This is a genomic window from Nocardiopsis sp. CNS-639 (assembly GCF_000381685.1).
GTDB classification, from domain to species: Bacteria; Actinomycetota; Actinomycetes; order Streptosporangiales; family Streptosporangiaceae; genus Nocardiopsis; species Nocardiopsis dassonvillei.
This window is the reverse complement of sequence record NZ_KB906856.1, coordinates 147,355-202,110: the sequence shown is the minus strand read 5'-3', so window position 1 is coordinate 202,110 and position 54,756 is coordinate 147,355. Positions and strand designations below refer to the sequence as shown.

Annotated in this window: 56 protein-coding genes (1 of these 56 only partly in view); 23 read left to right on the top strand and 33 right to left on the bottom strand. The window is 72.7% G+C overall.

Annotated features, from left to right (window positions below; all coding sequences use genetic code 11):
* Both G011_RS0106335 and G011_RS0106330 read left to right on the top strand, forming a co-directional pair.
* On the top strand, window positions 1-205 hold the 3' end of the coding sequence (locus tag G011_RS0106335) for a TetR/AcrR family transcriptional regulator (RefSeq protein WP_019607738.1). Its footprint begins 386 nt before the window's first position; the window shows 205 of its 591 coding nt (coding positions 387-591); its start codon lies off the left edge, out of view; the stop codon is at window positions 203-205.
* Window positions 206-433: 228 nt separating this feature from the next.
* Window positions 434-2,932, top strand: a complete 2,499-nt coding sequence (locus G011_RS0106330; protein ID WP_019607737.1) for a hypothetical protein — start codon at window positions 434-436, stop codon at window positions 2,930-2,932.
* 13 nt (window positions 2,933-2,945) lie between these two features.
* On the opposite strand, the gene G011_RS0106325 is transcribed toward G011_RS0106330, so the two are convergent.
* The 4 genes from G011_RS0106325 to G011_RS0106310 form a co-directional block, all read right to left on the bottom strand.
* On the bottom strand, window positions 2,946-3,245 hold the full coding sequence (locus G011_RS0106325) for a DUF2516 family protein (RefSeq protein WP_019607736.1): 300 nt from the start codon (window positions 3,243-3,245) through the stop codon (window positions 2,946-2,948).
* Between the two features lie 160 nt (window positions 3,246-3,405).
* Complete coding sequence (locus tag G011_RS0106320) at window positions 3,406-4,350, bottom strand: M56 family metallopeptidase (protein ID WP_013155327.1); 945 nt, start codon at window positions 4,348-4,350, stop codon at window positions 3,406-3,408.
* Between the two features lie 5 nt (window positions 4,351-4,355).
* Window positions 4,356-4,718, bottom strand: coding sequence for a BlaI/MecI/CopY family transcriptional regulator (locus tag G011_RS0106315; protein WP_013155328.1), 363 nt, complete (start codon window positions 4,716-4,718; stop codon window positions 4,356-4,358).
* Between the two features lie 329 nt (window positions 4,719-5,047).
* Window positions 5,048-6,355 carry a deoxyribodipyrimidine photo-lyase gene (locus tag G011_RS0106310; RefSeq protein ID WP_019607735.1) on the bottom strand — a complete coding sequence of 436 codons (1,308 nt, stop codon included), beginning with the start codon at window positions 6,353-6,355 and terminating at the stop codon, window positions 5,048-5,050.
* Window positions 6,356-6,448: 93 nt separating this feature from the next.
* Here G011_RS0106310 and G011_RS0106305 point away from each other — a divergent pair, with 93 nt between their 5' ends.
* From G011_RS0106305 to G011_RS0106285, 5 genes are all read left to right on the top strand, one after another.
* Window positions 6,449-7,432, top strand: coding sequence for a DUF523 and DUF1722 domain-containing protein (locus tag G011_RS0106305; RefSeq protein WP_013155330.1), 984 nt, complete (start codon window positions 6,449-6,451; stop codon window positions 7,430-7,432).
* A gap of 120 nt (window positions 7,433-7,552) precedes the next feature.
* Window positions 7,553-8,539, top strand: coding sequence for an esterase family protein (locus G011_RS0106300; protein ID WP_019607734.1), 987 nt, complete (start codon window positions 7,553-7,555; stop codon window positions 8,537-8,539).
* Between the two features lie 118 nt (window positions 8,540-8,657).
* On the top strand, window positions 8,658-9,938 hold the full coding sequence (gene mshA, locus G011_RS0106295) for a D-inositol-3-phosphate glycosyltransferase (protein ID WP_369757189.1): 1,281 nt from the start codon (window positions 8,658-8,660) through the stop codon (window positions 9,936-9,938).
* Window positions 9,929-10,474, top strand: a complete 546-nt coding sequence (locus G011_RS0106290) for a YbjN domain-containing protein (RefSeq protein WP_019607732.1) — start codon at window positions 9,929-9,931, stop codon at window positions 10,472-10,474. Before mshA ends, G011_RS0106290 begins: the two co-directional genes overlap by 10 nt.
* Window positions 10,475-10,554: 80 nt before the next feature.
* Window positions 10,555-11,301: a phosphoglyceromutase gene (locus G011_RS0106285; protein WP_013155334.1), complete on the top strand. Its 747-nt coding sequence runs from the start codon at window positions 10,555-10,557 to the stop codon at window positions 11,299-11,301.
* Between the two features lie 301 nt (window positions 11,302-11,602).
* On the opposite strand, the gene G011_RS0106280 is transcribed toward G011_RS0106285, so the two are convergent.
* Both G011_RS0106280 and G011_RS0106275 read right to left on the bottom strand, forming a co-directional pair.
* Window positions 11,603-11,965, bottom strand: coding sequence for a DsrE family protein (locus G011_RS0106280; protein ID WP_026338071.1), 363 nt, complete (start codon window positions 11,963-11,965; stop codon window positions 11,603-11,605).
* 14 nt (window positions 11,966-11,979) lie between these two features.
* A complete protein-coding gene (locus tag G011_RS0106275) occupies window positions 11,980-12,753 on the bottom strand; it encodes a GIDE domain-containing protein (protein WP_026338070.1) in 774 nt (257 codons plus the stop codon).
* A 209-nt stretch (window positions 12,754-12,962) separates the two neighbouring features.
* Between G011_RS0106275 and G011_RS0106270 the strand changes: the two genes are divergently transcribed.
* Both G011_RS0106270 and G011_RS0106265 read left to right on the top strand, forming a co-directional pair.
* Window positions 12,963-13,499 carry an FABP family protein gene (locus G011_RS0106270; RefSeq protein WP_019607729.1) on the top strand — a complete coding sequence of 179 codons (537 nt, stop codon included), beginning with the start codon at window positions 12,963-12,965 and terminating at the stop codon, window positions 13,497-13,499.
* A 334-nt stretch (window positions 13,500-13,833) separates the two neighbouring features.
* A complete protein-coding gene (locus G011_RS0106265) occupies window positions 13,834-14,856 on the top strand; it encodes a folate-binding protein YgfZ (protein WP_026338069.1) in 1,023 nt (340 codons plus the stop codon).
* On the opposite strand, the gene G011_RS0106260 is transcribed toward G011_RS0106265, so the two are convergent.
* A complete protein-coding gene (locus G011_RS0106260; RefSeq protein WP_081642931.1) occupies window positions 14,853-15,557 on the bottom strand; it encodes a DUF4352 domain-containing protein in 705 nt (234 codons plus the stop codon). The genes G011_RS0106265 and G011_RS0106260 overlap by 4 nt on opposite strands.
* Before the next feature lie 139 nt (window positions 15,558-15,696).
* On the opposite strand from G011_RS0106260, the gene G011_RS0106255 reads away from it, so the two are divergent.
* Together G011_RS0106255 and G011_RS0106250 are read left to right on the top strand one after the other, a co-directional pair.
* Complete coding sequence (locus tag G011_RS0106255) at window positions 15,697-16,065, top strand: type II toxin-antitoxin system RelE/ParE family toxin (RefSeq protein ID WP_036552317.1); 369 nt, start codon at window positions 15,697-15,699, stop codon at window positions 16,063-16,065.
* Window positions 16,062-16,469: a helix-turn-helix domain-containing protein gene (locus G011_RS0106250; RefSeq protein ID WP_019607726.1), complete on the top strand. Its 408-nt coding sequence runs from the start codon at window positions 16,062-16,064 to the stop codon at window positions 16,467-16,469. The genes G011_RS0106255 and G011_RS0106250 overlap by 4 nt, the downstream gene beginning before the upstream one ends.
* A 44-nt stretch (window positions 16,470-16,513) precedes the next feature.
* Here the strand turns inward: G011_RS0106250 and G011_RS0106245 are convergent, their stop codons facing one another.
* From G011_RS0106245 to G011_RS0106230, 4 genes are all read right to left on the bottom strand, one after another.
* Window positions 16,514-17,434: an NADP-dependent oxidoreductase gene (locus tag G011_RS0106245; RefSeq protein WP_013155342.1), complete on the bottom strand. Its 921-nt coding sequence runs from the start codon at window positions 17,432-17,434 to the stop codon at window positions 16,514-16,516.
* Between the two features lie 95 nt (window positions 17,435-17,529).
* The gene (locus G011_RS0106240; protein WP_013155343.1) at window positions 17,530-18,240 is read right to left on the bottom strand and encodes a type 1 glutamine amidotransferase; all 711 of its coding nucleotides are present in this window, start codon (window positions 18,238-18,240) and stop codon (window positions 17,530-17,532) included.
* Between the two features lie 10 nt (window positions 18,241-18,250).
* Complete coding sequence (locus G011_RS0106235) at window positions 18,251-19,507, bottom strand: MurT ligase domain-containing protein (RefSeq protein WP_013155344.1); 1,257 nt, start codon at window positions 19,505-19,507, stop codon at window positions 18,251-18,253.
* A gap of 91 nt (window positions 19,508-19,598) precedes the next feature.
* Window positions 19,599-21,743, bottom strand: coding sequence for a hypothetical protein (locus tag G011_RS0106230; protein ID WP_155979729.1), 2,145 nt, complete (start codon window positions 21,741-21,743; stop codon window positions 19,599-19,601).
* 480 nt (window positions 21,744-22,223) lie between these two features.
* On the opposite strand from G011_RS0106230, the gene G011_RS0106225 reads away from it, so the two are divergent.
* Window positions 22,224-22,712 carry a hypothetical protein gene (locus G011_RS0106225; protein WP_019607724.1) on the top strand — a complete coding sequence of 163 codons (489 nt, stop codon included), beginning with the start codon at window positions 22,224-22,226 and terminating at the stop codon, window positions 22,710-22,712.
* Window positions 22,713-22,916: 204 nt separating this feature from the next.
* On the opposite strand, the gene G011_RS0106220 is transcribed toward G011_RS0106225, so the two are convergent.
* The 6 genes from G011_RS0106220 to G011_RS0106200 form a co-directional block, all read right to left on the bottom strand.
* Entirely contained in the window at window positions 22,917-23,222 is a 306-nt protein-coding gene (locus tag G011_RS0106220; RefSeq protein ID WP_013155346.1) for a DUF1416 domain-containing protein, read from the bottom strand.
* On the bottom strand, window positions 23,219-24,064 hold the full coding sequence (locus G011_RS0106215; protein ID WP_013155347.1) for a sulfurtransferase: 846 nt from the start codon (window positions 24,062-24,064) through the stop codon (window positions 23,219-23,221). The genes G011_RS0106220 and G011_RS0106215 overlap by 4 nt, the downstream gene beginning before the upstream one ends.
* Window positions 24,065-24,499: 435 nt before the next feature.
* Window positions 24,500-24,586 carry a putative leader peptide gene (locus G011_RS32945; protein ID WP_352231633.1) on the bottom strand — a complete coding sequence of 29 codons (87 nt, stop codon included), beginning with the start codon at window positions 24,584-24,586 and terminating at the stop codon, window positions 24,500-24,502.
* Window positions 24,587-24,682: 96 nt separating this feature from the next.
* Window positions 24,683-25,021, bottom strand: a complete 339-nt coding sequence (locus G011_RS0106210) for a thioredoxin family protein (RefSeq protein WP_013155348.1) — start codon at window positions 25,019-25,021, stop codon at window positions 24,683-24,685.
* 180 nt (window positions 25,022-25,201) lie between these two features.
* Window positions 25,202-25,900, bottom strand: coding sequence for a DUF2993 domain-containing protein (locus tag G011_RS0106205; RefSeq protein ID WP_013155349.1), 699 nt, complete (start codon window positions 25,898-25,900; stop codon window positions 25,202-25,204).
* Window positions 25,901-26,151: 251 nt separating this feature from the next.
* Complete coding sequence (locus G011_RS0106200) at window positions 26,152-27,297, bottom strand: putative quinol monooxygenase (RefSeq protein WP_051104327.1); 1,146 nt, start codon at window positions 27,295-27,297, stop codon at window positions 26,152-26,154.
* A 247-nt stretch (window positions 27,298-27,544) separates the two neighbouring features.
* On the opposite strand from G011_RS0106200, the gene G011_RS0106195 reads away from it, so the two are divergent.
* Entirely contained in the window at window positions 27,545-28,333 is a 789-nt protein-coding gene (locus G011_RS0106195; protein ID WP_013155351.1) for an HAD family phosphatase, read from the top strand.
* 408 nt (window positions 28,334-28,741) lie between these two features.
* On the opposite strand, the gene G011_RS0106190 is transcribed toward G011_RS0106195, so the two are convergent.
* From G011_RS0106190 to G011_RS0106160, 7 genes are all read right to left on the bottom strand, one after another.
* Window positions 28,742-29,680, bottom strand: coding sequence for an NAD-dependent epimerase/dehydratase family protein (locus G011_RS0106190; protein ID WP_019607722.1), 939 nt, complete (start codon window positions 29,678-29,680; stop codon window positions 28,742-28,744).
* A 226-nt stretch (window positions 29,681-29,906) separates the two neighbouring features.
* A complete protein-coding gene (locus G011_RS31635) occupies window positions 29,907-30,005 on the bottom strand; it encodes a 30S ribosomal protein bS22 (protein ID WP_013155353.1) in 99 nt (32 codons plus the stop codon).
* Window positions 30,006-30,228: 223 nt separating this feature from the next.
* Window positions 30,229-30,864 carry a histidine phosphatase family protein gene (locus G011_RS0106180; RefSeq protein ID WP_013155354.1) on the bottom strand — a complete coding sequence of 212 codons (636 nt, stop codon included), beginning with the start codon at window positions 30,862-30,864 and terminating at the stop codon, window positions 30,229-30,231.
* Between the two features lie 55 nt (window positions 30,865-30,919).
* Entirely contained in the window at window positions 30,920-32,215 is a 1,296-nt protein-coding gene (gene hemL, locus G011_RS0106175) for a glutamate-1-semialdehyde 2,1-aminomutase (RefSeq protein ID WP_081642930.1), read from the bottom strand.
* Window positions 32,216-32,308: 93 nt separating this feature from the next.
* Window positions 32,309-32,881, bottom strand: coding sequence for an RloB family protein (locus G011_RS0106170; protein WP_019607720.1), 573 nt, complete (start codon window positions 32,879-32,881; stop codon window positions 32,309-32,311).
* Window positions 32,878-34,284 (bottom strand): ATP/GTP-binding protein, encoded by a 1,407-nt coding sequence (locus tag G011_RS0106165; RefSeq protein WP_019607719.1) that lies wholly within the window; start codon window positions 34,282-34,284, stop codon window positions 32,878-32,880. The genes G011_RS0106170 and G011_RS0106165 overlap by 4 nt, the downstream gene beginning before the upstream one ends.
* Window positions 34,285-34,425: 141 nt before the next feature.
* Complete coding sequence (locus tag G011_RS0106160; RefSeq protein WP_019607718.1) at window positions 34,426-35,115, bottom strand: phosphatase PAP2 family protein; 690 nt, start codon at window positions 35,113-35,115, stop codon at window positions 34,426-34,428.
* A gap of 288 nt (window positions 35,116-35,403) precedes the next feature.
* On the opposite strand from G011_RS0106160, the gene rraA reads away from it, so the two are divergent.
* A complete protein-coding gene (gene rraA / locus G011_RS0106155) occupies window positions 35,404-35,892 on the top strand; it encodes a ribonuclease E activity regulator RraA (protein WP_019607717.1) in 489 nt (162 codons plus the stop codon).
* 172 nt (window positions 35,893-36,064) lie between these two features.
* Here rraA and G011_RS0106150 read toward each other — a convergent pair whose 3' ends face one another.
* Entirely contained in the window at window positions 36,065-36,769 is a 705-nt protein-coding gene (locus tag G011_RS0106150; protein ID WP_019607716.1) for a hypothetical protein, read from the bottom strand.
* A 198-nt stretch (window positions 36,770-36,967) separates the two neighbouring features.
* Here G011_RS0106150 and G011_RS0106145 point away from each other — a divergent pair, with 198 nt between their 5' ends.
* From G011_RS0106145 to map, 3 genes are all read left to right on the top strand, one after another.
* Entirely contained in the window at window positions 36,968-38,401 is a 1,434-nt protein-coding gene (locus tag G011_RS0106145) for a sensor histidine kinase (RefSeq protein WP_019607715.1), read from the top strand.
* Window positions 38,398-39,075: a response regulator transcription factor gene (locus G011_RS0106140; RefSeq protein ID WP_019607714.1), complete on the top strand. Its 678-nt coding sequence runs from the start codon at window positions 38,398-38,400 to the stop codon at window positions 39,073-39,075. The genes G011_RS0106145 and G011_RS0106140 overlap by 4 nt, the downstream gene beginning before the upstream one ends.
* A gap of 223 nt (window positions 39,076-39,298) precedes the next feature.
* A complete protein-coding gene (gene map / locus G011_RS0106135; protein WP_019607713.1) occupies window positions 39,299-40,069 on the top strand; it encodes a type I methionyl aminopeptidase in 771 nt (256 codons plus the stop codon).
* 66 nt (window positions 40,070-40,135) lie between these two features.
* On the opposite strand, the gene G011_RS0106130 is transcribed toward map, so the two are convergent.
* The 8 genes from G011_RS0106130 to G011_RS0106095 all read right to left on the bottom strand — a co-directional run bounded on the left by G011_RS0106130 (window position 40,136) and on the right by G011_RS0106095 (window position 48,037).
* Entirely contained in the window at window positions 40,136-40,789 is a 654-nt protein-coding gene (locus tag G011_RS0106130; protein ID WP_013155364.1) for a bifunctional DNA primase/polymerase, read from the bottom strand.
* 99 nt (window positions 40,790-40,888) lie between these two features.
* On the bottom strand, window positions 40,889-41,887 hold the full coding sequence (gene hemB / locus G011_RS0106125) for a porphobilinogen synthase (protein WP_019607711.1): 999 nt from the start codon (window positions 41,885-41,887) through the stop codon (window positions 40,889-40,891).
* A gap of 47 nt (window positions 41,888-41,934) precedes the next feature.
* A complete protein-coding gene (locus G011_RS0106120) occupies window positions 41,935-43,623 on the bottom strand; it encodes a bifunctional uroporphyrinogen-III C-methyltransferase/uroporphyrinogen-III synthase (protein ID WP_019607710.1) in 1,689 nt (562 codons plus the stop codon).
* Window positions 43,624-43,722: 99 nt separating this feature from the next.
* Window positions 43,723-44,730, bottom strand: coding sequence for a hydroxymethylbilane synthase (gene hemC, locus G011_RS0106115; RefSeq protein WP_019607709.1), 1,008 nt, complete (start codon window positions 44,728-44,730; stop codon window positions 43,723-43,725).
* Window positions 44,727-46,232 (bottom strand): glutamyl-tRNA reductase, encoded by a 1,506-nt coding sequence (locus tag G011_RS0106110; RefSeq protein WP_036552285.1) that lies wholly within the window; start codon window positions 46,230-46,232, stop codon window positions 44,727-44,729. Before G011_RS0106110 ends, hemC begins: the two co-directional genes overlap by 4 nt.
* 138 nt (window positions 46,233-46,370) lie before the next feature.
* Entirely contained in the window at window positions 46,371-47,066 is a 696-nt protein-coding gene (locus G011_RS0106105; protein ID WP_013155369.1) for a redox-sensing transcriptional repressor Rex, read from the bottom strand.
* A gap of 413 nt (window positions 47,067-47,479) precedes the next feature.
* Entirely contained in the window at window positions 47,480-47,746 is a 267-nt protein-coding gene (locus G011_RS0106100) for a glutaredoxin family protein (protein ID WP_019607706.1), read from the bottom strand.
* Window positions 47,747-47,779: 33 nt separating this feature from the next.
* A complete protein-coding gene (locus G011_RS0106095) occupies window positions 47,780-48,037 on the bottom strand; it encodes a MoaD/ThiS family protein (RefSeq protein ID WP_013155371.1) in 258 nt (85 codons plus the stop codon).
* A 107-nt stretch (window positions 48,038-48,144) separates the two neighbouring features.
* On the opposite strand from G011_RS0106095, the gene G011_RS0106090 reads away from it, so the two are divergent.
* The 6 genes from G011_RS0106090 to pstB all read left to right on the top strand — a co-directional run bounded on the left by G011_RS0106090 (window position 48,145) and on the right by pstB (window position 54,646).
* A complete protein-coding gene (locus G011_RS0106090) occupies window positions 48,145-48,912 on the top strand; it encodes a response regulator transcription factor (protein ID WP_013155372.1) in 768 nt (255 codons plus the stop codon).
* Window positions 48,913-49,235: 323 nt separating this feature from the next.
* The gene (locus G011_RS0106080) at window positions 49,236-50,303 is read left to right on the top strand and encodes a hypothetical protein (RefSeq protein WP_155979728.1); all 1,068 of its coding nucleotides are present in this window, start codon (window positions 49,236-49,238) and stop codon (window positions 50,301-50,303) included.
* Window positions 50,304-50,447: 144 nt separating this feature from the next.
* Window positions 50,448-51,440, top strand: coding sequence for a mycothiol synthase (mshD, locus tag G011_RS0106075; protein WP_013155374.1), 993 nt, complete (start codon window positions 50,448-50,450; stop codon window positions 51,438-51,440).
* A gap of 328 nt (window positions 51,441-51,768) precedes the next feature.
* On the top strand, window positions 51,769-52,731 hold the full coding sequence (gene pstC, locus G011_RS0106070; protein ID WP_013155375.1) for a phosphate ABC transporter permease subunit PstC: 963 nt from the start codon (window positions 51,769-51,771) through the stop codon (window positions 52,729-52,731).
* Window positions 52,731-53,810 carry a phosphate ABC transporter permease PstA gene (gene pstA, locus G011_RS0106065; protein ID WP_019607704.1) on the top strand — a complete coding sequence of 360 codons (1,080 nt, stop codon included), beginning with the start codon at window positions 52,731-52,733 and terminating at the stop codon, window positions 53,808-53,810. Before pstC ends, pstA begins: the two co-directional genes overlap by 1 nt.
* A gap of 56 nt (window positions 53,811-53,866) precedes the next feature.
* Window positions 53,867-54,646, top strand: coding sequence for a phosphate ABC transporter ATP-binding protein PstB (pstB, locus tag G011_RS0106060; RefSeq protein ID WP_013155377.1), 780 nt, complete (start codon window positions 53,867-53,869; stop codon window positions 54,644-54,646).
* Window positions 54,647-54,756 lie beyond the last annotated feature (110 nt).

The window sequence follows — 54,756 nt, the reverse complement described above, 5'->3', positions numbered from 1 at the left end:
CGCCTACTTCCTCGACCGTCTGGTGCCCGTCTGCACGCGGTTGCTCGACGCCGCGGTCGAGGCCGGGGAGATCGGGCCCGGCACGCGGGCCTACGAGCTGATGCGCGGGATCGGCAACCTCTGCGTCGGGAGCGACCCCCGCTACGACCCGCGCCGACTGGTCGAACTGCTCCTGCGGGGACTGCGGCAGCCACAGCCCTCATGACGTCGGCGGACAGCGCGTGCCGGCACCCGTGGGCACCGCGCCCCGTACGCGGCGTGTCCTCACGTGCGGGTCCTCCGCGCGCCCGTGCGCGGCGCCTCCCCGGGGTGCCGCCTCCCCCGGGCGGAGCCCCCGTGGCCTGAAGGGGCCGCGGGCGGAGTTCCCCCGGCGTTGTCCACAGGTTCGAAGTACCGCTGTCGCGCGGATACGGAGCGTGGCAGGATGCTTCGTATGTCGGACCTCGCCGAACCCCTCAGCCCGTACGAGCCCGAACCGACCTCCCCCGCTCCCCACTCCTCCGAGCCCTCCCCCGACGACGCCACTCCACCGCCCGTCCCGACCGGCCCCGGCTCCCCCGCGTGCGAGCGGGTCGAGCTGCGCGTACACGGCGTCAGCGGCGGCCAGGCCGAGGAACTGCTGGACGTCGAACCCGCCATGCGCGTGGGCGGCGACCGCCTGGCGGGGTTCTTCCGCTGGCGCCGCGAGTCCGACACCAAGACCCTTCCGGGCGTGCGCCGGGAGATCTTCGCCTGGGGCAACCTCACCTCCGGACGCTCCTCCCGGGCGTTCTGGCTGCTGCTGCTGCCGTTCATGCTCGTCAACGTGGCGTACTGGATGCGGCCCGGGCGGATGGACCGCGACCCCGCGGGGGCGCGGCTGCTGGCCAACAACGCCTACGGCGGGAGCGTGCGGCTGCTGGCTCTGTCCCTGACGGTGCTCATCACCCTGGCCGCGGCGGGGATCGGCATGGACCTGGTGGCCTGGCAGTGCGCCTCCGGCCAGGGCGAGGAGTGCGTGCGCGCCCGCCCCTGGCTGGCCTTCCTGGGCTCGCCCTCCTCAGTGCTGTCCGCGCCGGGCCCGGCCCTGCTGGTGGGCACGGTGCTGCCGGTGGCGCTGATCGTGGTGCTGTGGCTGCTGTCCCGGCGCACGGCCGCCGACTACGAGGTCGTGGAGAGCCCGATACCGCCCCGCCCCAGCGCCGCCGCCCCGCTGAGCCACAAGGGTTTCTGGCGCAACAGCGAGACCATGGCCCGGCTGCGCTCGGCGCACATCTCGGCGGCCCTGGGCACGGTGGCCGCCCTGCTGGTCGTACCGGCGCTGCGGCACGACCTGGGCCCGGCGACGGCGGGTCCGCCCGACGGGTCGGGGCCGTGGATCGTCGGCGCCCTCCTGGCCGCCCTGCTGGCGGCGGTGGTCACCCTGAGCACCCTGAGCGTGCTGGTCCCGGGCACCGACCCGCGCTGGAACGCCCGGGCCGACCGGATCTGCCGCCTGCTGCGCGACGCCACCCTGGTCCTGGGGCTGGCGGTGGCCGCGTACGCGCTCTGGCCCCGCCCGGAGTGGACGGCGTCGGGGCGGCTGCCCGGCAACGGGGCGATCCTCAACACGCTGTTCGCGGTCCAGGCGGCCCTGGTGCTGGTGATGCTGGCGGCGGCGCTGTTCCTGTTCGCCGCCGACCGCTCCCACGGCGGCGCGGCGATGCGCGGCCTCGCGGGCCCGGCCACGGCGGCCCTGGGCGCCCTGCTCGGCGGCGGCTTCTCGGCCGCGCTCGTCTACCAGGGGTCGCTGGCGCTGAGCGGCTGCGGCTCCCTGGCCACCCCCGAGGTGGACTGTCTGCCGCTGTCGGTACCGGCCGCCTACTCCTGGCTCCAGCTGGCGTTCGCGCTGGAGGCGGCCATCGCGCTGGTCGTGGTGGGGGTGCTCGCTCTGCTGCTGCGCCGCGACACCCGGTCGCACCTGGCGGGGGTCACCGAGGACTACGCGCGCAGCGTGCGCGACCGCCGCACCTGGGACATCGCCCACGCGCGGGCGATGGGCCGGATGACGGAGGTGCTGCCGTGGGTGCTGGCGGCCTTCCTGCTCCCGGTGGTGGCGCTGGGCGTGCTCGTGCTGTCCTCCACGCTCTCGGGGCACCTGGCGGCGGGGCCGGCCTCGGTGACGACGGCCGTGTCGGACGCGGCCGCCGTGCCCGGCGAGGTGCGGGGGTTCGCCCAGGGGACGGTGTCGGGGCTGATCGGCGTCGGTTCCCTGCTGGGCGGCGCCGCCCTGGTGGCGCTGGCGTGGATCGGACGCAGCGCCTACCGCGACCGGCCCACGCGGCAGGCGGTCGGCTCGGTGTGGGACGTGGGCACGTTCTGGCCCCGGGCGGCCCACCCGCTGGCGCCGCCCTCCTACGCGGAGAGGGCCGTGCCCCAGCTGTGCGCCCGGGTGGCCCTGCTGTGCCGGGAGGGCACGGACGTGGTGCTGTCGGGACACTCGCAGGGCTCGGTGCTGGCGGCGGCCACGGTCTGGCAGCTGCCCACCGACTGCCTGGGCCGGATCGCGCTCATCACGCACGGCTCACCGCTGGACCGCCTGTACGCCCGCTACTTCCCGGCCTACTTCGGGCCGGAACCGTTCGCGGACCTGCGGGAGCGGGTGACGGACTGGCGCAACCTGTGGCGGGTCACCGACGCGATCGCCGGGCCGGTCCGGACGCTCGACTCCTCCGGCGGATCCCGGAGCACGCGCGTGGTGGAGCGGGCCGAGCCCCTGCCGGACCCGCGCTCCTACGACGCCCTGCCCGGCGAGGCCAGACGCCCGGAGATCCTGGGCCACTCCTACTACACGGGCGACCCCGCCTACTCCGCGGAGCTGCGGCGGGTGCTGGACGGCATGGAGGCGCAGGCACGGCGTGAGGCCTCCTCCGGGACCACGGGGCACGAGGCCCCGGCCGGGAGCACGGGATGAGACCTGGGGAGGCCTACCAGGGGCCGTAGGGGCCGTTGTTGCTGTTGCCGCCCACGCCCTTGACCGCCGGACGCACGTCCAGCAGGAAGACGAGGGTGGCGACCAGACCGAGGATGACGAACATCCCGCGGCCGGAGAACACGGCCAGCAGCGAGAGCGCCGTGGCGACACCGGTGAGGATGACCCACAGCTTCTTGGTCTGCTTGTCCATCAGTTCGAAGGCCGCGGCCGGCGTGCGGACCGCCTCGATCAGCGCGTACAGACTCGCAACGAAGGTGACCAGGTAGATGGCCTGCCAGATCAGTCCGAACAAAACGCACACTCCCGACGACGTTCCGAGCGGGGAGTCCGCCCGCTCTCCACCGTAAACGGATGGGACGCGTTGATCGTGCCCGCGGAGGCGGGTGTCACGCACGCGCCGGGATCGCGGTCGGCGGCGGGCCGCGCGCGGGCGCGACCGGCGGCCGGGAAGGTCACAGCGGGATGTGCCAGAGGCAGGTGACCGCGGCCAGTAGGAAGGCGGAACCGCCCATGATGAAGGCGCCCGCGTGGTAGGGCAGTTCGTTGTCGGGGTGCAGGAGGCGGTTGACCCGCCGCATCACCCCGGGTTCGGCGTCGGGCACGGCCGCCATCGCCCCGGCGGGCACCGGGGCCGGCCCGGCGGCGCCGAAGCGCAGCAGCGCCATGGCCAGCTCGCGTGAGGAGCTCTTGCGCCGGGCCTGGTCGTCGGCGCACATCTCGATGAGCAGCGCCACGCTCTCGTAGTAGGTGCGGACCAGGCGGAACCGCGGGAAGGCGCGCTTGAGCGAGGAGAAGGGCAGCAGCACGAGGTCGTGGCGCTGACGCAGGTGGGCGTGCTCGTGGGCCAGGACGGCGGCCAGCTCGCGGTTGTCCAGGACCGCCAGGGCCCCGGCGCTGATGACAACCTGCGAGCGCAGCACGCCCGGAAGGCAGTACGCGGCGGCGGCCGGGTGGTCGAGCACGCGGGCGCCGGGCACGTCGGGGTGCTCGCTGGCGATGAGTTCGAGGAGGTCGTGGTGGCGTCGGCGGACGCGGACCACGTGCAGGAAGGAGGAGACCAGGCCGTAGAAGAGCACCAGGGTCAGCACGACGGCCAGGACCACGGCCACGATGTGGCTGACGCCCTCAAGTCCCTGGGAGAGTTCGGCGAGCAGCAGCTCACCGGTCACGATGTCCGTGGCCAGGGCCATGGAGCCCCCGGCCGCGCCGAGCTGGTAGGAGGAGAGCCCGAAGGCCAGCAGCGCGCCGATGGTGGACACGCCCCAGGCGAGCCCGAGTGCCTGCCAGGTGATCACGGCCGTGTAGGGCCCCCGCGAGGGCCACTTGGCCCGGTGGAGGCCTTCCATCGCGATGAGACAGCAGACCGCGACGAGGGTGAGAAGTGCGGCACTGACCATACGGACTAGTTCCTTGGCTGCTCGGTTTCCGCGAGTGCGCGCCGGAGCGCTTCAGCCTGCTCGCCGTCCATGGACTGGACGAAGGCGGCCAGGGCGGCGTCGCGGTCCCCGGTCTGTCCGAGAGCGTCGAACATCAACTCGGAGACGTATGCCTCACGGCTGGCTGCCGGGCGGTAGCGCCACGCGCGACCCTCACGTGCCCGGGTGACGACCTTCTTCTTGGCGAGCCTGTCGAGCACGGTCATGACGGTCGTGTGCGCCAGGTCGCGCTCGGCCAGAGCCTTGCCGACCTCACGGACCGTCATTGGTTCGTTCCGTGACCACAGTACATCCATCACCGCGCGCTCAAGTTCGCCAAGCCGATTCATACCCGTGATTCTACTTGGGGTCGTACTACCCGTTGTCGTACCCCCAGGTTAAATCCTCGTCGCCTACGGGACAAGGGATACCGGCCCCGGAACGGGGTGGGATCGGCCTCCCCCGCACCCGGCCCGAGGCCCCCTGGGCGACGGCCCCGGAGGGTGCTCCCCGAGACCGGAGCGGCCTTGGTCACGCCCCGCGCACCCGCCCGAACCGGGACCGGGCACCGCCCGCCGAACGGGGCGGAGGTGACGGTCACGCACCGCGCGCGCCCGGGTTCCGGCGGACCGGCGGCCGATCCGGCGGGACACGTGTCCGCGCCGGGTCCGGCGGCGGGTCAGCCCCAGTGGCCGGGGTCGGCGATCGGCGCCGGGTAGCCGGGCGGCGGGTGCTCCTCCCGCCAGGGCGTGTGCGCGCGCCGGCCCGGGAGCTCGGCCAGTTCGGGCAGGTAGCGGCGGACGTACACGCCTTCGGGGTCGAACCTGCGGGCCTGGCGCAGCGGGTTGAACGCCCTGTTGGGCCGGGTGTCGTTGCCCGTGCCCGCGACCCACTGCCAGTTGCCGTAGTTGTTGGCCACGTCCCCGTCCACGAGGTGCGCGTGGAAGTGGTCGGCGCCCTCGCGCCAGTGCACGCGCAGGGTCCGGGTGAGGAACGCCGCGGTGATCATGCGCGCCCGGTTGTGCACGAACCCCTCGCGCAGCAGCTGGCGCATTCCTGCGTCCACGACCGGAACGCCGGTCCGTCCCCGCTTCCAGGCGTCGAGGGCGTCGGGGTCCTCCCGCCACTTCCTGTCCCGGGGCCGGTAGTCGCGGACGTTCACCGCCGGGAAGGCAGCGGTGACCTGGTGGTGGAAGTCGCGCCAGGCGAGCTGGCGGACGAACGCCTCTCCCCCGGCCAGGGGTGAGGCGGCCAGGGCGGCCTCCAGCGGTGACAGGCAGCCCAGGCGCAGGTCGGCGGACAGGTGAGAGGTGGCCGCGCCCGGCAGGTCGTCGTGCCGGTCGGGGTAGGCCGCCAGCCCGGACGACAGCCAGGCGTCCAGGCGCTCGCGGGCCGCGCGCTCCCCTCCCCGCGGCAGGCCCTCGGCGAGCGCGCCCAGACCGCCCGTCCCGCGTCCGGGCAGCTCGCCGGGCCGGACCCCCTCGGGCAGGACCACACGGTCCGGCGGCGCGACCGGATCGCGCCACGCGGCGGCCTCCCAGGCCTTCCAGTAGGGCGTGAACACCTTGTAGTGGTCGCCGCCCGCCGGGGTGACCTCCCCCGGCGGGACCACAGTGAGCCCCGGGAAGGCCCGCACGGTCAGGCCGGTCGCGCGCAGGCGTCGCGCGCGCCGCGCGGCGAGGGAGCTGACGCCGTCGGTGACGTGGACGGTGTCGGCCCCGCTGGTCCGGGCCAGGGCGGCGACCTCACGGACGGTGTCGCCCCGCAGGAGGACCAGGTCGGCGCCGCGCTCGCGCAGTGCGGCCCTCAGGTCGGCGAGGGCGTCGGCGAGCAGGGCGGCTCGGTTGCGGGCGGACCGGCCGGCCACCGCGGGGTCCAGCACGAAGACCGGCAGGGTCGGGCCGGGGCGCTCGACCGCGGCGGCCAGGGCGGAGTGGTCGTGGACGCGGAGGTCCTGTGTGAACAGGACGATGGTGGCGGACGCCAACCGGCACTCCTTCACTGGACGTGTTCGCGTGGACACTCTAGATCCTTCGGGGAAAAGCCGGTGCTCAGGGCGCTGACCGGGTAGGAGGGTCGCATGACCACACGGCTTCCTCCGCTGCCCGACACGCCGGTCCGCCCCAGGGTCGGGGTGTCCAGCTGCCTGCTCGGCGCTCCGGTCCGCTACAACGGCGGGCACTCACGTTCGCGTTTCCTCACCGACGAGCTCGACCGGCACGTGGACTGGCTGCCGGTCTGCCCGGAGGCGGAGATCGGCCTGGGCGTCCCGCGCCCCACCCTGCGCCTGCAGCGCCGGGAGGGGCTGGACCGGGTGGTCTCCAGCGCGGACGGCGCCGACCGCACCGAGGAGCTGGCCGAGGTCGCCGACCACCACCTGGCCCAGCTGCGCCACCTGGACGGGTACGTGCTCAAGAACAAGTCGCCCAGTTGCGGCCTGTTCGCCCTGCCCGTGTTCGACCAGGGCGGCGGCCGGGTGGACGGCAGGGGCCGTGGCGCCTTCGCCCAGCGGCTCACCGAGCTGCTGCCCTCCCTTCCGGTGGAGGAACAGGGCCGCCTGATGGACCCCGTGCTGCGCGAGCTGTTCGCCCAGCGCGTCTTCGCGCACGCGCGGCTGCGCCACCTGTGGGAGTCCGACTGGCGTCCGCGCGACCTGGTGGCGTTCCACAGCCGCCAGAAGCTCCAGCTGATGTCGCACTCCCCGGAGGGCTACCGGGAGACGGGAAGGATCGTGGCCCGCGCGGGCGCCGACGACCCCGAGGAGGTCCGGGCGGCCTACACCGACGCCTTCCACCGGGCGATGGCCGTGCGGCCGAGCCGGGGCAAGCACGTCAACGCCCTCCAGCACGCCTTCGGAATGCTGAGCGCTCTGCTGGACGACGCCCGCAGGCACGACCTGTTGGGAGCGATCGAGGACTACCGGCGGGAGCAGGTGCCGCTGAGCGTCCCGGTGGCGCTGCTGCGCCACCACTGCGCGGCGGAGGACGTCGAGTGGGCCCGCGACCAGACCTACCTGCGCCCGTACCCGGACGACCTCCGGCTGCGGCACGCCGTCACGGTCTGATCACGGGGAGAGGGGCGATTTCCCCCCGAGTTGTGCCCGAAGACACATGACCGGTTACACTCAGTGATATTCCTCCGGTCCCCCGACAGGGTGCCGCTGACCCGACCCTGAGGTTTCGGTGTGTTCGCGTCCTTCTTCCGGCGGGTCTTCGTGCTCGTCTCCTCCTGCGTGGTCGCCACGGCAGCCGCCACGCTGGCCACGGTCCCGCCCGAGGAACTGACGGAGCGGCTCGAACCCGACCCGGGCCCCGAGCCCCGACTGGCCCACAGCAGGACGCCGCTCTCCCCGATCCAGGGGCCCTCCGCGCCCCTGCCGCGCCCCGGGCAGGTCTCGGCCTGCGCCGCACCCGGCAGGGACGAGGTCGTCACCCTGCCCGACGCAGGCGCCCCCGAGGGCGGCCGCCCTCTGTGGATCCGGCGCCCCTCGGGCCCCGACAGCGCGGACCTGCCCGTGCTCTACCTGCTGCACGGGTCGGCCTCCACCCACGAGACGCTCATGGACGAGGACGTCGGCGCGCTCCTGGACCGGCAGATGTGCCGTTCGGGGGTCGAGTTCGTCATCGCCGCCCCCTACGGCCAGGAGAGCGGGGGAGCCACCACCGAGTGGGGCGACGCCGCCGACGGGGGGTTCGCGCTGGAGAGCTTCGTCACCGGCGCGGCCGTGGAGGCCGTCGAGGGCGAGCACACGCGCCCCCGTGCGCTGCGCGCCGTCGGCGGGTTCTCCATGGGCGGGTACGGGGCGGCGGCGCTGGCGCTGCGCCACCCCGACCTCTACACCCAGGTGGTGTCCTGGGCCGGGTACTTCCGGGTGGACGACCCGTACGGCGTCTTCGGCGGCGACACCGGGCCGCACTCCCCCGACCGGCTGCTCGGTTCGCAGGAGGTGCGCGACCTCAGGTTCATGCTGGTGGAGGGCACCGAGGACCACACACCGCTCCAACGGGGCAGCATCCACGGGGAGGCCGAGCGCTTCGCCGGCCTGCTCACCGAACGCGGTATGACGGTCGCCACGCTCCACCCGCACGGGGGCCACGACTTCACGACCTGGAAGCGCTCCTTCCCCGACGCCGTGGACTTCCTGGTCTCGGGCTGGAGTTCCGCACCGTAGGTCACGCGGTGTGCGCACCCGGCCCCCTCGGACGGACCGGCGGGGAACAGTGTGTACCTTCGTCGCTGTTGACGACAGCGGCTGCGCACACGACCTGAAGGGACCCCCGGTGTCTGGAATCGTTGAGCAGACGGCGGTCCCGTCCCGGGTGGCTACCGTCAGTCTGCACACCTCCCCGCTCGACCAGCCCGGCACCGGCGACGCCGGAGGCATGAACGTGTACGTGGTCGAGGTGGCCCGGCGCATGGCCGAACGCGGCGTGGCCGTGGACGTGTTCACCCGCGCGACCCGGGCCGACCTTCCGCCGGTGGTGGAGCTGGCCCCGGGCGTGAACGTGCGGCACGTGCCCGCCGGGCCCTACGGCCGTCTGGACAAGAACACCCTCGCCGAGCACCTGTGTCCGTTCATCTTCGGAATGCTGCGGGCCGAGGCGCAGAACGAACCCGACCACTACGACCTCGTGCACGGGCACTACTGGCTGTCCGGCCAGGCCGGTGTGGTGGCCGCCCGCCGCTGGGGCGTGCCCCTGGTGCAGTCCATGCACACCATGGCCCGGGTGAAGAACGCCTCCCTGGCCGACGGCGACGAGCCCGAACCCGAGGCCCGGTTGCGCGGGGAGGACCAGCTGGTCCGCCAGGCCGACCGGCTCATCGCCAACACCGACGACGAGGCCCGCCAGCTCCGGGAGCACTACGGCGCCCGCGACGGCCAGATCAGCGTCATCCCCCCGGGTGTGGACCTGGAGGTGTTCAGCCCCGGTTCGCGCCGGGACGCGCTGGCGCGGATCGGGCTGCCCGCGGGCACCGAACTCCTGCTGTTCGTGGGGCGCGTGCAGCGGTTGAAGGCCCCCGACGTGCTCATCCGGGCCGCCGCCGCGCTGCTGGAGCGCGACCCCTCACTGCGTTCGCGCCTGGTGGTGGGCGTGGTCGGCGGCCTGTCGGGCGGCGGGATGCGCGAGCCCGGTCTGCTCACCGACCTGGCCCGCTCCCTGGGCGTGGCGGACGTGGTGCGGATCGAGCCGCCGCAGTCCCGCGAGCGGCTGGCCGAGTACTACCGCGCGGCCGCGGTGACCGTGGTGCCGTCCTACTCCGAGTCGTTCGGCCTGGTGGCGGTGGAGTCCCAGGCGTGCGGCACCCCGGTCCTGGCCGCGCGCGTGGGCGGCCTGACCACGGCCGTGGCCGACGGGGTGTCCGGTGTCCTGGTACGGGGGCACAACCCGGACGACTACGCGGCCGAACTGCACCGGATGATCGCCGAACCGGCGTGGCGTGCCAAGCTGGCGATGGCGGCACCCGCGCACGCCGCCACCCTGGGCTGGTCGCGGACCGTCGACGAACTGCTGGACGTGTACCGGGCGAGCACCGCCCCCCGGGCGCTGCCCCTGGCGGCGTGCCGGTGACCGAGGAGGAGGCGAAGTACCAGGTGGACAGGGACGCTGCCCGCGACGCCGCGGCCAAGGCGGTCTCCTCGGCCGTGGCGGAGGCCGAACTGGAGGTGGAGCGACCCCGCGAGGGGTCGTTCCTGGTCACCCTGCCGGGGAAGGCCAAGCTCAAGACCCTGGTGTGGCTGGAGGTGGGGCCGCACAGCCTCACCCTGACGTCGTTCTTCTGCCGTCAGCCCGACGAGAACCACGCCGACTTCTACCTGTGGCTGATGCGCCGCAGCGCCGACATGTACGGGATGGCCTTCGTCGCGGACGAGGTCGGCGACGTCTACATCCGCGGCCGTCTGCCGCTGGAGGGCGTCACCCCCGACGAGGTCGACCGGCTGCTGGGGTGCGTGCTCACCTACTCGGACGAGAACTTCAACGGCGCGCTGGAGCGCGGGTTCGCGTCGGCCATCCGCAAGGAGTGGCGCTGGCGTGCCGAGCGCGGCCACGACATGCGCAATCTGCGGGCGTTCGCGCACCTGGTCGAGTCCCGGGACGAGGGGTAGGGCGGCCCGGTCGCGGCCGCTCCCCCGCAAGGGGCGGGCGGACGCCCGAGCGCGGTGCCCGGGTGGCTAGGCTTGCCCCCATGGGAACTCTGGTACTGCTGCGACACGGTGAGAGCGTCTGGAACGCGAAGGGCCTGTTCACCGGCTGGGTGGACGTGGACCTGTCCGCGACGGGCGAGGAGGAGGCCCGCAGGGGCGGCGAGCTGCTCAAGGAGGCCGGCGTACGGCCGGACGTGGTCTACACCTCCCTGCTCAAGCGCGCGATCCGCACCGCGAACCTCGCCCTGGAGACCGCCGACCTGCACTGGCTGCCGGTCGAGCGCACCTGGCGCCTCAACGAGCGCCACTACGGCGCCCTGCAGGGCAAGGACAAGGCGCAGACGCGCGAGGAGTACGGCGAAGAGCAGTTCATGATCTGGCGCCGCTCCTACGACACCCCGCCGCCGCCCATCGCGGACGACGACACCTACTCGCAGGCCGGTGACGCCCGCTACGGCGAGCTGCCGCCGGAGCTGCTGCCGCGCACCGAGTGCCTCAAGGACGTGCTGGACCGCGCCCTGCCGTACTGGTACGACTCGATCGTGCCGGACCTGGCCGCGGGCAAGACCGTGCTGGTCGCCGCGCACGGCAACTCGCTGCGTGCGCTGGTCAAGCACCTGGACGGCGTCAGCGACGCCGACATCGCCGGGCTGAACATCCCGACGGGCATCCCGCTGCGCTACGACCTGGACGACCAGTTCAAGCCGACCAACCCCGGCGGCACCTACCTCGACCCGGAGGCGGCCAAGTCCGCCATCGAGGCCGTCGCCAACCAGGGCAAGAAGTAACGCCCGCCCGATCCCGTCGCCGTGCCCGCGCCGCCTCCGGTGGTGCGGGCACTGTGCTGTCGGGGGCCGGGCGGGACGTGGACCGCGTGGGGCGCCGTCGGGAGTCGCGCGGGGTGTGGGCGAGTGCCGCGTGGGGAGCGGACGAGGGCCGGGCGGAGCGCCTCCGGAGGCCGCGTGGGGCGCGGGCCGCGTGAGGGCATGGCGGTGCGGGCGGAGGCGCGGCCTCCCCCTTTACCACGCTAGGTCTCGGAGGAGGGGCCGAGCCAGAGCCGTTCGCGGCCTGTGGACAACGCTCCCCGCCTCAGTAGACGAGGGCCTGCGCGCCGTCCTGGACGGCCTCCTCGACGAAGGACGGCGCCCCGGCGATGCGCACGCCCCGGATCAGGTCGTCCCCGGTCAGGTCGCGTCGGGCGGCGCACTGGGTGCACACCGTCACCCGGCCCGCGGCGAGCACCGCGTCGAGCAGGTCCTTGAGGGGGGCCGCGTGCGGGAGGGAGAACCGCTCGGCGCGGCCGGGGACCGCGAACCACGCCGACTCACCGGTCAGCCAGAGGGAGACCCCGACGCCGCTGGCCAGGGCGGCGGCGGCCACCGTGAACGCCTGGTTGCACCGCTCGGGGTCGTCCTCCCCGGCGGTGACCTTGATCACCAAGGAACGAGACATGTCCGTCAGCCTACTCAGAGCGCCGCGGCGGTCAGCACGGCGCCCGCGATCGAGCAGACCGCGAGGGCGATGGTGAGCGCGAGGGCCTCGGTGCGGCGCGGGGAGACCCGCACCGGCTGGTCTTCCACACCGTGCTCGATGCTGAGCGTCCCGTCCTCGGGGGCGGCCAGGACCACGCGGCCCTCGCGCACCTGGACCCGGCCCGTGACACGGATGCGGGCGCCCGGCCGGATCACCCACTCGCGGTACTCGAACTCGATGGTCTCGCCCCGGAAGACGCCCGAGATGCGGCCGCGCACGCGGGGCAGCAGGTCGTCCGCGGGTGAGGCCACACCCGGCTGCGGACGCCCCACCACGCGCTTGAGGCACAGCTCGGCGCCGCGCGGCTCGGCGCCGCCCGGGTCGACGAAGACCCGGTCGCCGTCGCCGGGGCGGCCCTCGGCGACGATGCCGAACAGGTCCTCGGAACCGTAGTCGGCGATGGAATCGCAGGCCCGTTCGCGGACCGCGCCCTCGGACGGGTCGCGGTTGAGCGGCCAGTAGTGGCGCAGCACCTCGTGGCCGTGCCAGACGCACTCGGCACCGGCCAGGCCGGAGGAGATGGGACCGTCGGGACCGGGAGCGGCGACACCGGTGAGCGTGACGCGCTGCCCCTCCCTGGCCGCCAGCACGCCCGGGCGCAGCTGGGCCAGTCCCCGCTGACGCAGCCAGCGCCGCAGGGCGATCAGGGTCAGGGGGAGGAGGACCACCGCGGCCACGAGCAGCGCCGAACCGATCACCAGTAACACAGGCCGCCCCTTTGGAGAACACGTCGGAGGTCTAGGCGCGGTCGGCAGAACACGCCCCGTGGCCGCACCGCGCTGCTGACAATCTTTACCAGTTCTCCGGGAAAGCGGGGCCAATTGGGCATGTCCAGACCGGGGCCGGGGAGTGGCGGAGGCCACGGTGCGCCGTCGGCGGTCACCGCCGCCTCCAGCCGCCGCTACGCTCTGGGGATATGGACGCTGAGGTACACCCCGATCTGGCGAAACTGTCCTTCCTGCTCGGCCGTTGGGAGGGCGTGGGCGTCGCCGGTTACGCCGACGTGGAGGAGTTCCAGTTCGGCCAGGAGATCGAGTTCGCGCACAACGCGGGCCTGCCCTACCTGACCTTCACGAGCCGGGCCTGGCGGATGAACCCGGAGGGCACCCGCGGTGAGCTGGTCACCGAGGAGTCGGGCTACTGGCGGGTGCGGCCCGAGACCAGCGCGGAGCCCAAGGAGGGTGAGCCCGTCGTGCACCTGGAGGTGCTGATCGCGCACCCCGAGGGCTTCAACGAGGTGTACCTGGGCAACGTGTTCGCGAACCGGGTGGAGATGTCCACCGACGCGGTGGTGCACACCGAGACCGGGATCGACGCGACCGCCTCGCACCGGCTGTACGGCCTGTTCGGCGACAACCGGGAGACGCTGGGGTACGCCTGGGACCTGGCGGCGCGCGGCCACGGCCTGCGCTCGTACATGTCGGCGCAGCTCAAGAGGGTCGGCTCGAAGTAGTCGGGGCCGAGTGGCCGGGGCCGGTCCGGGCACGGGCAGACCCCGGGCTGCTCCCGCCGCTGGGGCGGGGCCGGTCGGACGAGTTCCGGCGGCCCGGGGTCCGGGTGTCCGTCTGGGATTCGCTGCGAACGACGTCGCGCGAACGCGAGCGTCGTCCTAGCGGACGGCCACCTCGCCAGTCCTAAGATCAACCATCTCTTGGACCACCTCCTTTCTTGCGTGCCTCCGACACTACGTCCCGCTCCGGAGGCGGGGCAAATGTTTTTTCTGTGCGCGAAACCGCAGGTGGGGACGGCGTTTCCGCTCCCTTGGCAGGCCGACTAGTCTCGCTGGTATGACTTCGCCGCTGCTGAGCACACCGGGCGCCGTGAGCGCCGAGTCCCCCGACACCGGAGTCGCCGCGCACTACGGCGACCCCGCGCACGAGGGACGCGCCGCCGAACGTTCGAGCGCGTGGGTCGACCGGAGCAACCGGGGTGTGGTGCGGGTGACCGGCCCCGACCGCCTGGGCTGGCTCAACGACCTCACCAGCCAGCTGACCCGGGGCCTGGCCCCGGGCACCGCCACCGAGGCGCTGGTCCTGGACACCAAGGGACACCTGCGGCACCACCTGTCGCTGGTGGACGACGGCGAGGCCACCTGGATCCACACCGAGCCGGGGGGCGGCCCGGAGCTGGCGGGGTTCCTCGACTCGATGCGGTTCATGCTGCGTGTCGAGGTGGAGGACCTGAGCGGTTCCCACGCGGTGCTGAGCGTGCTCGGTCCGGACCGCGCCAAGGCCGTGGAGGCCGCGTCGCTCGGTGACGTGACCGCGCGCGCGGCCGAGGGCGAGACCGACCTGTTCGTGCCCGCCGAACGGCTCGTCGGGACCGCGGAGGCGCTCACGGCGGCCGGGGCGCGCCCGGCGGGCATGTGGGCCTACGAGGCGAACCGGATCGCGGAGCACCGGGTGCGCGCGGGTCTGGACACCGACGACCGCACCATCCCGCACGAGGTGGACTGGGTGGGCCGCGCGGTGCACCTGGAGAAGGGCTGCTACCCGGGCCAGGAGACGGTGGCGCGGGTGCACAACCTGGGCCGTCCGCCGCGCCGCCTGGTCATGCTGCACCTGGACGGCACCGCCGAGCGCCTGCCGCAGGTGGGGGCCGCCATCGAGCTGGACGGGCGCTCCGTGGGCCGGGTGGGCACGTCGGCCCGCCACCACGAGCTGGGGCCGATCGCCCTGGGCGTGGTCAAGCGCTCGGCCCCCACCGACGCCGACCTGGTGGTGGACGGCATCGCCGCCGGTCAGGAGGTCGTGGTGGACCCGGACACGGGCGCCAACGCCAAGATCGAGCTGCGCCGCCGTCCGCGTTAATTCGGTTCGAGGAGGCTACGTCCGCCGATGTGGACCTCGGCGAACTCGGTCCCGGTCGGCGCCAGGAACAGGATGTGGGTGGTGACGCTCTCCCCGGGGTTGATCTCGTCCCAGAAGTAGTCCCACGCCACGACGATCTCGGCGTCGACGTCGTTGGCGTACTCCAGGCCCTCGGTGGTCACGCCGATGGTCCCGTAGGTGTCGAAGACCGCGGGCTCGGAGCCCTGGTTGGTGACGTCGAGCCGGTAGACGTGGTACTCGGAGTCCGGGGGCGCGACGGCGGAGGCCCCCATCCCGTCGGTGACGGTGGTGTCGGTGTAGGCCGTCTCCACCTCCACCAGGAAGGTGTCGAAGACGGCGGAGGCCCCGGTGTAGGACTCCGGCGGCACCGGCTGCGGATCGGACTCCGCCCCGCCCCCGGGCGGCTCCTCCTGCTCGGGTCCCGGGTCCGGCGGGGCCGGGTCCGGCACGGAGGGACCCGGCGCTGAGGGATCCGGTGTGGCGGGCTCCTGGGCGGTACCGGGCTCCGGCTCCGACTGTTCCAGGACCAGCCGGGCCTCGGGGAGCGGGGCGCGCTCCAGCGAGACCACGGTGGCCACGCACCCGGCTCCGGCCAGGAGGACGGCGACGGGTGCGGCCAGGGCCCGTACGACGGAGCCGGGCCCTCTGGACGGTGGTGGGTGACGGCCTCTACTGCTCATGCTGGTGTGACGCACGGCACCCGTGGTTCATTCCGCCCCGAGGCGCCTTCTCCCTGGTCAGCCGCCAGGCAGCCCTGCCCAGTCAGCACTTTTCCCGTTCCACCCCACTGGACATAAGAACATCGTTATGTTCTCCTGTATGTGGAAGATCTTCATGCTGGAGCCCGTCGAAGAGTGGTTTTTCAAGATCACTCAGGATGACCCGGTCACGGCAAAGCTGGTTCTGAACGCTCTGGAGCACCTACAGAACAGGGGCCCACGAGAGGGTCGCCCCCTCGTGGACAGGATCAAGGGAAGCCGAATACACAACCTCAAAGAGCTCCGCCCAGGATCCTCCAAGAACACCGAGGTCCGCATGCTCTTCGTCTTCGACCCCGATCGACAAGCGGTGTTCCTTGTAGCGGGCGACAAGTCGGGTCAGTGGGACAGCTGGTACCGAAAGAACATCCCACTTGCGGAGAAGCGTTACCGGGACTACTTGGACAATCGAGAGGACGATCGCCGATGAGGGCGCGCAACTGGCTGGAGATCAAAGCCGAAGCGGAACAGCTCAACCCCTGGCTCACGTCGCCGGAGGCGAACGTCATCGCGGAGGAGGACACAGCCCGGATCGAAGCCGAGCGTCAGGGTTACGCGCTCTCCTCCCTGCGCAAGGAGAGCGGAAGGACCCAGAAGGAGGTCGCCCAGATCATGGGAGTGAGCCAGGCGCGGATCTCCCAGATCGAGCACGGGCGGATCGACAGCCTGGAACTCCTGCGGTCCTACATCAGCGCCATCGGCGGCGAACTGCACCTGAGGGTTGATCAGGGTCCGCTGAGCGTCACGCTCGACATCCCCGGAAGCGACGCCGCTGCCGCGACCGGAACCGCGGAGGAGGCCGACGCCTCCGCGGGCGAGCGAGACGCCGCGTGAGAACGACGGGCCCGGCCGGTGCGGCCGGGCCCGTCGGGGGCTGGTCAGACGGTGAGGACGATCTTTCCCCGGGTGCGTCCGGCCTGGCTCAGGCGCCAGGCCTCGGCCGCCTCGGACAGCGGGAACTCGCGGTCCACATGCACGGTGAGCCTGCCGTCGTCGGCCAGGCGTGCCAGCTCGGCGAGGTCCTCGGAGTCAGGGCGCACCCACAGCCAGTGCCCGCCCAGTTCCTGAACGCTCGGGTCCGCGATGGACACGATCCGCGTGGGACCGCCCGTCAGCGGCACCGGCTCCTGGACCACTCCCCCGCCGACGAAGTCGAGCACCGCGTCGACGCCGTCCGGGGCCAGTGCCCGGACGCGGTCGACGAGGCCGTCCCCGTAGACCACGGGTTCGGCGCCCAGGGAGCGCAGGAAGTCGTGGTTGCGCTCGCTGGCGGTACCGATGACGCGTGCGCCGCGGGCGACGGCGATCTGGACGCCGAACGCTCCGACGCCGCCCGCCGCGGCGTGGACGAGCACCGTGTCACCGGAGCCGACCCCCGCCCGTTCGACGGACTGGAGGGCGGTGAGGCCCGCCAGCGGGACACCGGCGCTCTCCTGCCAGCTCAGCGACCGCGGCTTGGGTGCGAGCATGCGCACGCTGGCCGACACCAGCTCGGCGTAGGTGCCGTTCTTGGCCCAGTCCTTGCGGGCGTAGCCGTAGACCTCGTCACCGACCTGGTACTCGTGCGCGTCGGGTCCGACCGCCTCGACGACACCGGCGACGTCCCAGCCGGGGATGAGCGGGAAGTCCGTCTCGAAGAGGGCGTCCAGGCCGCCCGCCGCGAGCTTCCAGTCCACGGGGTTGACCCCCGCGGCCCGTACCCGGATGAGGACCTCGCTCGGGGCGACCTTCGGGTCGGGAAGGTCCACCAGGGCGAGGTCGTCGGCCGATCCGTACTGCTGTAGTGCGATTGCCTTCATGCACACAACAGCGGTCGCGTCCCGGAGTTCATTCCGTGCGAAAGGACACGGAGGGCCCGACGGGACTCACCCGTCGGGCCCTTCGGGACGCGGTGTCAGCGCATCGCGGCGGCGAGGCGCTCGTCGTGCAGGCGCTCCCCCCAGGAGGGGGCGAGCGGGGCCACCTGGCCCACGCGCCAGCGCAGCAGGAGGTCGGCCAGCTGCGGGTTGCGCGGCAGGGCGGGGCCGTGCAGGTAGGTGCCCAGCACCTGGCCCTGGTAGGCGCCCTCGGTGCGGTCGTCGTTGCCGATGCCGCGCACCGTGGTGGACAGCGGCCGGGCCGAGGGGCCGATGGCCGTGCGGCCCTGGTGGTTCTCGAAGCCGGTGATCCGGCCCACGCCCAGGGCCGGGTCCACGTCCGCGACGATCTCGCCTACCGCGCGGGTCTGGCCGCGGCCGCTGCGGATGTCGAGGATGCCCACGCCGGGGAGCGGGTTGGCCTCGTCGTCGCCGTAGGTCTCGCCGATGATCTGGTACCCGGCGCACACCGCGAAGACGCAGGCGCCGCGGGCGGCGGCGCGGGCGAGGCCGCCGTCGGCGCGCAGGCGCTCGGCGGCCAGGATCTGCGGCCGGTCCTCGCCGCCGCCGAGCAGGTAGATGTCGCCCTGCTCGGGGACGGAGTCGCTGGAGTGGACGTGCACGATCTCGGTGGGGATGCCGCGCAGTTCGGCGCGGCGCTTGAGGATCAGGACGTTGCCCTGGTCCCCGTAGGTGCTCAGCAGATCGGGGTAGATCCACACGATCCGCAGGGCGCTGGTGTTCGTCATGGGTGTCTCCCTACTGGACGCGGCCGTACGCCGTGCGGATCTGCTGGAAGGCGGTGTAGTTGGCGATGAGGTCGACCTTGGTGATGCCCGGCTGGTCGGCCTTGATGCGGCCCAGGACCTCGTCGACCCGGTCGGCCACCTCGAACCGCACGCCGTCGGTCTCCAGGCGCAGCGCGAGGTCGGTGCGGCGCTCGCCCATGACGAACACGCGGCGTCCGCGCAGGACGGTGTAGTCCACGTCCCACAGCCAGGAGGTGTCCTTGCCGTCGGGGACCTGCGCGTTGACCGAGAGGATCACCGGGGTGTGGGGCGGGTCGAGGACGGCGAAGGACTCCAGCCATCCGGCGGGGTTCTTGGAGAGCAGCAGCCGCACCTCGACGCCCATGGTCACCACGGAGGTGTAGCGGCCCGCGACGGAGGTGATCTCGCGCAGCCGCTCCACGGTGCGCTCGGGGTGGATGCCGTACCCGGCGGCGGTGGCCGCGGCGATCGCGGCGTTGGAGCGGTTGGCGTCACCGGGCAGGTTCAGCCGCAGCTTGATGCTCTGGCCCTCCGGGGTGAGGAGGGAGTCGGAGGCGTTGTCCACCGCCCAGGTGGTCGCGGGGCGGGCCAGCCCGCACTCGGGGCAGGCCCAGTGCGGGTCCACGTCGCGCTTGAGGTGGCCGCCGCACTCGGGGCAGCACCAGGAGTCCTCCTTCCAGCGCTGTCCCGCGGACACCCAGGTGGCGTTGGGCGCGCCCAGGCCCGCCCAGGCCACGAGCGGGTCGTCGGCGTTGGCGATGACGTGGGCGTTGCTCTTGCCCAGCGCGAGGCGCCACTTCTTGGCGAGCAGGTTGATCTCGGAGGCGCGGTCCATCTGGTCGCGGCTGAGGTTCATCAGCACCACGAACGCGGGCTGCGTGGCGAGCAGCACCTGCGGGAGGTACTTCTCGTCCACCTCCAGCACGCCGTTGACGGCGGACTGGTTGTTCGACAGCGCCGTGATGTGCCCGGTGGGCATGTTCGCGCCGTGCTCGTTGGTGGCCACGTCGCCGAACTCGCGCAGGGCGTGCGAGATGAGCCTGGTGGTGGTGGTCTTGCCGTTGGTGGCGCTGACCAGGGCGAGCCTGCGGCCCCGGGCGAGCTTGGCGAGCAGGTCGGGTTCGACCTTGAGCGCCACCCGGCCGCCGATGACGGAGCCGTCTCCGCGTCCGGTGGCACGGGACAGGCTGGCCGCGCTCCTTCCCAGAACCGATGCCAGTTGGGCGCGCAGGGGAAGCTCGCTCATCTACTCTCCAGTAAGTGCTGGACCACCCGCGCCGTTCGCTCCTGGGAGGCGGCGGGCGGTGTGTCGGGCCAAGCCTAGTGTCCACCCGGGGTCAGACCCGCCAGTCCAACCTCTCGGGCGGCGGTCCCAGGTTGGGCGGCACCCCGTCCTCCATTGCCCCCGTGGGCGCGGGAGGCCCGTCCGCGGCGGCGGTGCCGTCGGGTGTGTCGGTCAGGGCGTCGGGGCCCGCGGTCGGGACCCGGGGGCGGACGCCTCCGGTACCGCGCCCCCTCGCGGCCGCGGCGCCACCGCCTCCAACGCCCGGCGTGTCACCGGTGTTCCGGGAGTCGTCCACCGTGGCGAGTGTGGCTGTGGACAGGGTGAGGATACCCGGGTTGGTGTCGGCCAGCACGGGACCGTCGGCGGTCAGGACCACGGCCGCCGTGGCGGGGAGTCCGCGCAGCGACTCGGCGTCCAGGCCGCAGGGGCGCCCGGGGGTCGCACCGTCGTCCCCGGTTCCTGCGGACCCGCCGGTGCCGGCCTCCTGAAGGGTGGCCCACCCCCACGCGGTGGCGGATCTCACATGGCGGACGAGGTCCAGGGGCGCGATCGCCGCCGCGGCGTTGCGGATCACCGCGCCGGACTCGGTGTGCGGGGAGGGGAAGAACCGGTCGTCGGCCTCCACCTCGGCGTCGGGGTCCTCCGGCTCGCCCGTGGCCGCGCCGCCCACGGCCCCACCGACCGCCTCGGTGAGGCGGTGCACCCGCAGCCCGCCGGGGTCGTGCCCGGCGACACCGGGCGCCGCGGCCACGGCGCGTTCGACGGCCTCCGCCGAACCCCCGTCCTGACGCATCACCACCGGCAGGCAGGCGGGGTCGGCGAACCGGGCGAGCGCGGCGGGGGCGGCCGTGCGGAACATCAGGACGACCTCCACCCCGCCGTCGGCCGCCGCGGCGAGGACCTGGTCGATCTCCCCTTCGGGGAGGGACTCGGCGCCGCAGACCACGACGGTGCGGGTGCGGTCCGGGCGCACGCGGGGGCGCCTGCCGTCAGCGTTCCTGGGCTCGGGCGCCTCCAGCAGCTCGCTGAGCGCGGACACGGCGTAGGTGCCGTAGACGCGCGCGGCGGTCTCACCGGAGGCCCGGTCGGTGGAGATGATCTTGACCTGCGCGTAGTCGTTGTCGTCCGCCCGGGTGCCGACGGCCTCGAATGGGCTCAGGCGGCGCTCCAGCTCCCAGGCCCGCTCCCCGATGCGCGGCCCGTCGCCGCAGCGCTCGCGCACCCGGGCCCGCTGCCCCGGTGTGAGCAGGGCGAGCGCTGGGTCGTCCTCGGCCGCGTCCTCCTCCGGGGTGAGCAGGGCGCGCAGGCCGCCGATGAGTTCGGCGATCCCCGCGTGCGGCCCCAGGACCTCCAGGAGGCGCAGCAGGAGCGTCTCGTCGGCGTCGGCCTCCGCGGTGCCGCCGGAGGCGGACGCGACCGCGGAGAGGATGCGCGCGCGCTGGCCCGCGTCCAGGTTGGTGCCCAGGGTCATCCGGGGCAGGTCGGCGGGGAGCACCCACCTGCGCGGGGCGACGGCGCAGCGGCGGGCCAAACGGACGAGTTCGCGGGCCACGGAGTGCCCGGTGAGGTCGACCACGGTGAGATCACCACCCTCGCGCAGCCGGGAGACCCCGACGGTGGCGAGCAGCGCCGACCATCCGGCGTCGTCGCCGCCCACCACGAGGACGGCGCCCCTGTCGGCGGGGACGGTCACCCCGTACCAGAGCGGCTGCGCCTCGTAGGCCCGGGAGGCCGCCTGCCACTCGGTGTACCTGCGGGCGTGCTCGTGCTGTTGTTCGCGCAGGATCCGGTCGCGCTCGTCGCGCTCGGCGGCCAAGCGCTCCCTGGCCCTGTGCAGCCGGTCCGCGACGACCTGGCGGCTCTGGACGAGAGCGAAGGCGATGGGCGCGGCGATGGCGGCGCAGGCGAACACGCCGCCGAGGGCGAAGCTGCCGGGAAGGATGCGCAGGGTCCACAGCAGCGGCAGCAGCAGGCTGAGGAGGCAGAGCCCGGCCAGGGCGAAGTACAGGGGCCGGTTGGTCTGGGCCTCGCTGTCGCGCTGGGCGGCGATCCACTCCTCGCTGACGGTCTCGGCGTCGGCCGGGGTCGGCCGCCGCGGGGCCGGTCCGGGAGGCGGCAGGAGCACGGCGTGCCGCCAGCCGACGTAGGTACGTCCGGCCTCTCCTCGGGACGCTCCTCCCGAACGGGGGTTGGGCACCGTCCGAACACCTCCTGACCGGCCGTCGCGGGGGCGGCCGGGGATTCGATCACGCGGGGCTCCGGGCCGGGCCGGAGCGTGGGCGGAATGCTCTCACCCGCCCGCCGCGCTTGTCACGGCCCTGCCGGAACCGGTCACGGGCACGGGAGGGTGCCGGTGGGCGCGGGTGGAGTGGCCGTCGATCTCAGTCAAGCAGCAGCGCGCACCGCTTTCCAGCCCCGCCCCGGACCTGTGGAAAACGCGTCGCGAACCCGGTGGAGGCTGAGGGGTCACGCGACCCGGCTCCTGCTCCCGGAGGGCCGCGCGACGAGGGGCGCACGGACGGTGCGCGCCCGTTCCCGGCGCCGGTGGCGGGGGCCGCCGTGTCAGCGCCTCCCCCCGGGGGCAGGGGAAGGGGGACAGAAGAAGAGAGGACGCCCCCTTTCCGAGGAGTGACCCCCCATTCCCGAGGTCTACCTGTACGCCGCGCTTCTCGCCCTGATGGTCGTCGTCCTGGCCGTGTTGATCGTGTCCGCGGTCATGAGCCACCGGTGGCGCCGCCGCAACGGACGCCCGCTCTGGCCGCCCTCCGCCTCGTGCGCGGAGGAGGGGATGTGGTCCAGGGCGGACCGGGAGCAGCGGCGCAGGGTCGCAAGAGCGGTGCGGCGGGGCCTCGCGGTGGACGACACGCGCACGGCCCGGCTCGTGTGCCACCGGGCGCGCGTCGAACACCGGCGCTGGGAGAACCCGTGGGAGACGGTCACCCTGTGCCTGATCGCCGCGATCCAGCTGCCGAACCTACTCCGGTGGGCGTCGGACGAGGGCACCCCGATGGCCATGCGCGTGCTGCTGTTCGCGCTCCTGGCGGTGTTCGTCCCCTACCTGCTGGGCGTGGTGCCCTACCGCCTCCTGCGCCTGAGGCGCACCGCCATCGCCGTCGAACTCAACCTCCCCCTCGCAGAACGGGATCGGGAGGAGACCCCGGACTGAGGGCTCCGGAGGGCACCCGGCACCGGACGCCGCACGGCGACGCCCCGGCCCACTCCCCCGCCCCGTCCTCCGTCAGCCCCGTGCCCGCCTCGGGAACCCGAGGGCCGACCCGGGACGGACGGGGTCCACAACGGCGCGGGGCGCCGGTGCCGGACGGTCTCCCGTCGGCACCGGCGCCCCGTACGCCTGAGGTCGCCCGGCCGTCTAGGCCTGCACCTGGAGGTCGATGACCTTGCCCACCTCGGCCTGCACCGCGTACTCGCCGGTGAAGCCCTTCGAGGCGAGCACGCGCACCTTCCAGGAGCCGTCGGCGGCGAAGAAGCGGAACGTGCCCTCCTCGCCGGTGGCCACCTCTCCGACGAAGTCGTCGGAGTCGTTCAGCAGGCGGGCGTAGGCCCCGCTCAGCGGCTGTCCGTCACGGGTGACCGTGCCCTGGATGACCGCCTGGTTCCCGGCGTCGACGTCGGCGAGGGCGACCCCGCCGACCGGCGCTCCGCAGCTGTCGCTCACTTGGCCTCGGCCTCCCCCAGCTCGACCGGGACGCCCACGAGGGAGCCGTACTCGGTCCACGAGCCGTCGTAGTTCTTGACGTTCTCCAGGCCCAGGATCTCGTGCAGGGCGAACCAGGTGTGCGAGGAGCGCTCGCCGATCCGGCAGTAGGCGATGATGTCCTTGTCCAGGTCCACGCCCGCGCCGGTGTAGAGCTCGCGCAGCTCGTCGGCGGTCTTGAAGGTGCCGTCCTCGTTGGCCGTCTTGGCCCACGGGATGTTGCGCGCGGTCGGGATGTGGCCCGGGCGCTGCGAGGTCTCCTGCGGCAGGTGCGCGGGAGCGAGCAGCTTGCCGGTGAACTCGTCGGGCGAGCGCACGTCGACCAGGTCCTTGGTGCCGATGGCCTGCACGACCTCGTCGCGGAAGGCGCGGATCGAGGCGTCCTGCTCCTGGGCGGTGTACTGGGTGGCGGCCCGCTCGGGGACCTCCTTGACGAGCTCGCGGGAGTCGAGCTCCCACTTCTTGCGGCCGCCGTCCAGCAGACGGACGTTGGTGTGGCCGTAGAGCTTGAAGTACCAGTACGCGTAGGCGGCGAACCAGTTGTTGTTGCCGCCGTACAGGATGACCTGGTCGTCGTTGCCGATGCCCTTGGCGGACAGCAGCTTCTCGAAACCGGTGCGGTCCACGAAGTCGCGGCGGACCGGGTCCTGGAGGTCCGTCTTCCAGTCGATCTTGACGGCGCCGGGGATGTGGCCCTTGTCGTACGCGGACGTGTCCTCGTCGACCTCGACCAGGACCACGTCGGCGTCGTCCAGGTGAGCCTCCACCCAGTCGGCGTCCACGAGGACGTCGGAGCGGCTCATGGGGAACCTCCTGTGTTTCTTGTGCGGTGTCGCGTGTGCGGGTCGGTGCTCCCGGGGGCTGCCGTCCCGGGAGCGGGGGATGTGGAAAGTCTGCGGAGTGGTGCGGGGCTCCCGGTTCCGGCACGGGCCGGGGCCGCCGGACGTGCTCCCACGGGTCGGGGCACGCCGGATCCCGGGCGTACGGGGAACGCGGACAGCGGGCTGCGGAGCGGTTGCCGGACCCTCCCGACCACCGCGCCCGCGCAGGACGGAGGACGGCGGCCGAGGACGCGAAGGTCGGCGGCTGCCGGGGCTCCGGCTGGTACGGAAGTGGTCAGGGCAGGCGCGAGGCGCTGCCCGTGAGGGTCGACCCGCATGTGTGCTGTCCCCAGATGCGTACACGGAAGAGGAGAACCAGTCGCACGGAGGGGGCGTGGGCTCAGGGGCCCGTCCGCCCTAGGGACACAGACAGAGCGCGGTGGCGACGCGGCAGAAGTCCACTGCCCGTCGCTTCGTCAGATACGCGCTCGTCAAAGAGGTCACACCGGAGACGCTACAGGCCCCGTTACGCGTTTGTCACTGGTGGCCTGGATCACAGAGAGGTCGTCCGCGTCGGTGCGGCGTCCTCGGGGAGGCCGTTCAGAGGACGGCAGCGCCGATCGCGGCGATCACGTCCGCCTTGCGGGGCTGGCCCGCCGCCCGGCGCACCACGCGGCCGGAGGCGTCCAGGACCAGGACGGTGGGGGTGCCCGTGACGTCCAGACGGCGGACGAGGTCGAGACGGGACTCGGCGTCCACCTCCACGTGCGCGACGCCGCCGACCATGCCCGCGACCTCGTCGAGGACGCGCCGGGTGGCCCGGCAGGGCTGGCAGAAGGCGGTGGAGAACTGCACGAGGGTGGCCCGCTCCCCCAACGGGGCGCCGACCTCCTCCGCGGTGAGCACGTCGCCCGCCGCGTCCGCGTCCTGTCGCGCCATGACGCTTCCCCTCCCCTTGCGTGTCCTCTTCCCCGGTCCTCCTGCTGCCGCTCCCGGTGCGCGGGCCGACCGTCTGCCCGGCGCGGTCCGCGCCCCGGTGGCGGGCGTGCGCTCCGGCCCCGCGGCCGTACCGTCCGGCGAGAACCGCGGCGGCGCCGCCGCGGGCGGCCGGGGCCGGCCTCAGACCGCGTCGGCGCCCATGAGCGGAACGTCCGAGCCGGTACCGGTGACCCGCAGGCCGCTGGAGGTGGCCTCCATCTCGGTGACGGTCAGGCCGAACGGCAGCTGCGGGGCCTGGGCGCTGAAGGTGAGCATGGTCGCGGCCATGCCGCTGAGGTCGACGGGGGCGTCGCCCACCTGGACGTCGACGGGGGTGACGGTCACGGTGTCGCCCTCGACGGAGAACTCGCCGCCCGCGTTGACGGAGGTGCTGATGCCGAACTCGGGGAACGCCAGCTCACCGGTGATACGGGGCTGGCCGCCCTCGGTCGTGATGGTGATGCCCTCGGGGAGGTAGGCGTTGAAGAAGGAGTAGGGGACGGTGAAGGAGCCGTCCAGCTGCCCCGCCACCACGGTCGGCTGGTTGAGCAGGTCCGCGGGGGGCGCGTCGACCTCGGTGGCGGTGACGTCGATCTGCTCGACGGTGATGCTGTCCATGGTGGCCGAGGCGGCGGTGATGTTGACCTCGGAGTAGGTGCCGCCGACGGCCTGCGGCAGGAAGGCCCAGCCCTCGATGGACACCTCCGGCTCCTCGGCCATCTGGAGCCGCTGGGCCAGCTGGCTCGCGACCATGTTCTGCGCGAAGCTGCGTGCCCCGATGTCGGCCGCAACCACCGCGACCGCCAGGAGGATCAGGAGAACGACGAGAAACTTACGCATCGGAGATCCCAGCACACTTTCTTTCGTTCCGGCGCGCTCTCGGCTGGGTCATCCCGCCGGTCGTGGTCACACGCCATCGGCGCCCGACGGGCGCCGGTCATGGAAACCTGTCGGAAAGGCTACTTCACCACAGGTTGGACGCCCGGGGCCTTCCACCGGTTTGTCCCGACTGGACAACTAGACCGGTTCGAGACCTCTCGCGGGGCGAAAAGGGGCGTCACGGCCCCGCCCGCGGGCCTTGCGGGCCCTGCTCAGCGGGGCATCAGCATGGCGGCGAGGCCGTCGCTGGCCGCCGCGCCCGCGAGGGAGAGTTCAATCACGTTGGTGGCGACCACGTGCTGGGGGCTGAGACGGGCGAACTCCAGGACGTGCGGCTGCTGCTCGTGCTCCTCCTGCGCCAGCTCGTCGCGGTACATCGCGTAGACGATGCGCTGGAGCGGCGCGCTGGGCACCGTGTGGCAGGCGAACAGCAGGGTGTCCGGCTCGCTGTGGGAGACCTGGGCGACGAGGGCGTCGGCGATGCGGTCGAAACCCGGGCCCTGGCCGTCGGCGAGCGTGTAGATGGTGATGACGCCGCGCAGTTTGCTGGGCGGCGCCTGGCGGACCGGCGGACCGTCGTAGTAGTCGTCGTAGGGGTCGGCTTGGCGACGCTTGCGGCGCACGGGCTCCTCCGGGAGTTCGTCGTCGGGGTCCGCGCCCCCGTCGTCGTAGTCGTCGTAGTAGTCGTCATCGTCGTCGTAGGGGTCGCGGCGCGGGCGCGCGGCCATGGCGACGGCCCCCCACAGCGCGGCGACGGAGCCGAGCATCAGCAGCGGCCCCCCGAAGCCGAGGCCGAAGCGGCCGACCACGACGGAGAGCAGCGCGGCCAGTCCGACCAGCCCCAGTACCGTCAGGTCGGTGCGGCGGTGGTCGGAGGCGCGCCTGGCGACCGCGACGAGCGCCGTGACGAGGAAGACCGCGACGAGGACCTGCGCGAGGTTGACGAGCGAGCGCGGGATGAGGTCGTAGTGGTCGCCCATGGCGGGGTAGGAGGCGTCGAAACGGGTGCCCACCCGGTCGACGGACAGCACCACCAGGGGGACGATGGTGAACGCGCTGAGGAACAGCCGCGAGGTGAACCGGCCGCGGGGCGAGCGGACGCCGTACTCCAGCGCGCCCCAGGCCATGTAGAGCGGGCCCAGGAGGCTGATGCCGATATGCAGCAGCCGGAAGGTGATCCCGCCGAAGTCGAACATCGCGCCGATCACGGCCGCGCTGAGGCCGACCGTCGTACCCAGTGCGGCGACGAGCCATCCGACCGTGGCCACACTGGGACGGCGCTGGGCGTACGCGGCGAGCGCGGCGGTGGCGCTCCAGCCCACCAACGCGCTTATGAATGCCAGTCCTACCGTCACCATCCCGACAATGATGCTGCACGTTAGCGGGTGGATGTGCACTAGATGCAGATTCGGGGGGCCAGTGTGGGCGGCGATCCCGCAGAGTGGAGGCCACAACGGGGATTTACACTGTGATCTTCATCACCGGGTTTGCCGCCGCATCCCAGGGGCCCCACCCTGCCCGCGGGTGGCCGTAGGCTCGCACTACGCGGGGAGCGCCGCCCCGACACCGAAGGGCCGCTTCCCCCACCCAAGCCAGGAGAGAACCGTGTCACACGACGCCGTGTCCCCGAACGCGCGCGGGGCCGCCTTCTTCGACGTGGACAACACCCTGATGCGGGGTGCGTCGATCTACCACTTCGCCCGGGGCCTGGCCTCCCGGGACCTGTTCACCACCCGCGACCTGATGCGGTTCGCGTGGGGGCAGACGGTGTTCCGGGTGACCGGCAGCGAGCAGCCCGAGCACATCAACGCCGCGCGTGAGGCCGCGCTGGCGTTCGTGGCCGGACACGACGTGAACGATCTGGTGGCGCTCTGCGAGGAGATCTACGACGACACCATGGCCGACAGGATCTGGGAGGGCACCCGGGCGCTCGTCCAGGGGCACCTGGACGCGGGGCGGCCGGTGTGGCTGGTGACCGCGACGCCGGTGGAGCTGGCCCAGATCATCCGGCGGCGGCTGGGCCTGACCGGTGCTCTGGGCACCGAGGCCGAGTGCGTCGACGGGGTGTACACGGGGCGGTTGAACGGGGACCTGCTGCACGGTCCGGCCAAGGCCGTGGCGGTGCGCGCCCTCGCCCACAGGGAGGGGTGGGACCTGGCGTCCTGCTCCGCCTACAGCGACTCCTCCAACGACCTGCCGCTGCTGTCCCTGGTGGGGCGTCCGCACGCGGTCAACCCGGACACCGACCTGCGCAGGTACGCCCGCACGCACGGGTGGCCGGTGCACGACTTCCGGCGGCACCGGAACGCGCTGCGGGTGGCCGTCCCGGCCGCCGTGGGCGCGGTCGCCGGTGCCGTGGCGCTGCGCGCGGTCAGACAGAGACGGACCGGCTGAGCCGGGCCGGAAGGTCTGGACACCGGGACCGGACAGACTGGGCCGAGCGGCCCGGAGGCCGGAGGCGGGCTGAGGAGCCGGGCGACCCGGTGGCCGTAGACCGGTGGAACCGGACGGGCGGAGAGGCCGGGAGGCCGGAAGAGCCGCGCGGTCGGAGAAGCCGGGAACCCGGAAGAGCCGGACGGGCAGGGTACCCGCGCCGTCGAGGGACCGCCGCACGGGGGCGGGCCCGGGGACCGGGGTTGTCCACAGGCCACGCGCGGGCGTGGCGCTGACGGGCGACCGCCTGGTGGAATGGATCAAGGGGGCCCAGGGGCCCGGAACGCCTCATGCTGCCCGCAAAGCCCTCAGATGCGCTTTCCGGGCGTTTTGCACCGTGGGCCGCACCCAGGGCCGACCGGAGACCCCTCAGCGTCCCAGCGTGGCCCTGGCGAGGGCGAGCACGTGGACAGGCCGCAGACCGCCTCCGCGCGAGGACGTACCGCGGCGGCTGCCCGCGTAGGTCTCGAAGGCCTCAACCGAGCTGTAGGCGGGCGACCAGTCCAGCACCCGCTCCAGGGAGTCGGTGCGCATACCCGAGGTGTTGAGGCCCGCGCGCACGGCGCGGGAGGTGCTGGAGCTCGCGTAGTCGATCCGGCCGTGCTTGGCCAGGCCGCGCAGCACCCGCAGGCCGCGCGCCGGAACGGGGAGCCGCTGGCCGCCGACGCGGCGCAGGCAGTGCGAGAGGCGGACCGAGTCCTCGCCCGCCACGTCGAAGAACCCGGTGCCGTCGCTGAGCGCCATGCGCACCAGCGCCTCGGCGCCGTCGTCCTCGTGCAGGAACTGCACGTCGGGGTCGCTGCCGAGCACGGTGGGCACGAACCGCGAGTCCAGGTAACGCGTGAGCGGGGTGCTCACGGAGGGGCCGATGAGGTTGGCGAACCGCAGAACGGCCACCGACAGGTCGGGGCGGCGGCGCTGGAGGCCGCGGGTGTGCCGCTCGACCTCGGCCGCGTCGTCGGCGTCCAGGGTGGCGCTGGACCGCACCACCAGGCGCCGGACGGTGGTGGAGCGCTGGGCCGCGCCGAGCACCCGCATGGTGCCCAGGACGTTGTCCTCGCGGTTGGGACGGCCCGCGGTGTCCAGGCCCAGGTGCAGGACGAGTTCGGCGCCGGAGTCGGCGACGATCCTGTCCAGGCTCCCGTCGTGCAGGTCGACATGGGCGTACTCGACCCCCGGCGCGTCCGTGGGCGGCGGCGAGGAGTCGGCGCCGATCACCCGGCGGACCCCGGGCTCCTCGCTCAGGGTCTGCGCGACCCTGGCGGCCAGGGGTGTGGAAACCCCGGTGACGAGTACGACACGAACCATGGCGACACGTTCCTTGGGAGGAGACGGGAGCTGTTCCGGCAGGCCCGCGGACCGTTCACCCCCGGGGGTGAACCGGCGACCGCGACCCGTGAGACACAACAGCGCCTCACCCAGAAAATTCCATTGCTCCGGCAAAGGCCGGGCAAGGACGGCGGTGTCTCCGCGTCCGGGGCGTGCCTGGAGCGCGCCCGCGCCCGCGGAGAGACGACGTTCGCCGCTACCGGTCCTACTTCTTGTTGCGACGCGCGACACGCGTGCGCTTGAGCAGCTTGCGGTGCTTCTTCTTCGCCATCCGCTTGCGGCGCTTCTTGATGACGGAACCCATGGGATCACCTTCTCGCTGACGGAGGTTACGGACATGCCGCACCGCTGGGCGGTGGAAACCGGCAAGGGGCTCGGATGCGGTCACCGGAGCCGTTCGGACACCGGCGTGCCCTGGCCCGGATCGGCCGGTGCGACCGGGGTGGTGTCCCCCGGGTCCGGCGCTGGAGAGCGCGCACCTACCGCACCCGAAGGCCCAGCTTACCGTTACGGGTGTGCGCTCCGGGTCACGCCCCGGGAAGTGCGGGCTCGTCCTTGTACAGGACGGCGGCGGGTTCCGCGTAGCTGACGCTGGTCAGCCGCTGGTCGCTGAAGGTCAGCGACGTCACGCTCGCCAGGTTGCACTCGCGCAGGTCGGGACGGTGCCAGAGGCGTTTGCCCTCGGCCGCGCGGCGGGTCATCCAGATCGGCAGCTGGTGGCTGACGCACACGGCCTCGCGGCCCCACGCCGCCCGGCGGGCGATCTTGACGGCCTCCACCATGCGCGTGACGATCTCGGAGTAGGGCTCGCCCCAGGACGGCAGGAACGGGTTGTACACCCGGCTGAACACGCGGGGATCGCGCACCGACCGCCGCGACAGGCTCATCCCCTCGAACTTGTTGGCCGCCTCGATGAGCCGGTCGTCCAGGGTGACGGGCAGGTCCGTCGCCTTCTGGAGGGGCACGGCGGTCTCCTGGGTGCGGTCCAGCGGCGAGGAGAACAGCGCCGCGATGTCGTGGCCCTCGAACCACTCCGCGGTCATCTCCGCCATCCGCTGGCCCCGGTCGCTGAGGTGGAAGCCGGGGAGCCTTCCGTAGAGCACCTTGCCGGGGTTGTACACCTCTCCGTGTCGCAGCAGGTGCACGACGGTGGTCGTCGTCATCGTGAGTGTCTTTCCTTCGGGGTCGTGGGCGTCGGGGCTGTACCGGCCCTGGGCGTCAGCCCTGGGCCTCGGCCGCGGCGCGGGCCGCCCTGGGCAGCGCCGAGACCACCCGGTCCACGGCGGCGTCGTCGTGCGCGGCGGAGAAGAACCAGGCCTCGAAGGCGGCGGGCGGCAGGTACACGCCCTGGTCGAGCATGGCGTGGAAGAACGCGGAGAAGACCGCGGTGTCGGTGGTGCGCGCGGTGTCGAAGTCGACGGCCTCCTGGTCGGTGAAGAACACCGTGAAGAGGTTGCCGCCGCTTTGGAGCCGGTGGACGACCCCGGCCTCGCCGAGCGCCTTGGAGACCTCGGCCGCCACCTGGGCGGAGACCTCGTCGATGCGGGCGTAGACCTCGGGGGTGGCCCCCCGCAGGGTGGCCAGGCCGGCGGCGGTGGCCAGCGGGTTCCCGGACAGGGTGCCCGCCTGGTAGACGGGGCCGCCGGGCGCGAGGCGGTCCATGATCTCGACGCGCCCGCCGAACGCGGCGGCGGGCAGGCCGCCGCCCATGACCTTGCCGAAGGTCATGAGGTCGGGGGCGACGCCCTCCAGACCGAACCAGCCCGAGGCGCTGACGCGGAAGCCGGTGAGGACCTCGTCGAGGATGAGGAGGGCGCCGTTGGCGTGCGCGATCTCCTTGATCCGGGCGTTGAACCCGTCCCGGGGTGCGACGACGCCCATGTTGGCGGGGCAGGCCTCGGCGATCACGCAGGCGATCTCGTCGCCGTGCTCGGCGAAGGCGCGCTCGACGGCCTCGGGGTCGTTGTAGGGCAGCACGAGGGTGTCGGCGGCGCTGGCCCCGGTCACGCCCGGGGAGTCGGGCAGGGCGAAGGTGGCCAGGCCCGAACCGGCGGAGGCCAGGAGGGCGTCGACGTGGCCGTGGTAGTTGCCCGCGAACTTGACGATCTTGCTGCGCCCGGTGAAGCCGCGCGCGAGGCGGATCGCGGACATGGTGGCCTCGGTGCCGGAGTTAACGAGGCGGACCTTCTCCACCGGGGTGCGCTCGACGATCAGCTCGGCCAGCTCGACCTCGCCGGGGGTCGGCGCGCCGTAGGAGGTCCCGGCGTCGACCGCGCCGTGGAGGGCCTCGACGACGGCGGGGGCCGCGTGGCCGAGGATCAGCGGCCCCCACGAGCACACCAGGTCGACGTACTGGCGGCCGTCGGCGTCGGTGAGGTAGGGGCCCTCGCCCCTGACGAAGAAGGGCGGGGTGCCGCCGACGGCGCCGAAGGCGCGGACGGGGGAGTTCACGCCACCCGGCACGACGGCGGAGGCACGCTGGAAAAGCTCTGCTGAAGTCTGTTGAGTACCCACCTCACCAGTGTGTCAGCTGTGTCCGGTACCAGGACCATGACCCGCCCCGCGTCGGCCGAGGACCCGGCGTCGGCGCCTGGACCGGTGTCGGGGTCAGGGGCGGATCAGAGCACGGACCAGCTGGTGGATCCGTGTGCTGGGGTCGCCCGTCGGCGGCAGGCGCTCGGCGCGCTCGCAGGCCTCCTGGAGGCCGTGGGCGAAGTCCTCGAAGCGGGTCCCGCCCTTGTTCCACCTCGGCAGGAGCGCCCTGAGCTCCTTCTCGGCCCTGGCCCCGGTGACGAGTGCGGACCGGTGGTCCCTGAGGTGGAGGATGAGCCAGGTCTCGAAGGTGGGGGTGGAGGGAGCGGCCTCGATCCCCTCCCGCGCGGCGGACGCCACGAGCGCGGCGACGTCCTCTCCGTCGGTGTCGAACACCGCCCAGCGCTCGGTGTAGTCGTCCCGCTCCGCCTCAGCCGCGCTTCTGACCACGATCTCGCGCTGGGGGTGTTTGGCCTTGCGGGCGTGGACGGTGTGCAGGCGCACGTCCGGGTGCTTCTTCATCGTGTCGAAGTAGCGCTTCTCGGTCTCGCCCTCGCAGACGACGAGGTAGACGCGCCTCTCCTCGCGGTGCGGCCTGCGACGGTCAAGGCTCGTCTCCCGCTGCTCCCTCCTGCGCCGCTTGCTCACGGGGCGGCTTCCTCCGACTCCCGTGACTGCTCGCGCCGGTGCAGGGCGTCCCGGAACAGTTCGTCGTCCACGTCCGGAACCGCGCCGTAGCGGCCCGTGAGGTAGCGCCGGGCTCGGTTGTCGTCTCCCCGGGGCCTGAAGTCGCTGAGCGGGTAGAGCGAGGTCCGTCCACGGTCGTCCTTGTCCACGAACCAGATGTGGTCGCGCTTGAGGACCTCCTCACCGCGTACGCGTCCGAGCAGGGCCGCGTCGTGGCTGGTGAAGATCAGTTGGGCGCCCTTGGGATTGTGCTCCTCGTCCTGGAAGAGGGAGATGACCTTGGCGGAGAGGTAGGGGTGGAGACTGGCGTCGATCTCGTCGACCACGAGGGCTCCGCCCGTTTCCAGTACACGCTGGGCGTCGAAGCCGATCGTGGCGAACGCCCTGGTTCCCAGGGATTCCTCCTCCCAGAGAAGGGGCGTAGCGTTTTCTGTGCCCTGATGGCGGAAGAGGAGGGTGGATCGGCCGTGCCTGAGAAGGGTTCGCAGACTCGCCTCGAAGGCCGACGTTCCACTAGGGCCGGGCTTGGTCTGAAATCTGTCCCCGTCCTGATCTCCTTTGAGCAGCCTCCGGGCCAACGCTCTCGTATATGAGTCGCGGAACCTTTCCTCATCGGAGGAGGAGTCCCTAGCGGAGGCGGTCCGTCCCATGGAGTCGAGATGGTCGTGGCTGAGTTCCACCGTTTCGATACCCGTGTCAGCGGACTTCAGAAGACGGCTGAGATCCGCCATGTGTGCCTCGGAGGCGCTTCCCTCACGCAACCACGCTGGGTGGCCCGGCCCCCGCTCGGTGGCGGACACCAGACTCTCGGAGAACCAGCGGTAGACCGGTTCCACCTCCGCGTTCGAGGCGCGGGCGGCGACGGTGAGAAAGAGGACGTTCTGACCGGTGATCTCCTTGACCTGGCGCAGTTTCCCCGAGGTCTGGTCACCGAAGGAGAACTCCTGCCCGTCGCGTTCGAACACGACGCGCTTGCGCTGCCTGGGGTAGCTGTACAGCCACTCCTCCACGACCCGCTCGTCGTCGACCCCGAAGCCGTAGGTGTGGCGGACCCGGTCGATCACGAGGTCGACCACGAACGTGGAGGGCTCCTCCCGGGCGTCCGCGCTCAACTTGAAGGGGTGGCGCTGGATTCCGCTCCCCGGCTCGTTGTGGCTCATCGACCACCGGACGGTGTCCCGCATGAAGGAGAGCGCGTCCAGCAGGTTCGACTTGCCCGAGGCGTTGGCCCCGAAGACCCCCGCGACCGTGGTGGCCTCCCAGCCGGCCTCCTGCGGGCGGGCGTCGTCGTAGACGGGAGTGAGCAGGAGCTGTTGCTCCTCCCGGATGGACTTGTGGTTCTCGACGCGGAAACTCAGCAGCATCGCGGCACTCTCCCCGGAAGTTGAGCGGCTTCACCGCGTTTCGCGCGGAAAAACCACACGCGACAAGCATGCCATGTGGCCGTGGCCACACACGCGTGTGCCCCGCCCCCGGGGACAGGGACGGGGCACACGGAAGCCGACTCAGTGCCGGGCGGCGTAGCCGTCCCGGGCGGGGGCGTCGGGCGGGGGCGGCGCGCCCGCGTCCGAGTCGGCCGGGGTGTCCGGCCGCTCGGCGCGCACCAGCGGGCGCAGGCGGTCGTTGCGGGCGAGCAGCTCCACGAGGGCGGTCATCGGGCGGGAGGCGGCCAGGGAGACCAGGGCCGCGACGGTGGCGCCGACGAGGAGGCCGACGGTGACGTCGTGCGGGTAGTGGGCGCCGACGAAGACCCGGGAGAAGGCCTCCAGGACGGCGAGCAGCACGGCGAGGACGGCGATGCGGCGCCAGGCCAGGATGAGCGCCGCGGCGGCGGCGCCCGCGATCGCGGCGTGGTTGCTCGGGAAGGACCAGTCGCCGAGCGGGTCGCAGGTGGCGATCGTGGTCAGGTCGGTCATGGCCTGGCAGGGGCGCATCTGCTCGAAGAACGTCTTCACCGTGCGGCTGACCATGTAGGCGACGACGGTGGCGACGGGAGCGAACAGGGCCAGGCCGACCAGACGGGAGTCCACGGAGCGGGCGCGCCACCAGGCGGCGAGGAAGAGGACGGCGAACACTCCGAGGAAGAGGTCGGTGCCCACGTAGGCGACGCTCTGCACCCAGGGGTCCAGGTCCGCCGTGAACTCGATCAGGGCCCGGGACCAGGCAGCGCTGACGGCGAGGATCTCAGAGACCATCTCTCTCCATTGGGTCGTTCAGGGGGGAGGGTCGCGCGCAGGGGGGAGGGACTGGGCGACGCCCCGTCCGAAGGTGACGGGGATCCCATGATTAGGTGACAGGAAAGGCTTCATCCTGTCATCAACCGGGGCTTTCCGGGCCCGCGAAACGGCCGTATCGACGAAAGAGACGGAGGGCACCGACGAAGGAGACGCCGTGCCACCCGAGAGGCCTGGTGTACCGATGAGTAGCTTGGGGGTGTCCACCCTCCCGGCGGTACCCATCCGCCCTCCCGAGACGGAGCCCCGATGACATCGCACTTCACCACCGCGGACCTCATCGACGACCACGGCGACACCCTGCGCAGCTGCTCCACGCAGTTCCGCCAGTTCGGGGGACGCGCGGTGTTCTGCGGCCGGATCCGCACCGTCCACTGCCACGAGGACAACGGCCTGGTCAAGCAGGTCCTCAACACCCCGGGCGACGGCGCGGTCCTGGTGGTGGACGGCGGCGGCTCGCTGCGGTCCGCCCTGATGGGCGACATGATCGCGGAGGCGGCCGTGGCCAACGGCTGGGCCGGAACCGTGATCTTCGGCGCGGTCCGCGACACCCGCGCCCTGGGCGGGCTGGACCTGGGCGTGAAGGCGCTGGGCTCCAACCCCCGCAAGTCCCTCAAGGACGCCGCCGGTCGCCTGGACGTGCCCGTGACCTTCGGCGACGTCACGTTCGTGCCGGGCGAGTGGCTCTACAGCGACGAGGACGGCGTGGTGGTGAACGCCGAGGAGATCAGGATCTGACGCGGGGCCAAGCCGAGGAGAACGGAGGAGGTCGCGGTGATGACCTCCCCGGCGGCCTCCCTGGAGCCTCCCCCGTGCCTCTCCGGCGCCTCCTGCCGAGCCCTCGGGCACCCCCAGCGGGCTCCGGGGCTTCCGCGCGCCCGGCCACACCCGCCCCTGCCCGCTCTGCGCCTCAGGCCCGCCCGCGCAGGAGCGGAAGCACCACGGCCGCGCACATCGCGGGGAGCAGCAGCAGCGGGACGAGGAGCCACGCCAGCGTGTGGTCGACGAACAGGACGACCGCCGCCTGCGCCGAACCGACCAGCACGAACCCGGTTCTCATGAGGCGGTGCGCGGCCGACCACCAGCCGGCGAGGGGCCTGTCGTGGTCCGCCCCGGGCTCCGGCGCGGGCAGGACGACGCCGACACCGACCAGGAACAGACCGGTCGCCACGCCCAGCACCCGGCTGATCGGGAGGTCCCACCCGGCCTGGCCCAGGACGAGCACTCCGTGCGTCACGAGCAGGAACAGGGACAGCAGGCCCAGGAGGGCGCTCATGCCCCGCGCGGCGCTCCGTGCCTTCGGCGCCGCCGGTAGCCCCAGCGCGTCCTGGAGGCCGTTCTGGAGACGGGTTCCGAAGACCACCGCGGCCGACAGCACGACCGCCAGGAGGCCCGTCGTCAGGGGCAGGGCCAGCGCGAGCACCGCCCGGGGAACCGTGTCGGGGGTGCCGTCCAGGTTGGTCCGTCCGCTGAGCACCGTCCCCGGCAGGTCGGGCCAGGCCGTCCAGGAGACGAGGGCCATGAGGGCGACCGAGACCGCCGTGACGAGAATTCCCGCGAGGGGAATCCGGGGCCTTTCCACATTCGCCTCCGCCGGGTTGTCCGTGCCGTTCATTCTGTTTCTCCCTCTCCCTCGCCGTTCTCGTGGCACAACAGTAGGAAAAGGAGTTTCGGAACCGCATCGACCGCGAGGCACGGTGCGGTCACGCGGTCCGCGGACACCGGCCATGCCGGAGGTCATGGCGCGAACATGCCCCTGACCATGACCTCCTCCGGCGGTCCGCGCGGGATCGTTCCGACTACGCTCGGAAGAATGCGCACCCCCGGCTCCCCGACCGACCCGTCCTCGTGGGTCACGCTGCACGAGAACCGTCCGCCCCGCGTTCTGGAACTGTTGTTCTGGGGCGCGGTGGCACTCACCCTCGGCCTTTACGCGCTGCTGTTCCTGAGCGGTCAGATGCGTTTCCACGGCGGCGACCCGGTCGCCAACACCGCCGTGCTCGTCAGCGTCGGCGTCCTGCTGCTCTGCTGCGCGCTGTGGCCGTTCCTGGCCTGGTCCCCGGCGTCCCCGTGGCCGCGCAGGGCCGTCAGCGCCGCCTTCCTCGCCCTCACCGTGCTCTGCATGCTCAGCAGCAACCACACGACCTTCCTGCTGTTGTGCGTGGGCACCATGAACGCGGTGGCCGTGTTCGGGCTGCCGGGCGGCGTCGGCTACGGCTCCGCCGTGCTCGTGTTCAGCGTCGGTCTGACCCTGGTGGTCCCCGACCTGCCGTTCGCGGTGGGGCTGTTCGCCGGGATGATCCTGCTGTTCATCGTGGCGGCGTCGGGAACGGTGTTCCTCGGCCTGACCGTGGCCGCGCGGCGGGCCGAGCACACACGGGAGCTCCTGGCCGCGCTGGAGGAGGCCCACGGGGAGCTGCGCCGCCGCTCCGATCGCATCCGCGAGCTCACCGTGGCGGAGGAGCGCGCCCGCATGTCCCGGGAGATGCACGACAGCACCGGCCACTACCTGACCGCGCTCACCATGTCGCTGTCGAACGCGCTGCGCTTTCGCACCGCACGGCCCGACTCGGCGTGGGAGGAGGTGCGACAGGCCCGCGAACTCGCCCGGGAGGCGCTCACCGACACCCGGCGCTGGGTGCGCGCGCTGCGCCCCCTGGGATTGGAGGGACGCGCGGGGCTGGCCGCGATGCGGGCGATGGCGGCCTCCTTCGACGGCGGGGGCGTCCGGATCAGGTTCGCCGTCACCGGCGACGGGGTCTGGCCCGACCTGTCGGAGGAGGCCGAGCTGGTCTGCTACCGGGCGCTCCAGGAGGGCCTGACCAACGCCATGCGCCACTCGGGCGCCGACCTGATCGAGGTGGAGGTGCTGACCCGCGCCGAGGGGGTCGCGGTCACGGTGACCGACAACGGCGGCGGCGCGGGGAAGGAGGCGGTGCGCGCGGGGTTCGGGCTGCGGGGTCTGTCCGAACGGGTCGCGGCCGTAGGCGGGACGATACTCAGCGGCAACGTGTGCGCGGCCGACCGGACGCGGGAGGACACGACACCAGGGGGCCGAGCGCTGGAGGGCACGGCGCTGGAGGGCGGAGCACACGGGAGCCCGACCTGTCGGGAGCGCGCGTGGCAGGCCACGACGCCGGGGAGCACGCCCCCGGCGGGCCCTCTCGGCTTCCGGCTCCGCGCGGAGGTTCCCGCGGACGCCGGTACGCGGGAGACTGTTCCCGGCACGGCTGGGGGCACCACATGACCACTGTTTCGGTCCTGATCGTCGACGACCAGATCCTGATGCGGCAGGGCCTGCGCAAACTGCTGGAGATCGAGGAGGGCGTCGACGTCGTCGGCGACGCCGCGGACGGCGTCGAGGCCCTGGAGTTCCTGTCGGCCGCCGACCCGCTCCCGGACGTGGCCCTGGTGGACGCCCGCATGCCGCGCATGGACGGGGTGGCCCTCATCGGGCGGATGCGCGCGGAGTACCCGGACGTGCCCGCCCTGGTGCTGACCACGTTCGACGACGACGAACTGGTCTTCGGCGGTCTGCGGGCCGGAGCGCGCGGCTACCTGCTCAAGGACGTGCCGCCGGAGGAACTGGTGGCGGCGATCCGCCGCGTCGCCCGGGGTGAGACCGTTCTCGGCGGTCCGGCGGCCGAGCTCCTGGTCGCCGCGCTCGGCGAAGGCCCCTCCACCGTCCCCGCGGCGGACCCGCCCCGCCCGTCAGGGCACGGGGAGGCCCCCCGGTTGTCGGAGCGCGAGGAGGAGGTGGCCCGCCTCGTCGGCACGGGCGCCACCAACCGGGAGGTCGCGCGGGCCCTGTTCATCACCGAGGGCACCGCCAAGAACCACGTCACGAGCATCCTGCGCAAGCTGGGGCTGCGCGACCGCACCCGGCTCGCCCTGTGGGTACGGGAGCGCCGGGGCGGCTAGGGCCCGTTCCCGAACGCCGAACGGACCCGGTCCCTTGAAGGCCCTCCGACGCGTGCGCCGGGCGCGGTCCGGACGTTGGGCGCCCCTCGCGGGCGCGGAAGACCGCCGGAACGCTGTCCGTGCTCGTCCTCCGACGAAGTGGCCGGCGATCCGGCCGTGACCCCACCCCCAGAACCGGTATAGTATGGCCGGTATAGTTATTGGTTGCGTGAGAGGCCGCCGCATGATCGAGATCCTGAAACCCGCCGAACTCGCCCGAGCCAAGGACGCGGGCTCCCTGGTCGCCCACATCCTCCGGACGGCACGGAGCCGCGCCACGGTCGGCACCAACCTCCTGGACATCGACCGGTGGGCCCGGGAGATGATCGCCGAGGCCGGAGCGCAGTCCTGCTACGTCGACTACGCGCCGTCCTTCGGGCGCGGGCCGTTCGGCCACTACATCTGCACGGCCGTCAACGACGCCGTGCTCCACGGACTGCCCCACGACTACGCGCTCGCCGACGGCGACCTGCTCACACTCGACCTCGCCGTCTCCCTGGGCGGGGTCGCCGCGGACTCCGCCATCAGCTTCGTCGTGGGCGAGTCGAGGCCCGCCGAGAGCGTCGCGATGATCCGTGCGACCGAACGCGCGCTGGAGGCGGGGATCGCCGCCGCCCGGCCCGGGGCCCGCGTCGGCGACATCTCCCACGCCATCGGCTCGGTCCTCAGCGCGGCGGGGTACCCGATCAACACCGAGTTCGGCGGTCACGGCATCGGGTCGACGATGCACCAGGACCCGCACGTGGCCAACACCGGGCAACCCGGCCGGGGCTACAAGCTGCGCCCCGGCCTGATGCTCGCCCTGGAGCCGTGGGTCATGGCGGACACCGACGAGCTGGTCACCGACGCCGACGGGTGGACGCTGCGCAGCGCGACGGGCTGCCGGACGGCGCACAGCGAGCACACGATCGCCATCACCCACGAGGGGGCCGAGATCCTCACCCTGCCCAGGTAGGAGTCCGACCGCCGCTCGCGCGCCCGAGCGGTACCGCCACCGGTACGCCCGGCGCGCGCCCCGGGGTCAGGCGGGGAACTCCTCGCTCGCGTCGGCGAGGATGTCGAGCACCACGATCGGGTCGGGCAGCACCACGGCCCCGTCCTCGGCGCGCGGCGGGCGGATCCAGGTGACCCGGTCGCCGGAGGGCAGCAGCGAGGGGGCGCCGAGCACGAAGCTGTCCCGGCAGTGCCAGCGCAGTCCCGGCATCTCCTCCACGGCCTCGGGCACGCAGTCCAGGTGGCAGGACCACCACTCGTCCTCGTCCACCGGCGAACGGGTGGCCACGAAGAACAGGTAGCGCGAGGACTCCACCGCCGCGACCGGGCCCGCGGGAACGCCCGAGCGGCCCATGCGCGCCAGCGCCATCACACCCGCCTCACGGGGGACGTCGAACACGTCGAAGACCCGCCCCGTGGGCAGGATGATGTTCGCGTCGGGGGTGGCCGTCCACCACCGCCGGATGGTGTCGGTGTCGGTGCTGGCCTCCACGCCCCAGGCCATCGTCACCGGGTGCGCCGCCGGGTCCGGACAGCCCATCCGGTCGCAGCTGCACGCGCGGTCCTGCCCCGGTGAGGTGCCGCGCGCCACCGGCCAGCCCAGCTCGGCGTAGCCCAGAGCGGCGTCCAGCATGCTGGCCGCCGCATGGCGGCGCTTACGTCGGTACAGAACCTCGGCCATGGAGCCTCCCCGGTCTTCGCTCGTGTTCCAGGCGCGGCCTCGCCGTCGTGGGAGGCCCTGCACCCGGGGACCGCGACCGGGGCGAGGGGCCTGGTCGCGCTACCGCAGCAGGCGGGCGGCCTCGGTCGCCCAGTAGGTGAGGATCTGCTCGGCCCCGGCCCTGCGGTAGGAGGTCAGTGTCTCCACGATGGCCCGCTCGCGGTCGATCCAGCCCCGCTCCGCGGCCGCCTCGATCATCGCGTACTCGCCGCTGACCTGGTAGGCCGACACGGGTACCGGGGAGGCCTCGGCCACCTTGGCCACGATGTCGAGGTAGGCCAGGCCGGGTTTGACCATCACCATGTCCGCGCCCTCGGCGACGTCCAGTGCCACCTCGCGCAGCGCCTCGCGCGCGTTGGCGGGGTCCTGCTGGTAGCCGGAGCGGTCGCCGAACTGCGGCGCGCCCTCCGCGGCCTCGCGGAAGGGGCCGTAGAACGCCGACGCGTACTTGGCGGCGTAGGCCAGGATGGGCACCTGCTGGTGCCCGGCGCGGTCGAGCCCGGCGCGGATCGCCGCGACCTGGCCGTCCATCATGCCGCTGGGCGCCACCACGGCGGCGCCCGCCTCGGCCTGGGCTGCGGCCACGGACGCGTACCGCTCCAGGGTGAGGTCGTTGTCGACGTGCCCGTCCACCTCCAGCGGGCCGCAGTGACCGTGGTCGGTGTACTCGCACAGGCACAGGTCGGCCATCACCACGAGGTCGTCGCCGACCTCGGCGGACAGGTCGCGCAGGGCGGCCTGGACGATCCCCTCGGGGTCGTCGGCGGCCGAGCCGTGCGCGTCCTTGTGCGCGGGGATGCCGAACAGCATCAGCCCGCCGACCCCGGCGGCGGCCGCCTCGTGGGCCGCCTTGCGCAGGCTGTCACGCGTGTGCTGCACCTGGCCGGGCATCGAGGAGACGGCCACCGGCTCGGTGATGCCCTCCTTGACGAACATCGGCAGGACGAGGTTCTCGGGGCGGACCCGGGTCTCGGCGACCAGGCGGCGCAGCGCCGGACCGCGGCGCAGGCGGCGCGGCCGGACCACGGGGAAGGCGGCGTCGTTGCTGGAGGCGTTCATCACGGGGCTCCCGGGAAAGGTTCGTGCGTCGGTGGCGGTGTGGTCTCTCAGAGCTTGCGGCGGCGACCGCGTCTCTTCTGACTGGGCTTGAGGACGGGCTTGCCCGCCTCGACCGCCTCGCGCCTCTTCTCGGCACCGTACTCCGAAAGGGCCTGCGCGAGGGCGGAAACCGAGGCTTTGGGCGCCACGACGTCGACGCGCAGGCCGAACTCGATCGCGGTCCTCTCCGTCTCGGGACCGATGACGGCGATGACGGTGGTGTTGTGCGGCTTGCCCGCGATCCCCACCAGGTTGCGCACCGTGGAGGAGGACGTGAACAGCACCGCGTCGAAGCCGCCGCCCTTGATCGCCTCCCGGACGGGCGCGGGCGGGGGCGCGGCGCGCACGGTGCGGTAGGCGGTGACGTCGTCGACCTCCCAGCCGAGCTTGTCCAGCCCGGCGGACAGGGTCTCGGTGGCGATGTCGGCGCGCGGCAGCAGGACCCGCTCGATCGGGTCGATCTCGGCGTCGTAGGGCGGCCACACCGAGACCAGGCCCGAGCTGGACTGCTCCTCCTCGGGCGGGGCCAGGTCGGGCTGGATGCCGAACTCGCGCACGGCGCGCGCGGTGGCCTCGCCGACGACGGCGACCTTGACCCCGGCGAACGCGCGCGCGTCCAGGCCGTAGGACTCCAGGCGCTCCCGGATGGCGCGGACCGCGTTGACGGAGGTGAAGGCCACCCACTGGTAGCGGCCGGTGACCAGGCCGCGGACGGCGCGCTCCATCTGCTGCGGGGTGCGCGGCGGCTCCACGGAGATGGTGGGCACCTCCTCGGGCACCGCGCCGTAGCCGCGCAGCTGGTCGGACAGGGCCGCGGCCTGCTCCTTGGTGCGGGGCACCAGGACGCGCCAGCCGAACAGCGGACGGCTCTCGTACCAGGACAGCTCGGGGTGGCGGCCCGCGGCGGGGCCGACGATCATCAGCGCGGGCGCGGTGACGTGGTGGCCCTTGGCGTCCTTGGACTTGAGGTCGGCGACGAGCCGCCCCAGGGTCGAGGAGACCGTGGTCTGACGGGTGGTGCCGCCCGCGCGCACGACCGCGACCGGGGTCGAGGCGGGCCGCCCTCCGGCGATGAGGGTCTTGCACAGCACGTCGAAGCCGGGTCCCTGGTGCTCGACCGGCTCACCGGCGGGCGCGTCGCCGCCCATGACGACCAGGGTGGCGCCGCTGGCGGCGGCCTCGTGCCAGTCGACCCCTCCCCCGCCGTGCGCGCGGGCGTTGAGCACGCGCACCTCGGGGCTGTCCGCGTCCAGCAGCGGCACGCCCGCGAAGGTCGGCACGGAGGTGATCGCGGAGACGCCGGGGGCGACCTCGACCTCGACCCCGGCCTCGTGGCAGGCGGAGACCAGTTCGGCGCCGCGGCAGCCGAAGAACGGGTCGCCGGAGTAGAGGCGGACCACCCGCTGCCCGTCGCGGGCGCGCGCCACCGCCAGGGCGTTGACGTCGCCGCCGCACTCGCCCGCCTCGATCACGGAGACGTCCTCGGAGCAGTGGGAGAGGAGTTCGGCGCGAAAGCCCGCGAGCTCCTCGGCGGCGGGCTCGCGCAGGGTGATGACCACGTCGGCGTGGCTCAGCAGCTCGGCGCCGCGCAGGGTGAGCAGGTCGGCGCCGCCCGGACCGGAACCGACCAGGGCGACGTGCCCGGCCCGCGCTGCGGCGCGCGGCTCCTCCGGCTGGGGGTTGGCGTTGGCGTTCACGTACTGGCTCCTCTGTGTGGGTCGCCGCGCCCCGGTGTGCGGCGCCGGGGGCGGCGGTACGGCGGGCCCAGGCCGAGGAGGCCCGCCGACTGCTCCTGCTTAGGGCGTGTCCCTCTCGGCGAAGGCCTCGGCCACGATGCGGTCGGCTCCCTCGGCGATCATCTGGCGGGCCAGGTCCCGGCCGAGCGCGGTGGCGGCGGCCAGGTCCCCGGGCGAGGCGAGGTCGGCGGCGCGCTCGCGGCGCACGGCCTCGGCCCCGTCGGTGGCGACCACGGCGGCGCGCAGGCGCAGGCGGCCCGTCGCCGCGTCGTACTGGGCGTAGGCGCCGACCGGGGCGGCGCAACCGGCCTCCAGCTCGGAGAGCACGGTGCGCTCGGCGACGACCTCGGCGCGGGTGGCGGGGTGGTCGACCGAGGCCAGGTAGGCGAGGTCGCCGTCGAGGCGCTCGACGGAGCACTCGACGGCGAGGGCGCCCTGGCCGGGCGCGGGCAGCATCTGCTCGGGCTCGAAGACCTCGGTGACGTCCTCGGTGCGTCCCACGCGGCCGAGTCCGGCGTAGGCCAGGACGACGGCGTCCAGCTCTCCGGAGGCGACCTTGCCCAGACGGGTCTCGGCGTTGCCGCGGATGGGGACGTAGACCAGGTCCGGGCGCAGCGCGGCGAGCTGGGCGACCCGGCGCGGGGAGCCGGTGCCGACCCTGGCCCCCGCGGGCAGGTCGGAGAACTTCAGCCCGTCGCGCGCGCACAGGGCGTCGCGCGGGTCGTCGCGCTCGGGGATCGCGGCCAGCACGAGCCCCTCGGCGGGCGTGGTGGGCAGGTCCTTGAGCGAGTGGACGGCGAAGTCGACGGTGCCCGCGTGGAGCTCGTCGCGCAGGGCGTTGACGAACACGCCGGTGCCGCCGAGCTGGGTCAGGTGCGCCTTGGTGACGTCGCCGAAGCTGGTGATCAGCTCCAGCTCGATCACCCTGCCGGTGCGTTCGGTGATGGCGTCGGCGACCATGCGCGACTGGCTGGTGGCCATGGTGCTGCGGCGGGTGCCAAGCCTGGCCGGGGCAACGTGGTCGGGTGCTCCGTCGGCGGTCGTGCCGTGGGAGGGCGTGCCGGTCATGACTTCTCCTGTGCGGTCCGTGCCGCGGTGGCGGTGCCCTCGGGGGCGGTGAGCGCCTCGGGGCTTCCGGGGTCGAGTGCGAAGAGTTCTCTCAGTGCCGCCTCGTAGGACTCCCCGTCCGGCGCGGCGGCCAGTTCCTTGACGCGCACGGTCGGTCTGTGCAGGAGCTTGTCGGCGACGCGGCGCATGGCGCGGCTGATCTCCTCGCGCGTGCGGTCGTCGAGGTCGGCGGGCAGGCGGCCGTGCAGGCGCGACAGCTCGGCGTCCACCACGTCCCTGGCCTGGGCGCGCAGGGCGACGACGGTGGGGGTCACCTGGTGGGCGCGGCGGACCGCGCGGAACTCGGTGACCTCCTCGTCGACGATGCCGCGCACGAGGGTGAGGGCGCTGTCGCGGCCGGTGTCGGCTCCGGGCGCGGTGGCGGCGGCCTGGCGCAGGTCCTCGATGTCGACCAGGCGCACGCCGGGCAGCTCGCGCACGGCCGGGTCGATGTCGCGGGGCAGCGCGAGGTCGAGGAAGACCAGGGGCCGCGTGCGCCCGGCGGTGGCGGCGGCCACGGCCTCGGACGTCAGGACCAGGCCCTGGGCTCCGGTACAGGAGATGACGAGGTCCACCTCGGCCAGGACCCCGACGGCGTCGGCGAAGGGGACGGCGCGGGCCTCGACGGTGTCGTAGGCCTCGGTGAGGCACTCGGCCAGGCGCGCGGCCCGGTCGAAGGTGCGGTTGGCCACGACGACCGCCTCGGCGCCCTGGCGGGAGACCGTGTTGGCGGACAGCGCGCTCATGGACCCGGCGCCGAGGACGAGGACGCGCACGCCCGTGAGGGGGCCGTGCGCGGGCCGGGCGAGCCCGGGCGCGTCGGCGGTGTCGCCCGGGACCGCGGACATGGGGCAGCCCGCGGGGGGCAGCGAACCCACGGTCTGGGCGGTCTGGAGGGCGGTGGTCTGGGGGGCGCCGGTCGGGCCGAGCCCGAGGCCGCCGGAGGCGACGGTGAGGCCGAAGCTGACCATGTCGGCGCCCGCGTGGTCGAGGTGGGTCTCGGTGTGGGCGCGCTTGCCCACGCGCAGGGCGCGCTGGCCGAGGTCGTTGAGGACGCGGCCGACGGAACCGGTCTCCTGGCCCTCCTTGAGGGCGTCGCGCACCTGGCCGAGGATCTGCCCCTCGCCGAGGACCATGGAGTCGAGCCCGCAGGTGACGGAGAACAGGTGCTGGACCGCGCGGTCCTCGTAGTGGACGTAGAGGTGCTCGGAGAGCTCTCCGAGGGGGACCCCGGTGTGCCAGGAGAGGAGTTCGGTGATGGCCGAGACGCCGCCGTGGAAGGCCGAGACGTCGGCGTAGACCTCGGTGCGGTTGCAGGTGGAGACCACCATGACCTCGTTGACGGGCTCGGAGCCGACCATCTCGGCGACCGCGTTGGCGCGGGTCTCCCCGTTCAGCGCGACACGTTCGAGGAGCGCCACCGGCGAACTCCGATGGCTCAACCCCACGGCCAGGACACTCATCCGCACTACTCCTATGCAGGCACCACACAGCGTCTTCGTATGCCCCGGCGGCGGCCAGACCGCCGGAGGCGCGGCGCACGCTCGCTCATCGCCCACCGCTCATGCGGGCCTCACGGCCCGGATCGCCCATCCCTCAGGTCACGTCAGCTCCAGTCCCGCGCGTTCCGCGCCGCGGCCGTCGCCATCGGCCCTGCGCTGCGCGTGGAAGGCGAGGATCTGGAGTTCGATGGACAAGTCGACCTTACGCACATCGACTCCGTCCGGCACATTGAGTACGACCGGCGCGAAGTTGAGGATGCTGGCCACCCCCGCCTCGACGAAGCGCGTCGCCACGCCCTGCGCGGAGACCGCCGGTGTCGTGATGACACCGATGGAAACCCTCTCTGAACGGACAACCTCCTCCAGGTTGTCAATATGCCTCACGTCCAGGGAGGCGACACTCTGCCCCACCATCGCCGGGTCCGCGTCGAGCAGCGCCGCGATACGGAACCCGCGGGTCCCGAACCCCCCGTAGTTGGCCAGTGCGCGGCCCAGGTTGCCTATCCCGGCGATGGCCACGGCCCAGTCCTGGGTGAGACCAAGCTCACGCGAGATCTGGTAGACGAGGTACTCCACCTCGTAACCCACGCCACGCGTCCCGTAGGACCCGAGGTGGGACAGATCCTTGCGCAGCTTGGCGGAGTTCACACCGGCGGCGGAGGCGAGGTCCTCGGAGGAGACGGTGAGGGTGCCGCGGTCCTGGAGGGTCTGGAGGGCCCGCAGGTAGACGGGGAGCCGGGCCACGGTGGCCTCCGGGATGCCCCTCTCCCGGGGCCGTGGTGGACGACTGGTCACAGGCGGGCGCTCCTGGTCGGCGGGCGGGCGCGGGGGCGGTCCGGGCGGGAGGCGGGCCGCCGGGACCGGCGCGGGGAGCGGACGGGCTGCTGCCGCCGCGCTCCTCGGGCGTGTCTTGGAGTACCTAGATTACGCGCTTGTGAAAGCACGCACAAAGTGGGGCCCGCTGTGACGGCGGGCTCATAAGTTCCCACCGGTAAGGGCCTTGGCGCCCCCGCGGAAACCTCCGGTGCGTACGTCGGCAATTCGGGACAACCAAAGACCGTCATATGTGCATATTTGTGGGCACAGTCGTAGTTTTCGGGCTTACTCAGCTCTCCGGAGGAGCCGTCCCGTGAGAGCGGCCGGAAACGTTTTCGCCCATCGCCCGGCCCGCTGACGGCACATCCCCCGGAGAACCGGCGAAAACCCCTTCAGCCGCCCAGGGCGGAGCGCAGGCGGTCCTCGCCCACCCTCCAGAAGTCGTGGCGCCGCCCGTCCACGAACGTCACCGGGATCTTGTCCCAGTACTCCTCGCGCTCGTCCGCGCCGACCTCGTCGAGCTGGCGCACCGCCCGGCTGGCGCCGAGTTCGTCCGCGACCCGCTCGATGACCCCCCAGGCGTCCTCGCACAGGTGGCATCCCGGCTTGCCGAGCATCACCACGCGCGCCTGGCCCGCCCACTGGGGTGTTTCCGCCATGTTCCCCTCCTGTTTCCGGAGCCGTACGGCCCCTCAGCCGCCCGCGAAGGGCGGTAGGACCTCGATCACAGTGCCGTCCGCGACCGGCACGTCACCGTGCGCTCTGCGCCCGACCGGCCGCTCGTCGACCAGCAGCGAGGAGGATCCGAGTACGCGCTGGAAGCGGTCGTCCGGGTGCAGCCGACACGCCGCCTCCAGAGCCTCCGCGAGCGTGGCGGCCCCGACCGTTTCCTCGGCCGTTCCGGCGGCCTCCTTGGCCGCCGCCCAGTACCTGATAGTGCACTTCGCCATCCGTTGATTATCCTTGGTGTTGCTCGGAGGCGACGAATTGGACATCTTCACCGGGGGCAATGGCGCCTTCGATCGCCCGCACAGAGCGGGGTGACGAGAAGAGACGCATGAGCCATCTGCTGCTGTTGACGAACTCGAACGAACCGTCCGACCACGTACTTCCCGCCCTCGGTCTCCTTCTGCACTCGGTGCGGGTGGCGCCGGCGGAGGCGGGGGCCCTACTGGCGTCGAACGCGGGCGGCGGCTCCGGCGCGCCGGTCGACGCCATCCTGGTGGACGCGCGGACCGACCTCGCCGCGGCCCGCAACTTCTGCCGCCTGCTCGACACCACGGGCCTGGACTGCCCGCTGATGGTGATCCTGACCGAGGGAGGCGTCGCGGCGCTGACCCCCGACTGGCAGGTGAACGACTTCATCCTGTCCACCGCCGGTCCCGCGGAGGTCGAGGCGCGCCTGCGGCTGGCCGTGGGGTCGGCCGAGGCCGGGACGGACGACCCCGACGAGATCCGCAGGGGCGATCTCGTCATCGACGAGGCCACCTACATCGCGCGGCTGCGCGGCCGCATCCTCGACCTCACCTTCAAGGAGTTCGAACTGCTCAAGTTCCTGGCGCAGCACCCCGGCCGGGTGTTCACCCGGGCGCAGCTGCTCCAGGAGGTGTGGGGCTACGACTACTTCGGCGGCACCCGCACCATCGACGTCCACGTGCGGCGCCTGCGCGCCAAGCTGGGCTCGGAGTACGAGTCGCTGATCGGCACGGTGCGCAACGTGGGCTACCGCTTCGTGCCCGACCCGGTCGCCAAGGCGCCCTCGGCCGTGCCGGAGGGGGTCGACGCACCGCCCGCCGCGCGCTCCGCCGAGCCCAGCGCGACCTAGGGCGGCACGCGGGGAGCCGCCTCCCTCCGCCCGAGGACCACCCCGGGGCGCCCCTGCGGGCGCCCCGGAGTCGTTTCCGGACACCCGGGAACCCGGCGCTTCCGCGTCCACCGCCGCGGGCCCCACCCGCCGCGTCCCGGGGGCCGACCGTCCCGCGGGCGAACGGTGTGAGAACGGGCGTCCGAACACTCGTGTTCGACGGCCCCAGGTCCTAAGATCGTGTGGGCACCCCCACGCCGGGACGTCAGGCGCGGCGAAACTCCCCGCGGGCGGGTGCGCAGAAGCTGCCTTGGCGCGCCATCCGCGAGGAGGAGAACGCCCCGATGCCCACGAACGCCGCGAGACCCCCGCTCACCCCCGGACGCCGTCGCACGGCCATCGCCCTGGGGGCCGTCTTCGTCGGTTCCAGCCTGGTCGCCGTCATGTCCCCGGCCCACGCCGAGCCGAGCCCCTCCGCGTCGGCCTCCGCGTCGGCCTCCCCGTCGCCCTCCGCACCGCCGTCCTCCCCGGAGCCGGTCCCGTCGGCTGTCGTCTCCTTCGAACGGGACTCCGACGAGGTGAAGTTGGGCGACTCCGCGGTCAACCCCCTCACCGCGACCAACACCGGCGACGCCAGCGTCTGCCTGCTGGCGATGAGCGTGGACACCGGCGGGTTCGGCGTCAGGGGATTCACGCCCCAGGAGGTCGCCCCCGGCGAGGAGGCGTCCGCCGGAGAGGTCACCGGCGCGACCCGCGAGCGGGCCGAGGTCACGGCCACCCTCACCTACGCGCTCGCGCAGGAGGGCGTCGCGTGCGCGGTCCTGGAGCCCGCGAGCACGCGCACCGTCGCCACCGGCACGTGGACGGTCTCGATCGCCAGGCCCGAGCCCACCACTCCCCCGGAGCAGACCGGGGAACCCACGGACGAGCCCACCGAGACCGAGGAGCCGGACGACACCACGAGCCCCTCCGACACGCCCCGCCCCGACCCCACCCGTGACGACGACCGCGGGGGGAACTCCGGCGGCGGCTCCGGCGGTTCGGGCGGCGGCAGGTCCGGCGGCTCCGGTGACGCGCCCCGCTCCTCCGGCCGTGTGGACGACGTGCCCACCAGCGACGTGCCCACCACCCGCGACGGCTTCCCGGACCTGCCCAGCGACGAGGCGGCCCTGCCCGGGGTCGTGCCCGGCGCGGAGAACCTCGCCGAGCTGCCGACGGTGACCCCCGGCGCGCAGGACGACGACCTCGACGAGACCGAGGTGGCCGCCGACCACAGCGACCTGGGGCCGAACATGGCCCCGGCGGTGCTGCTCGCCGCGTTCCTCCTCGCTCTGCTGCTCGCGGCCCCGCTCGCACCGGTGCGGCGCGTCCGCGTCGGCGGCGGCTACCAGGGCAGGCGCCGCAGGAAGTAGGACGTCCCGGTGCCGTTCCCCGGCGGCCTCGCCACCGGGGAACGGCACCGGCGACGCGCGGTTCAGGGCAGCTACCAGGACAAACACCCCACCTGCCGTGGCTGGCAGAAGTCTTGCCGTCGCCCCGTCGTAGGCTTTCGGTCCATGGACACCCCGCTAGTCACCGATGACCTGGACCGGACCCTGGCCGAACAGGTGCTGACGCTCGCCGAGGCCGCGCGCGCGGCCGACGGCGTCGCACCGCTGTCGGAGCACACCCTGCTCCGCGTCAGACACGGCGCCCCCTCGGGGAGCAGCCGCTTCCACCTGGCCCTGGAGGACGGGCGCGCGGTCGGCTTCGCCTTCGTGGAGCGCGTCGCGGGCGAGCCCGACTCCGGAGAGGTCGTCGTCCACCCCGACCACCGCGGCCGCGGGCACGGAACCGCCCTGCTGCACTCGGTGGACCGGGACGCCGGGCCGGACGGGGTCCGCGTGTGGGCGCACGGGCGCACCCCGCAGGCGGTGTCGGTGGCGCGGGAGGACGGCTGGACCGCCGTCCGCGAACTCCACAAGATGCGGATGCCGCTGCGCGACATCGCCGGGGACGAGCCGGGCGGCCCCTGGGAGGCGCCCGAGCTGCCCGAGCCCGAGCTGCGGCCCGAGGTGGCCGAACGGGTCCGGCTGCGCCCCTTCGTCGTCGGCCAGGACGAGCAGGCGTGGCTGGCCGCCAACGCACGGGCTTTCGCCGACCACCCCGAGCAGGGCCAGCTCACCCTGGACGACCTGCTCCAGCGCGAGGTGGAGGACTGGTTCGACCCGGACGGCTTCTTCCTGGCCACCGCCAAGGACGGCGGGGTGGCCGCGTTCCACTGGACCAAGACCCACGCCGACGGCGCCGGGCTCACCGACGGCGAGCCGGTGGGCGAGGTCTACGTGGTGGGCGTGGACCCCGAGTGGCAGGGCAGCGGACTCGGCCGTGCCCTGACCCTGGCGGGTCTGCGGCACCTGCGCGACGCCGGTCTGCCGTGGGTCCACCTGTACGTGGACGGCGACAACGAGGCGGCGGTGCGGCTGTACGAGTCGCTCGGATTCGCCATGTGGGACACCGACGTGATGTACGCGCCGCCGAGGGACGACGCCCCCCGCCCGAACGTGTGACCTGTCACATTCACCGGCCAATCCCCGGACCGCCACGGGAGTGCGACATCTCGTTCATCTTCCGTTCATCTTGCTTGGGACAACTGGTCACCTGTTGCACCTACCTTCACATTCGGCGCAGCACGGCCACCCTCCACCACGGACCGTGGCGCGGTGACCGGCGATCGCCCCAGTACGGGACGCGAAGGGGACCCCGGCGGGGAGACACCCCCCGACCGGTGGGAGAACCACGCGTCGCAGGGAACACACCAGGCACGCAGAAGGTGCACGGAACGCACCGCACCATCCGGGCGACCCGCCCCGAAACCTTCCGAACCGGAGCCAACCCATGACGACCACGGACGCCCCCGAGGCGGCACCGCCGCCCACGGGCAAGCGCCGGATCGGCGACGTCGCCTTCGCCGGGCTCGCCCGAGGCTCGGGCATCCTGATCCTGCTGATCCTCGCCGGTGTCGCCGCCTTCCTGCTCGTGCAGGCCTGGCCGTCCCTGACCGCGAACACGGTGAACTTCCTCACCAGCACGGAGTGGGACCCCAACGTCCGCGAGGAACCCGCGTTCGGTGTCGCCGCCCTGGCGTTCGGCACCGTCCTGGCCGCGGCCATCGCGCTGCTGCTGGCCACCCCGGTGGCGATCGGGATCGCGCTGTTCATCGTCTTCTACGCGCCGCGCAGGCTCGCCTCGGTACTCGGCTACCTGGTGGACCTGCTGGCCGCCATCCCCAGCGTCGTCTACGGCCTGTGGGGCATCGGCTTCCTCGCGCCGGAACTGGTTCCCGTGTACCAGGCGCTGACGCGCTACCTGGGCTGGATCCCGCTGTTCCAGGGCCCCGCCTCCACCTCAGCCCGCACCATCCTCACCGCGGGCGTGGTGCTGGCCGTCATGATCCTGCCGATCATCACCGCTATGGCGCGCGACGTTTTCCACCAGACCCCGCAGGGGCACCGCGAGGCCGCCCTGGCCATGGGCGCCACCCGCTGGGAGATGATCCGCCTGGCCGTGCTGCCCTTCGGCAGGTCCGGCGTGGTGGGCGGCGCCATGCTCGGCCTGGGCCGCGCCCTGGGCGAGACCATGGCCGTCGCGATGATCCTGTCCCCCTCCCTCATCGTCTCCTGGAACCTGTTGCAGAGCGGCAACCAGACCATCGCCGCGCACATCGCCCTCCAGTACCCCGAGGCCACCGGGTACGGCGTCTCCGCGCTGATCGCCGCCGGGCTGGTCCTGTTCGCGATCACCCTCGTCGTCAACATGGGCGCGCGCTACGTCGTGACCCGGGGGAGCAAGGAGTCTTGATGGACACGACGACCACGCAGCCTCCCGGACCCGAGGCCGGCTCCACCGCGACCGACCTGCGCCGCGGCTCCCTGCCGCAGCACTTCCCCGCCGCCCTGCTGGCCTCCTCCGCCGCCGTGGTGGCCGGGGTCCTGCTGGCCTTCTCGTCCTTCGGGTTCCTGCTGTGGGGCCTGCTCACCGCCGCCGCGTACGTGGTGATCGTCGTGACGGCCTCCGCCCGCGTCGAGGGCGGCCGCAAGGCCAAGGACCGGCTGGTCACCTCGCTGGTCTACCTGTGCTTCCTGCTGGCGATGCTGCCGCTGGTGTCGGTGCTGTGGACGGTGCTGAGCAACGGCATCGTCCGGTTCGACGCCTACTTCCTCACGGTGTCCATGAACGGCGTCCTGCCGAGCATGGACGCGGGCGGCGTGTACCACGCGATCGTGGGCACCCTGGCGATCACCGGCATGGCCACGCTCATCTCGGTGCCCATCGGCGTGATGACCGCCGTGTACCTCGTGGAGTACGCCGAGGGCCGCATGAAGCGGATCATCGTGTTCTTCGTCGACGTCATGACGGGCATCCCGTCGATCGTCGCCGGTCTGTTCGTGGTGGCGCTGTGGATGATCCTGTTCGGCCCGGGCCGGACCAACGGCGCGGCGGGCGCGATCTCGCTGGCGGTGCTGATGATCCCGGTCGTGGTGCGCTCCAGCGAGGAGATGCTGCGGCTGGTGCCGCAGGACCTGCGCGAGGCCTCCTACGCCCTGGGGGTGCCCAAGTGGCGCACGATCACCAAGGTGGTGCTGCCCACCTCCGCGGCCGGCCTGACCACAGGAATCATGCTCGCCATCGCCCGCGTTATCGGGGAGACGGCTCCCCTGATCCTCACCACGGGGTCGTCCGCGGTGTCGATCAACTGGAACCTGTTCGACGGGCAGATGATGAACCTCCCGGTGTTCATCTACTCGCAGGTCCGCATGGGCGGCGCCGTCAACTACGAGAGGGCCTGGGCGGCGGCGCTGACCCTGATCCTGGTGGTGATGCTGCTGTTCTTCCTGGCCCGCATGATCGGCCGCCTGTTCGCGCCGAAGGCCCGTTGACCCCTACACACACCGCCCACGCCCCGCGCGCGGAGCAGATTCACGAGGAACTTCCAGTGGCGAAACGTATCGACGTCTCCGGTCTCCACGTCTACTACGGCGACTTCAAGGCCGTGGAGGACGTGTCGATGACCATCGAGCCGCGGTCGGTGACGGCGTTCATCGGATCGTCGGGCTGCGGCAAGTCCACCTTCCTGCGGACCCTCAACCGGATGCACGAGGTGACCCCGGGAGCCCGCGTCCAGGGCAAGGTGCTCCTGGACGACCTGGACATCTACGGGCCCGACGTGGACCCGGTCATGGTGCGCAGCGAGGTCGGGATGGTCTTCCAGAAGGCCAACCCGTTCCCGACGATGTCGATCTACGACAACGTCATCGCCGGTGCCCGCCTCAACAACCGGCGGATGAGCAAGTCCGAGGCGGACGAGCTGGTGGAGGGTTCGCTGCGCGGCGCGAACCTGTGGGAGGAGGTCAAGGACCGGCTGAACAAGCCCGGTTCGGGCCTCTCCGGCGGCCAGCAGCAGCGGCTGTGCATCGCCCGCGCCACCGCGGTCAAGCCGTCGGTGCTGCTGATGGACGAGCCGTGCTCGGCGCTGGACCCGATCTCGACCCTGGCGATCGAGGACCTCATCCACCAGCTCAAGGAGAACTACACGATCGTCATCGTGACGCACAACATGCAGCAGGCCGCGCGTGTGTCCGACCGGACGGCGTTCTTCAACCTGTCGGCTCCGGGCAAGCCGGGCAAGCTCATCGAGATGGGCGAGACGAACCAGATGTTCACCCGGCCGGAGAAGAAGGAGACCGAGAACTACATCACCGGCCGGTTCGGCTGATCCGTCACCCGAACCCTTCCCGACCAGGGACGACCGGTGATGGGGTGGTCGGTTCGGCTGATCCGTCTCCTGTCCCTTCCCGACCAGGGACGACCGGTGATCGGGTGGTC

What these genes read in the sequence shown, in the direction of transcription:
- G011_RS0106090 (WP_013155372.1), top strand. Translation starts at nt 48,145, where the DNA reads ATGAGCCATCTGCTGCTGTTGACGAACTCGAACGAACCGTCCGACCAC.
- hemC (WP_019607709.1), bottom strand. Translation starts at nt 44,730, where the DNA reads ATGACCGGCACGCCCTCCCACGGCACGACCGCCGACGGAGCACCCGAC.
- G011_RS0106250 (WP_019607726.1), top strand. Translation starts at nt 16,062, where the DNA reads ATGAGGGCGCGCAACTGGCTGGAGATCAAAGCCGAAGCGGAACAGCTC.
- G011_RS0106265 (WP_026338069.1), top strand. Translation starts at nt 13,834, where the DNA reads ATGACTTCGCCGCTGCTGAGCACACCGGGCGCCGTGAGCGCCGAGTCC.
- G011_RS0106320 (WP_013155327.1), bottom strand. Translation starts at nt 4,350, where the DNA reads ATGGTCAGTGCCGCACTTCTCACCCTCGTCGCGGTCTGCTGTCTCATC.
- G011_RS0106160 (WP_019607718.1), bottom strand. Translation starts at nt 35,115, where the DNA reads ATGGTCTCTGAGATCCTCGCCGTCAGCGCTGCCTGGTCCCGGGCCCTG.
- G011_RS0106200 (WP_051104327.1), bottom strand. Translation starts at nt 27,297, where the DNA reads ATGGTGACGGTAGGACTGGCATTCATAAGCGCGTTGGTGGGCTGGAGC.
- G011_RS0106305 (WP_013155330.1), top strand. Translation starts at nt 6,449, where the DNA reads ATGACCACACGGCTTCCTCCGCTGCCCGACACGCCGGTCCGCCCCAGG.
- pstA (WP_019607704.1), top strand. Translation starts at nt 52,731, where the DNA reads ATGGACACGACGACCACGCAGCCTCCCGGACCCGAGGCCGGCTCCACC.
- rraA (WP_019607717.1), top strand. Translation starts at nt 35,404, where the DNA reads ATGACATCGCACTTCACCACCGCGGACCTCATCGACGACCACGGCGAC.
- G011_RS0106180 (WP_013155354.1), bottom strand. Translation starts at nt 30,864, where the DNA reads ATGACGACGACCACCGTCGTGCACCTGCTGCGACACGGAGAGGTGTAC.
- G011_RS0106260 (WP_081642931.1), bottom strand. Translation starts at nt 15,557, where the DNA reads ATGAGCAGTAGAGGCCGTCACCCACCACCGTCCAGAGGGCCCGGCTCC.
- G011_RS0106095 (WP_013155371.1), bottom strand. Translation starts at nt 48,037, where the DNA reads ATGGCGAAGTGCACTATCAGGTACTGGGCGGCGGCCAAGGAGGCCGCC.
- G011_RS0106255 (WP_036552317.1), top strand. Translation starts at nt 15,697, where the DNA reads ATGTGGAAGATCTTCATGCTGGAGCCCGTCGAAGAGTGGTTTTTCAAG.
- G011_RS0106100 (WP_019607706.1), bottom strand. Translation starts at nt 47,746, where the DNA reads ATGGCGGAAACACCCCAGTGGGCGGGCCAGGCGCGCGTGGTGATGCTC.
- G011_RS0106330 (WP_019607737.1), top strand. Translation starts at nt 434, where the DNA reads ATGTCGGACCTCGCCGAACCCCTCAGCCCGTACGAGCCCGAACCGACC.
- G011_RS0106270 (WP_019607729.1), top strand. Translation starts at nt 12,963, where the DNA reads ATGGACGCTGAGGTACACCCCGATCTGGCGAAACTGTCCTTCCTGCTC.
- hemB (WP_019607711.1), bottom strand. Translation starts at nt 41,887, where the DNA reads ATGAACGCCTCCAGCAACGACGCCGCCTTCCCCGTGGTCCGGCCGCGC.
- map (WP_019607713.1), top strand. Translation starts at nt 39,299, where the DNA reads ATGATCGAGATCCTGAAACCCGCCGAACTCGCCCGAGCCAAGGACGCG.
- pstC (WP_013155375.1), top strand. Translation starts at nt 51,769, where the DNA reads ATGACGACCACGGACGCCCCCGAGGCGGCACCGCCGCCCACGGGCAAG.
- G011_RS0106235 (WP_013155344.1), bottom strand. Translation starts at nt 19,507, where the DNA reads ATGAGCGAGCTTCCCCTGCGCGCCCAACTGGCATCGGTTCTGGGAAGG.
- G011_RS0106140 (WP_019607714.1), top strand. Translation starts at nt 38,398, where the DNA reads ATGACCACTGTTTCGGTCCTGATCGTCGACGACCAGATCCTGATGCGG.
- G011_RS0106280 (WP_026338071.1), bottom strand. Translation starts at nt 11,965, where the DNA reads ATGTCTCGTTCCTTGGTGATCAAGGTCACCGCCGGGGAGGACGACCCC.
- G011_RS0106240 (WP_013155343.1), bottom strand. Translation starts at nt 18,240, where the DNA reads ATGACGAACACCAGCGCCCTGCGGATCGTGTGGATCTACCCCGATCTG.
- mshD (WP_013155374.1), top strand. Translation starts at nt 50,448, where the DNA reads ATGGACACCCCGCTAGTCACCGATGACCTGGACCGGACCCTGGCCGAA.
- G011_RS0106190 (WP_019607722.1), bottom strand. Translation starts at nt 29,680, where the DNA reads ATGGTTCGTGTCGTACTCGTCACCGGGGTTTCCACACCCCTGGCCGCC.
- G011_RS0106315 (WP_013155328.1), bottom strand. Translation starts at nt 4,718, where the DNA reads ATGAATCGGCTTGGCGAACTTGAGCGCGCGGTGATGGATGTACTGTGG.
- G011_RS0106210 (WP_013155348.1), bottom strand. Translation starts at nt 25,021, where the DNA reads ATGGCGCGACAGGACGCGGACGCGGCGGGCGACGTGCTCACCGCGGAG.
- G011_RS31635 (WP_013155353.1), bottom strand. Translation starts at nt 30,005, where the DNA reads ATGGGTTCCGTCATCAAGAAGCGCCGCAAGCGGATGGCGAAGAAGAAG.
- G011_RS0106080 (WP_155979728.1), top strand. Translation starts at nt 49,236, where the DNA reads ATGCCCACGAACGCCGCGAGACCCCCGCTCACCCCCGGACGCCGTCGC.
- G011_RS0106165 (WP_019607719.1), bottom strand. Translation starts at nt 34,284, where the DNA reads ATGCTGCTGAGTTTCCGCGTCGAGAACCACAAGTCCATCCGGGAGGAG.
- G011_RS0106145 (WP_019607715.1), top strand. Translation starts at nt 36,968, where the DNA reads ATGCGCACCCCCGGCTCCCCGACCGACCCGTCCTCGTGGGTCACGCTG.
- G011_RS0106205 (WP_013155349.1), bottom strand. Translation starts at nt 25,900, where the DNA reads ATGCGTAAGTTTCTCGTCGTTCTCCTGATCCTCCTGGCGGTCGCGGTG.
- G011_RS0106285 (WP_013155334.1), top strand. Translation starts at nt 10,555, where the DNA reads ATGGGAACTCTGGTACTGCTGCGACACGGTGAGAGCGTCTGGAACGCG.
- G011_RS0106150 (WP_019607716.1), bottom strand. Translation starts at nt 36,769, where the DNA reads ATGAACGGCACGGACAACCCGGCGGAGGCGAATGTGGAAAGGCCCCGG.
- G011_RS0106215 (WP_013155347.1), bottom strand. Translation starts at nt 24,064, where the DNA reads ATGAGCCGCTCCGACGTCCTCGTGGACGCCGACTGGGTGGAGGCTCAC.
- G011_RS0106110 (WP_036552285.1), bottom strand. Translation starts at nt 46,232, where the DNA reads ATGAGTGTCCTGGCCGTGGGGTTGAGCCATCGGAGTTCGCCGGTGGCG.
- G011_RS0106245 (WP_013155342.1), bottom strand. Translation starts at nt 17,434, where the DNA reads ATGAAGGCAATCGCACTACAGCAGTACGGATCGGCCGACGACCTCGCC.
- G011_RS0106225 (WP_019607724.1), top strand. Translation starts at nt 22,224, where the DNA reads ATGGTCGTCGTCCTGGCCGTGTTGATCGTGTCCGCGGTCATGAGCCAC.
- G011_RS0106130 (WP_013155364.1), bottom strand. Translation starts at nt 40,789, where the DNA reads ATGGCCGAGGTTCTGTACCGACGTAAGCGCCGCCATGCGGCGGCCAGC.